The 51,293-nt window shown below is 60.6% G+C and carries 45 protein-coding genes and 3 tRNA genes; 25 read left to right on the plus strand and 23 right to left on the minus strand.

What is annotated here, in order from left to right; all coding sequences use genetic code 11:
• The 4 genes from NW827_RS01640 to NW827_RS01655 all read right to left on the minus strand — a co-directional run.
• Positions 1-919 (minus strand): copper resistance protein CopC (locus NW827_RS01640; protein ID WP_414503263.1); only part of this gene is annotated, 919 nt, incomplete at its 3' end.
• A gap of 19 nt (positions 920-938) precedes the next feature.
• Positions 939-1,508, minus strand: coding sequence for a YcnI family protein (locus tag NW827_RS01645; RefSeq protein ID WP_414359575.1), 570 nt, complete (start codon positions 1,506-1,508; stop codon positions 939-941).
• 62 nt (positions 1,509-1,570) lie between these two features.
• Positions 1,571-1,891, minus strand: a complete 321-nt coding sequence (locus NW827_RS01650; protein WP_414359573.1) for a hypothetical protein — start codon at positions 1,889-1,891, stop codon at positions 1,571-1,573.
• Positions 1,891-2,172 (minus strand): c-type cytochrome, encoded by a 282-nt coding sequence (locus tag NW827_RS01655; RefSeq protein WP_414359572.1) that lies wholly within the window; start codon positions 2,170-2,172, stop codon positions 1,891-1,893. Before NW827_RS01655 ends, NW827_RS01650 begins: the two co-directional genes overlap by 1 nt.
• A gap of 198 nt (positions 2,173-2,370) precedes the next feature.
• Here NW827_RS01655 and dnaG point away from each other — a divergent pair, with 198 nt between their 5' ends.
• Positions 2,371-4,278 (plus strand): DNA primase, encoded by a 1,908-nt coding sequence (dnaG, locus tag NW827_RS01660; RefSeq protein ID WP_414503264.1) that lies wholly within the window; start codon positions 2,371-2,373, stop codon positions 4,276-4,278.
• 25 nt (positions 4,279-4,303) lie between these two features.
• On the opposite strand, the gene NW827_RS01665 is transcribed toward dnaG, so the two are convergent.
• The 4 genes from NW827_RS01665 to NW827_RS01680 all read right to left on the minus strand — a co-directional run bounded on the left by NW827_RS01665 (position 4,304) and on the right by NW827_RS01680 (position 8,089).
• On the minus strand, positions 4,304-5,509 hold the full coding sequence (locus tag NW827_RS01665; protein ID WP_414503265.1) for an NAD(P)/FAD-dependent oxidoreductase: 1,206 nt from the start codon (positions 5,507-5,509) through the stop codon (positions 4,304-4,306).
• 159 nt (positions 5,510-5,668) lie between these two features.
• Positions 5,669-6,463 (minus strand): photosystem II manganese-stabilizing polypeptide, encoded by a 795-nt coding sequence (locus NW827_RS01670; protein ID WP_414403129.1) that lies wholly within the window; start codon positions 6,461-6,463, stop codon positions 5,669-5,671.
• 419 nt (positions 6,464-6,882) lie between these two features.
• Positions 6,883-7,632, minus strand: coding sequence for an ATP phosphoribosyltransferase (gene hisG / locus NW827_RS01675; protein WP_414359566.1), 750 nt, complete (start codon positions 7,630-7,632; stop codon positions 6,883-6,885).
• A gap of 61 nt (positions 7,633-7,693) precedes the next feature.
• Positions 7,694-8,089, minus strand: coding sequence for a DUF1818 family protein (locus tag NW827_RS01680; RefSeq protein ID WP_414403130.1), 396 nt, complete (start codon positions 8,087-8,089; stop codon positions 7,694-7,696).
• 63 nt (positions 8,090-8,152) lie between these two features.
• Here NW827_RS01680 and NW827_RS01685 point away from each other — a divergent pair, with 63 nt between their 5' ends.
• The 3 genes from NW827_RS01685 to NW827_RS01695 all read left to right on the plus strand — a co-directional run bounded on the left by NW827_RS01685 (position 8,153) and on the right by NW827_RS01695 (position 11,542).
• The gene (locus NW827_RS01685) at positions 8,153-9,838 is read left to right on the plus strand and encodes a SpoIID/LytB domain-containing protein (protein WP_414403131.1); all 1,686 of its coding nucleotides are present in this window, start codon (positions 8,153-8,155) and stop codon (positions 9,836-9,838) included.
• Between the two features lie 11 nt (positions 9,839-9,849).
• Positions 9,850-10,875 carry a GTPase Era gene (gene era, locus NW827_RS01690; RefSeq protein WP_414403132.1) on the plus strand — a complete coding sequence of 342 codons (1,026 nt, stop codon included), beginning with the start codon at positions 9,850-9,852 and terminating at the stop codon, positions 10,873-10,875.
• A gap of 64 nt (positions 10,876-10,939) precedes the next feature.
• Entirely contained in the window at positions 10,940-11,542 is a 603-nt protein-coding gene (locus tag NW827_RS01695) for a glutathione S-transferase family protein (protein ID WP_414403133.1), read from the plus strand.
• 149 nt (positions 11,543-11,691) lie between these two features.
• Here NW827_RS01695 and smpB read toward each other — a convergent pair whose 3' ends face one another.
• Positions 11,692-12,156, minus strand: a complete 465-nt coding sequence (gene smpB, locus NW827_RS01700; protein ID WP_414403134.1) for an SsrA-binding protein SmpB — start codon at positions 12,154-12,156, stop codon at positions 11,692-11,694.
• Positions 12,157-12,214: 58 nt separating this feature from the next.
• Positions 12,215-13,591, minus strand: a complete 1,377-nt coding sequence (gene der, locus NW827_RS01705; RefSeq protein ID WP_414403135.1) for a ribosome biogenesis GTPase Der — start codon at positions 13,589-13,591, stop codon at positions 12,215-12,217.
• A gap of 153 nt (positions 13,592-13,744) precedes the next feature.
• Between der and NW827_RS01710 the strand changes: the two genes are divergently transcribed.
• Positions 13,745-14,944 (plus strand): aspartate aminotransferase, encoded by a 1,200-nt coding sequence (locus NW827_RS01710; RefSeq protein ID WP_414359554.1) that lies wholly within the window; start codon positions 13,745-13,747, stop codon positions 14,942-14,944.
• On the opposite strand, the gene NW827_RS01715 is transcribed toward NW827_RS01710, so the two are convergent.
• Positions 14,941-16,149 carry a Coenzyme F420 hydrogenase/dehydrogenase, beta subunit C-terminal domain gene (locus NW827_RS01715; RefSeq protein WP_414403137.1) on the minus strand — a complete coding sequence of 403 codons (1,209 nt, stop codon included), beginning with the start codon at positions 16,147-16,149 and terminating at the stop codon, positions 14,941-14,943. The genes NW827_RS01710 and NW827_RS01715 overlap by 4 nt on opposite strands.
• 126 nt (positions 16,150-16,275) lie before the next feature.
• Positions 16,276-16,908 (minus strand): response regulator transcription factor, encoded by a 633-nt coding sequence (locus NW827_RS01720; protein ID WP_414503266.1) that lies wholly within the window; start codon positions 16,906-16,908, stop codon positions 16,276-16,278.
• A 294-nt stretch (positions 16,909-17,202) separates the two neighbouring features.
• On the opposite strand from NW827_RS01720, the gene NW827_RS01725 reads away from it, so the two are divergent.
• Together NW827_RS01725 and NW827_RS01730 are read left to right on the plus strand one after the other, a co-directional pair.
• Positions 17,203-19,254: a ribonuclease catalytic domain-containing protein gene (locus tag NW827_RS01725; RefSeq protein WP_414359550.1), complete on the plus strand. Its 2,052-nt coding sequence runs from the start codon at positions 17,203-17,205 to the stop codon at positions 19,252-19,254.
• A gap of 75 nt (positions 19,255-19,329) precedes the next feature.
• The gene (locus tag NW827_RS01730; RefSeq protein WP_414403139.1) at positions 19,330-20,343 is read left to right on the plus strand and encodes a phosphate ABC transporter substrate-binding protein; all 1,014 of its coding nucleotides are present in this window, start codon (positions 19,330-19,332) and stop codon (positions 20,341-20,343) included.
• 5 nt (positions 20,344-20,348) lie between these two features.
• On the opposite strand, the gene NW827_RS01735 is transcribed toward NW827_RS01730, so the two are convergent.
• On the minus strand, positions 20,349-21,470 hold the full coding sequence (locus tag NW827_RS01735; protein ID WP_414403140.1) for an LptF/LptG family permease: 1,122 nt from the start codon (positions 21,468-21,470) through the stop codon (positions 20,349-20,351).
• 245 nt (positions 21,471-21,715) lie between these two features.
• Between NW827_RS01735 and NW827_RS01740 the strand changes: the two genes are divergently transcribed.
• Positions 21,716-23,167, plus strand: a complete 1,452-nt coding sequence (locus NW827_RS01740) for a pyruvate kinase (RefSeq protein ID WP_414403141.1) — start codon at positions 21,716-21,718, stop codon at positions 23,165-23,167.
• Positions 23,168-23,177: 10 nt separating this feature from the next.
• Here NW827_RS01740 and lptB read toward each other — a convergent pair whose 3' ends face one another.
• Positions 23,178-23,906: an LPS export ABC transporter ATP-binding protein gene (gene lptB / locus NW827_RS01745; protein WP_414359543.1), complete on the minus strand. Its 729-nt coding sequence runs from the start codon at positions 23,904-23,906 to the stop codon at positions 23,178-23,180.
• A 481-nt stretch (positions 23,907-24,387) separates the two neighbouring features.
• Between lptB and NW827_RS01750 the strand changes: the two genes are divergently transcribed.
• Entirely contained in the window at positions 24,388-24,879 is a 492-nt protein-coding gene (locus NW827_RS01750) for a pentapeptide repeat-containing protein (RefSeq protein ID WP_414403142.1), read from the plus strand.
• A gap of 74 nt (positions 24,880-24,953) precedes the next feature.
• On the opposite strand, the gene NW827_RS01755 is transcribed toward NW827_RS01750, so the two are convergent.
• Together NW827_RS01755 and NW827_RS01760 are read right to left on the minus strand one after the other, a co-directional pair.
• Positions 24,954-25,034: transfer RNA gene (locus NW827_RS01755), tRNA-Leu, on the minus strand.
• Between the two features lie 74 nt (positions 25,035-25,108).
• Complete coding sequence (locus NW827_RS01760) at positions 25,109-25,990, minus strand: PLP-dependent cysteine synthase family protein (protein ID WP_414403143.1); 882 nt, start codon at positions 25,988-25,990, stop codon at positions 25,109-25,111.
• Positions 25,991-26,199: 209 nt separating this feature from the next.
• On the opposite strand from NW827_RS01760, the gene NW827_RS01765 reads away from it, so the two are divergent.
• The 3 genes from NW827_RS01765 to NW827_RS01775 are packed head-to-tail and all read left to right on the plus strand — an operon-like array spanning position 26,200 to position 28,889.
• Entirely contained in the window at positions 26,200-27,345 is a 1,146-nt protein-coding gene (locus NW827_RS01765) for a cob(I)yrinic acid a,c-diamide adenosyltransferase (RefSeq protein WP_414359540.1), read from the plus strand.
• 12 nt (positions 27,346-27,357) lie between these two features.
• The gene (locus NW827_RS01770) at positions 27,358-28,098 is read left to right on the plus strand and encodes a lysophospholipid acyltransferase family protein (protein WP_414359538.1); all 741 of its coding nucleotides are present in this window, start codon (positions 27,358-27,360) and stop codon (positions 28,096-28,098) included.
• Entirely contained in the window at positions 28,095-28,889 is a 795-nt protein-coding gene (locus NW827_RS01775; protein ID WP_414403145.1) for an alpha/beta fold hydrolase, read from the plus strand. Before NW827_RS01770 ends, NW827_RS01775 begins: the two co-directional genes overlap by 4 nt.
• Here the strand turns inward: NW827_RS01775 and NW827_RS01780 are convergent.
• Complete coding sequence (locus NW827_RS01780; RefSeq protein WP_414503267.1) at positions 28,849-29,592, minus strand: HAD-IA family hydrolase; 744 nt, start codon at positions 29,590-29,592, stop codon at positions 28,849-28,851. The genes NW827_RS01775 and NW827_RS01780 overlap by 41 nt on opposite strands.
• Positions 29,589-30,575: a PhoH family protein gene (locus tag NW827_RS01785; protein ID WP_414403147.1), complete on the minus strand. Its 987-nt coding sequence runs from the start codon at positions 30,573-30,575 to the stop codon at positions 29,589-29,591. The genes NW827_RS01780 and NW827_RS01785 overlap by 4 nt, the downstream gene beginning before the upstream one ends.
• Before the next feature lie 849 nt (positions 30,576-31,424).
• Between NW827_RS01785 and NW827_RS01790 the strand changes: the two genes are divergently transcribed.
• Both NW827_RS01790 and NW827_RS01795 read left to right on the plus strand, forming a co-directional pair.
• Positions 31,425-31,516, plus strand: a tRNA-Ser gene (locus tag NW827_RS01790).
• Between the two features lie 48 nt (positions 31,517-31,564).
• A complete protein-coding gene (locus NW827_RS01795; RefSeq protein ID WP_414503268.1) occupies positions 31,565-32,323 on the plus strand; it encodes a TIGR00297 family protein in 759 nt (252 codons plus the stop codon).
• A gap of 89 nt (positions 32,324-32,412) precedes the next feature.
• Here NW827_RS01795 and NW827_RS01800 read toward each other — a convergent pair whose 3' ends face one another.
• The 4 genes from NW827_RS01800 to clpP form a co-directional block, all read right to left on the minus strand.
• Entirely contained in the window at positions 32,413-32,745 is a 333-nt protein-coding gene (locus NW827_RS01800) for a ribulose bisphosphate carboxylase small subunit (RefSeq protein WP_414359530.1), read from the minus strand.
• Between the two features lie 8 nt (positions 32,746-32,753).
• Positions 32,754-33,161 (minus strand): RuBisCO chaperone RbcX, encoded by a 408-nt coding sequence (gene rcbX, locus NW827_RS01805; RefSeq protein ID WP_414403149.1) that lies wholly within the window; start codon positions 33,159-33,161, stop codon positions 32,754-32,756.
• 68 nt (positions 33,162-33,229) lie between these two features.
• Positions 33,230-34,654: a form I ribulose bisphosphate carboxylase large subunit gene (locus NW827_RS01810; protein ID WP_414403150.1), complete on the minus strand. Its 1,425-nt coding sequence runs from the start codon at positions 34,652-34,654 to the stop codon at positions 33,230-33,232.
• A gap of 488 nt (positions 34,655-35,142) precedes the next feature.
• Positions 35,143-35,745 carry an ATP-dependent Clp endopeptidase proteolytic subunit ClpP gene (gene clpP / locus NW827_RS01815; protein WP_414359525.1) on the minus strand — a complete coding sequence of 201 codons (603 nt, stop codon included), beginning with the start codon at positions 35,743-35,745 and terminating at the stop codon, positions 35,143-35,145.
• Positions 35,746-36,033: 288 nt separating this feature from the next.
• Here clpP and NW827_RS01820 point away from each other — a divergent pair.
• A tRNA-Glu gene (locus NW827_RS01820) sits at positions 36,034-36,106 on the plus strand.
• 106 nt (positions 36,107-36,212) lie between these two features.
• Here the strand turns inward: NW827_RS01820 and NW827_RS01825 are convergent.
• Positions 36,213-36,560 (minus strand): DUF1815 family protein, encoded by a 348-nt coding sequence (locus tag NW827_RS01825; protein ID WP_414359523.1) that lies wholly within the window; start codon positions 36,558-36,560, stop codon positions 36,213-36,215.
• A gap of 698 nt (positions 36,561-37,258) precedes the next feature.
• Here NW827_RS01825 and pflB point away from each other — a divergent pair.
• From pflB to cysW, 10 genes are all read left to right on the plus strand, one after another.
• Positions 37,259-39,565, plus strand: a complete 2,307-nt coding sequence (gene pflB / locus NW827_RS01830; protein WP_414503269.1) for a formate C-acetyltransferase — start codon at positions 37,259-37,261, stop codon at positions 39,563-39,565.
• 75 nt (positions 39,566-39,640) lie between these two features.
• Positions 39,641-40,018 carry a pentapeptide repeat-containing protein gene (locus NW827_RS01835; protein ID WP_414359520.1) on the plus strand — a complete coding sequence of 126 codons (378 nt, stop codon included), beginning with the start codon at positions 39,641-39,643 and terminating at the stop codon, positions 40,016-40,018.
• A 143-nt stretch (positions 40,019-40,161) separates the two neighbouring features.
• On the plus strand, positions 40,162-40,914 hold the full coding sequence (gene pflA / locus NW827_RS01840) for a pyruvate formate-lyase-activating protein (protein ID WP_414403152.1): 753 nt from the start codon (positions 40,162-40,164) through the stop codon (positions 40,912-40,914).
• 188 nt (positions 40,915-41,102) lie between these two features.
• On the plus strand, positions 41,103-41,513 hold the full coding sequence (locus NW827_RS01845) for an OsmC family protein (RefSeq protein ID WP_414403153.1): 411 nt from the start codon (positions 41,103-41,105) through the stop codon (positions 41,511-41,513).
• 93 nt (positions 41,514-41,606) lie between these two features.
• Positions 41,607-44,237 (plus strand): bifunctional acetaldehyde-CoA/alcohol dehydrogenase, encoded by a 2,631-nt coding sequence (gene adhE / locus NW827_RS01850; RefSeq protein WP_414503270.1) that lies wholly within the window; start codon positions 41,607-41,609, stop codon positions 44,235-44,237.
• Positions 44,238-44,287: 50 nt separating this feature from the next.
• Positions 44,288-47,032 carry a GNAT family N-acetyltransferase gene (locus NW827_RS01855; protein WP_414503271.1) on the plus strand — a complete coding sequence of 915 codons (2,745 nt, stop codon included), beginning with the start codon at positions 44,288-44,290 and terminating at the stop codon, positions 47,030-47,032.
• A gap of 83 nt (positions 47,033-47,115) precedes the next feature.
• On the plus strand, positions 47,116-48,177 hold the full coding sequence (locus NW827_RS01860) for a sulfate ABC transporter substrate-binding protein (protein WP_414503272.1): 1,062 nt from the start codon (positions 47,116-47,118) through the stop codon (positions 48,175-48,177).
• A 175-nt stretch (positions 48,178-48,352) separates the two neighbouring features.
• Complete coding sequence (locus NW827_RS01865; protein ID WP_414359511.1) at positions 48,353-49,396, plus strand: sulfate/molybdate ABC transporter ATP-binding protein; 1,044 nt, start codon at positions 48,353-48,355, stop codon at positions 49,394-49,396.
• Positions 49,397-49,402: 6 nt separating this feature from the next.
• Positions 49,403-50,215 carry a sulfate ABC transporter permease subunit CysT gene (gene cysT, locus NW827_RS01870; RefSeq protein ID WP_414403157.1) on the plus strand — a complete coding sequence of 271 codons (813 nt, stop codon included), beginning with the start codon at positions 49,403-49,405 and terminating at the stop codon, positions 50,213-50,215.
• The gene (cysW, locus tag NW827_RS01875) at positions 50,205-51,029 is read left to right on the plus strand and encodes a sulfate ABC transporter permease subunit CysW (protein ID WP_414359509.1); all 825 of its coding nucleotides are present in this window, start codon (positions 50,205-50,207) and stop codon (positions 51,027-51,029) included. The genes cysT and cysW overlap by 11 nt, the downstream gene beginning before the upstream one ends.
• Positions 51,030-51,293: the final 264 nt, after the last annotated feature.

Raw genomic sequence — 51,293 nt, forward strand, 5'->3', positions numbered from 1 at the left:
GGCTTAGCAGGCGCTCCAGGCCCCCCCACCCCCCCACCCAAAAAGCCGAGCCGGCTAGATGCAGCCCCAAGAGGGCCATCGTCCCTGCTGGATACTCGCTAGTGAGGGCATGGCCGATGGGCAAAAACGAGCCAATCACCGCCATCGACCCCAATCCGCTGGCCCAGCCAGGGCCGCTCTCGCAGGCCCAGATCAGGATCCCCAGCCCCACCAGCCGCAGCCCTGTGCCCCAACCATAGGGAGAGGCCAGCACGCTCAGCAGCTCCGGCCCGGCAAAGTGGGGGTAGAGCTGGGCCAGGTGCAAACTCAAAGCCACCAGCGTCAGGCTGAGGGTGAGCCAGGCAGCCGCAAAAGCCCAGGCCTCGGCAGAGAGCTCTATTTCCTCTGCAGCGCCCGACCGCCCCCGCAGCAGCCGCCACCCACCCAGCACGCCCACCACAAACAGGCTGCCCAGGTAGATCCCCCAGCGCACTCCCACCAGCGGCCAATAGAAGGGATCCCCCGCTTGGGCTGCCCTCGCCGCCTGCAACAGCCCCGGATCCGCCGTCCCCACCTGAAAGGCAAACGAACCACTTACCGGGTGGGAATCGGCAGAGATGGCCCGCCAACTGACGATGTAAACCCCCTCCGGGATCTCCGCCGGCAAATCCCCCTGCGGTGCGTTGCCCGTGCTAACCAAGTTTTCCAGGGGTAGCACCTGGCCGTTGCCGTCCAAAACCTGGAGCTGCGTGAGCTGCACAGGTTCATTGAAGACCAGCCGCACCCGCGCCGGCGCTTCCTGCAGGATTGCTCCATCTTCGGGAAAGGTGGAGAGCAAGCTGGCATGGGCAAAAACGGGCTGGATCCCGCCCACCCACAGCAGGGTGCCCAGGAGACCCACCCGAATCCAGAAGAGGATCCCTTTTTGCAAAAAAGACATGATTCCAGCGGCAACCCGGCTAGCGAGCGCCATGGCCGTGGCCGTGGGTCCCTCCTTTGTCCGTCAGCTTCAGCAGCGGCGCCGGCTCTGGCAGGTTTTTGGGATCCTCCCCCGGCTGCGCCACCTGGATCCAGCGGTACATGCCTTGTTCACACTCCTGGATGACCGGGATGGGGATAGTCTCGCCGGGGCGATCCGGCAGCCTGAGGATGAGGCTGAACTCATCCATGAACTCATCCGGCAGGGATCCGCCGCTCCAGATCACCTCGGCCACTGTTTCGGTGATCATCTTCCCGTGGGACTCGTAGGGCTTATCCAGCGGCTTTTTCACCGTCTCAATTTTCCAGAGGGGGTGCACCATCGGCTTCACCGAGGTGGCCCCTTCCGGGATCTGCACCCGCAGGCGAATGGTTGGGGAGCCATCGCAGCCATGGGGCACGCGGAAGGTGAGCTTGGCAACGCTGCCCGCCGGGGCCTCTTTGGGATGGACAGTCACATGGGCCCAAGCAGAAGAAAGGGGCACAACGCTCATTCCCAGGGCCAGCAGAGATTTCTTGGCCAAGGCCAGGTAACTGTGCCAACTGAACATTGTAAATACTCCTTAACAACGCTAGGTGGAAAGGGAACTAGGCAGGATCCGGCCAACAAAAGCTAAGGATGGTGATGGGAGCCGTGGGATTCGGTCACGCTCATGCTGTGCTGACCCCAACTGGAGAGGCCCATGGACACCAGGCCGGCGCTGGCCAAGCCCATCGACACCAGCCCAAAGGAGAGGGCGCCCATGGCTACCAGGCCAATGGAGAGAATGCCGTGGGTCACCACGCCAATGGCCACCACTCCATGGGCGGAGATGCCGACGGCCACCAGCCCATGGGCCCCTATGCCAACTGACAGGAGCCGGCGGCGGGATCCCTGCCCTTCCGCCAAGCTTTGGGTTAGTAAGGCGGGGTTCTGAGCACCTTCTTTTCCCATCAGCCCTTGCTCCAGTTGTGCTCAGCGCGATCCAGAACGTAGGCGGCCACCGCCTCGATCTCTTCTGGCTTGAGGAGCTTGCCAAAAGCAGGCATGGCCCCTTTGCCGTTGCGCACCTGGGCTTGGATGAGCTCAGGCGTATCGACGTGGTACTCGTGCAGGGCAGCTAGGGAGAGATTTTTGGCCGGCACTATAGAGTTGCGCCCGTTGAGATGACAGCCCACACATTTGGCCTGAAAAACCTTGGCTCCCAAGGCCAAGTCTGGCTCTGCAGAAGCCACTTGTGGACTCCAAAAGAGGGTAGAGATGGCCAACAAAAGCCCTATAAAAAAAGGCTTGACAATTTGCATTTTCATCTTAGGCATTGACCAAAAACCAGCCTTCAAGGCATGCTCATTATCCCAGGCCCCTTGAGCCCCGTCAAAAGACGGCCTGTCGAGTTTCCCCCGCCTACCTTGAGGTTCGGATCCCTCCAAACCATGAGCGGTCTGCCCCCCGAGTTCATTCAACTGGTGCTCCAAAGGGCCGATATTGTCGAGGTGGTGGCCGAAAAGGTGGTGCTGCACAAGCGGGGCAAGAATTTCGTCGGCCTCTGTCCTTTCCACAACGACCACAAGCCCAGCTTTCAGGTCAGCCCCAGCAAGCAGATCTACAAGTGCTTCGCCTGTGGGGCAGGGGGAGATGTGATTCGCTTTGTCATGCAGACCGAGCATCTTTCCTTTGCCGACGCCGTGCGCCACCTGGCCCAGCGCTACCACCTGCCCCTGCCGGAGCCAAAGGGATCCCTGTCCCAGGACTACGAGCGCCAACTCTCCCACCGGGAAAAGCTGCTGGAGATTTTGGCCCTGGCTGCCGATTTCTATCGGCATGCTCTCCGCTCCCAGGTGGGAGCTGCAGCCCGCGAGTATTTGCACAGCCGGCGCCTAAGCGAAGAGACTTGGCAAAAGTTTCAAATTGGCTTTGCTCCCCCTGGGTGGCAGTCGCTCTACGAATACCTGGTTAACCAGAAGGGCCAGCCGGTCAAGCTCCTGGAAGAAGCCGGCTTGCTGGTGCCGCGCCAGCAGGGATCTGGCCACTACGACCGCTTTCGCAACCGCATCATGCTGCCCATTTTTGATCCCCAGGGGCGGGTAATTGGCTTTGCCGGCAGAGCCTTGGGAGAGGAGCAGCCCAAGTACCTCAACTCCCCGGAAACGGAGCTCTTTAACAAGAGCCAGGTGGTCTACGGCCTTAACTTTGCCCGCGACGCCATTGCCAAGGCCGACCAAGTCTTGGTAGTGGAGGGCTACTTCGATGTCATCGCCCTACACCAAGCCGGGATTGCCTATGCTGTAGCCGCCATGGGCACGGCCCTGACGCCGCAGCAGGTCAAGGCCTTGCTGCGCTATACGCAGTCTAAGCGGCTCATTCTCAACTTCGATGCCGACCCCGCCGGGTTCAACGCCGCCAACCGGGCTATCGCAGCCATTGAAGAGCAGGCGCGGCGGGGGGAAATTGAGCTGCGCATCCTCACCCTCCCCGCTGGGAAAGATGCCGACGAGTTCCTGCGGCAGCACCCCGCTTCCCAATTGGAGGCCCTGCTGGCTCAGGCTCCCCTATGGCTGGATTGGCAGATTGAGCAGGTGCTGGCCGGTCGAGATCTCAGCCAAGCTGCCGATTTCCAGCAGGCCTATCAGGCGCTGGTGCACTTGTTGGCTGGCTTGGGCGGACAGTGGCGCTCTCTGTACATTCACAAGGTGGCAGAATTGCTTAGCCGCGGCAACGCCCGCCTTAGCCGCGACCTGGAAGAGGATCTGCGCCGTGCCGTACGCCAGCACCGCTGGGCTCAACCCCAGCAACTTTCTGCCAACAAGGGATCCAAACTGTTGCAAGCAGAGTCCCACCTTCTGCAGATCTTCCTGCATTTTGCCGAGTACCGCCGCGAGATCCGCCACACCTTGCTGGAGCGAGAGCTGCAATTTAGCTTCCGTCCCCACCGGGAGTTGTGGCAGCGGATCTTGGAGCTACTGGCAGTGCAACCGGAGCTGGAAGAGCAGGGAGAGGCTCTGCTGACGGCTTTGCGCACCCTCTGCGCCCAAGACGATGAGCTCAACGAGCGCCTTAGCCACCTGCTCTGGCTGGATGAAACAACCCGTATTGCCCTGATGCGCCCCCAGCTGGTGGTGCGCGCCGCCTTGGCCAACATGGAGCTGGAGATTCGCCAAAAGCGCTACCGCTACTGGACCCAGCTTTGGGATCAAGCCTTTTCCGAGGGCAACACCGCCCTTGCTGCCCAGTACCAGGCCAGTATTCAACAGGAATATCAAGCCATTCGGGCCTTGCAGCGCCAAGTCCAACTGAGCCTGGAAGACCTGCTGGAGACACCGCCGGCTGAGGAGGGGTCTTGAGCAAGGAGGGAGGATTCTTTTGCCCCTATCCCTGAGGGAGAGGGGCAGCGGCTGAGAACCCAGCAAAGCGCGCTGGTGAGAGACTGGGAAGCCACTCATCGGCCTGTCCGTAGGCCTGCTGGGCAAAGCGGCGGGCCAAGGCTGGCACAATGGCCAAGGGGTTGCTGAAGCCGGAAAAGAGTTGCAGCCCTTCCCAGCCGGGCAGGGATCCCACCAGAGGGTGGTGATCGCTGCTAAAGGCCACTAAGCAGTGGCGCCAGCGCCCGGGCAAGTGAGCTACTGCCGGCAAGTAGCGCTCTGCTTGGGAGCGGATTTGCGCTTCGCTAGCGGCGGCATCCACCTCGGCCTGGGGATCCGTCAGCACCCGACTGATCTGGCCCAGGCGAAGGCTGCCGTCTAGAAATTGCAGGATCCCGACATCCAAAATCGGCGGGCAGATCTCCTGCCCCGGCTTGTCCCAGAGGGGATCCCGGTCGGGGTGGCCGGCTTGCCGCTCCAGCTCCAGGCGCTGCACGGGCGCACTCATGACAATGGTTCTCAACCGCACCTCTGCAGGCTCCAGCTCAAGGGATTCGGCGTGGGTGAAGTAGATAGGGGCCCAGATCCCGGCCTGGCGCAACAGAGCCCGCGTCCAGCCGCCGGCGCACACCACCACCTGGGCTGCCCCATAGCAGCCTGTAGGGGTCTCCACCCCCGTGATCCGCTGCCCCTGCCGCCGCAAGCCGGTTACGGTTTGCAAAAGCAGGGATCCCCCCAGGCGTTGGAAAGCCTTCTGAAAAGCCAGCGTCGTCAGCCAGGGATGAATGTGGCCATGTCGCGCCCAGAGCACGCCCTCCAGGGCCACCGGATTCAAGAGGGGCTCCAGCTCACAGGCCGTCTCCACGGAAATGCGCTGGGGTGGGATGCGACAGTCAGCCAGATCCGCCTCCACGCTTTCCACGGAGTAGCCAGGAGCAATCAGCAGGAGCAGATCCAGCTCGCGAAATTGCAGATCCGCCTCCAGCTCCTCTGAGAGGGTGCGATAGCGTTGGATCCCTTCCTCCCCCAGGGCTTTGAGGAGGGGGGTTTTCCCCGCCCAATGGGCCAGGCCACCGTAGCTGTAGCGAGTGGCACTGGGCGGCAGCGCCTCCTTTTCAATTAGAAGAACGGATCCCCCCTGGCGGGTCAACTCATAGCTTAGGGCCGCCCCTGTGATCCCGCCCCCGATGACGATCCAGTCGTAGTTGGCCATGCCTGTTGCGCTCCTCGAAGGCCATAGCTCCTGGCTGGCGTCAACCCGCAGAGAGGGGTGTAAGGTGCCTACCCCAAGACCTGCCACTGCTGCACCCTTGGCAGGAACAAATAGGCAGGGAGAGATCCCTGCCTCGGGTATGAGCTGCCTCAAGCTTTTTTAGGACTCCTGCGCCAGCCGCGCATAAAACAGGCCCTGAACGCGAACGGTGCGAGGTTTCAGTGCCCCCTGCTCGGTGCTAGATTGCTGAATGCTCACAAAGGAGCCACCTATTTCTCCGCTGCTGGGATCCACGCGAGCAATGCGCAGCGACATTTTCCCCTGGGAGATCTCGTCCACCTTGCGGTTGGCAGCAAAGTCCTCCTTAGCTGCCTGCAGCCCTACAGCCGTGTCGTAGCCAGTGCTGGAGCCGCGCCCCCGCGAGTCGAGGAAGCTGCTGGTACGGTAGCCAGGCACCAAGAACTCTCCTTCAAAGTCCGTTGAGGGATCGATGGCGGATCCTGGAGCGGTAGCCACCAAGTCTTTCACGCTAAACAAAAAGGGCACCCGCTCGCCGCGGGGTAACTGACCGGTGGTCGGCTGAAAAGTGATCCCATCCACCACTTTGAGCTCCAACCCGCCGTCTTTAGGGGTGACTTCCGCCTTAATCGGTCCCAGCGTGGCCGCCGAGATCATAATGTTTTTGGCCTTGATAAACTCTTTTTCCCCGTTCCGTTTTTCTTCTTCCACCTCAATTTGCACTGGCTGGAAGCAGACATCGGTTAGCTTTAGGGATCCCCCCTTGGGCACCTCAATGCGGCCGCGGGCATCGTCCGAGACCGAAGGGCAAATGGCCGCCTTGCCCGTGTTGCGGATCTGGTCGTAGGTTAGAGGAGCCTTGGCCGCCTCAGCCCGAAAGGCGAAGACGCTCAGACAGAGGGCCAACAGGATGGCGAGTAGGGGACGGTACCGCATAATCAACCTCGAAAAACCTGTTTTGAATCTGCTGGGGCAATTAAACCAATGCCCCCATTGTACGCAATCCTGACATCCTCCCAGCCCTGACCCTACGAGTACAGGGGCTCTTTCCTCCTTCCTCCCGTTGACTTGCCTGCTCGCGTCAGGGGGACGGAGTTCTGTCGGTAGGGTTTGCAACCCTCAACCCGATGCTGACCTCCAGAAGGGAGCAGAAGGGCGGTCTGTCTTCCCCGCAAACCCTCAAGCCTTCCTAGGGCTGTCCGAAGGGCGGGGCGGAAAAGAGTCGCTCACCAGCTTTAGTGTCGGGGGAGTGTCAATACCCCGTCTGCTCTGGGGACAGGAGCCCGGTATCCACTGGGGCAGAGGAAGAGACAAAAGCCTTGTCGTCAGGCACCTGCCTAGGGGGTAGTTCACGGCTAGCCAACTGCTAGTACAGAGCCCAGCCAGCGCTCCCGGATCTGAGCCACCAACTCGCCAATGGGCTGCTGGTTAACCCGGTAGCTGGTGGGATGGGCAATCAGGCGGGCTGTGCTCTCGAAGAGACAGTCCCGTTCCACCAGGCCATTTTCCCGCAGGGTACGTCCGGTGGCTACTAAGTCCACGATGGCATCAGCCATGCCAACAAGGGGAGCCAGCTCCACCGAGCCAGAGAGGGAGATGAGCTCCACCGGCAAGTCCAGGCGGTCGAAATACTCGCGGGCGCAGCGGACAAACTTGGAAGCTACCCGGGCATAGGGAGGCAACTGGGCCGCTGAGGTGTAGGGGCTGTCTTGGGGAAGAGCCACCGCCATGCGGCAGTAGCCAAACTTTAAATCCAACAGGTGGGCTACCTCCGCTTTCCTGCCGGCGTAGCGCTCCCGCAGGACATCGTAGCCGACAATCCCCAGTTGGGCCTGGCCGTACTCCACGTACACTGGCACGTCCTGGTTGCGCACCAGCAGCGCCGCGTAGCGCTGTCCCTTGAATTGGGTGGGGGATTCAATGCGCAAGAGGCGATTGGCCGGATCCAGAAAGCGGCTGAAGTCGATCCCTACCTGCTGCAAACAGCGGATAGCATCGGCTAGCAAAGCTCCCTTGGCTAGGGCAATGGTAATTGGCTGGCCATCTGGAGGGCAATCTCGGCAGTCGCGAGGCTGAGCCGGCTTGAGCTCTGAAGCTGTCGACATGAGGGTTCTGGCGCTGCCCCACTGCAACCATCCTAACGAATTCCCTGGGCCATTACTGGATCTAAACTTTGCCTTGCTCCCGCAACTGGGCAAGAGCACGACACAGCCCTGGGACAGCCTCTGCTGGCCAGAAGCCTTCGCCGCGCCGGCCCTGATGCAACTGTAGGTAAAGATCCCAGGCAGTGGGGCTGCCACTGGCAATCAAAGTTAGCCAGGGGAAAGTTCGCTCCAGAGTGATGCTCTCTTCTGCCATCAGTTGGGAGGCTATGGCTTCCATATCCTGCTGCAGGCAGTACACCCCCTGCCCAAAAGCTTGCCACTCTTCTTGAGTTAGCTCCAGCGCCCACGTTTCTCCCCCCACCAGGGCCACAAACGGGGATCGCGCCGGATCCCAGCCCAGTCGCCAGCCGGCTCCCTTGCGCAGAGGAGGGGGGGTAGAGGGGAAAAAAGCATCCATACAGGGGTAGGCCAAAGAGATGCAGGTAGAATCAACGGGGTGCGTTATCAGCATAAAGCGTCCATGCCCAGTTACCAACCTCCCCCCACCCAGCCTCGGCCCCCCTTGCAGAGTACGCTCATTTCTGGCTTGGGTGTGCTGCTGGCGGCTTTGGCGTTTCGCGCTGCCGGCGCCCCTCCTGGAAAGACTTGGGCGACGGTGGTTACCCCGCAGAACCCGATTTTACGGGTGGGCATCCTGCAGCACTTTGGTCGTTCTGAGAAGGATCAGGTGGAGTTGGCGGCACCAACTGGGTCGCTGCTGACGCTGGAATTTCCCCAGGCCGACGGCAGCACACAAACGCAGCGCACCCCGCGAGTAACCGTTGGGATCGTCAACCGCGCCTTAGCCCATCCAGAAACCGTTTACCGCCTTATCCTCAGCAGTCACAAAAGTTTTGAGAGCGCCGAGGCCAGCGCCAACTATTGGCAGGCTCTAGGGATCCGCACTGAGATTGCTCAGCCCCAGGAATGGCAGGTGTGGGCCAGCCGCGCCTACACTCCCCAACAACTGCTCCAGATTCAACAATATGCGCAAGCAAAAGAGATCCCCCAGGTGCGGCTGGAGGTGCAACAGCGGCGCCAGCAGCCACAGCTGAGCTGGGTGCATGGTTACTTTCGCTACCACCGCACCCGGCTTCGGGTAACCTCGGATGCCGGCTATCTGCAGGTGAACGACCGCTACTATGCTGGCTCGATTACCATTCAGCCTAACGCCTACGGCAGCTACACCGTGGTCAACGCCGTGCCCTTGGAAACCTATTTGCGGGGGGTGGTGCCCCATGAGGTAGGGCCGGGGGCTCCCTTTGCTGCCATGGCCGCCCAGGCCATCTTGGCGCGCACCTACGCCCTCAAGAACCTGCACCGCTTTCAGATTGACGACTACCACCTCTGTGCCAACACCCACTGCCAGGTTTACAAGGGGCTGACGGGAACCCACCCGCGGGCTGACGAGGCCATTCGCCAGACCACCGGTTTGGTACTTACCTACAATGGCGAGCTGGTGGATGCCGTCTATTCCTCTGCCAATGGCGGCATCTCTGCGGGCTTTGAAGAGGTGTGGGACGGTGAGCCCCGCCCTTACTTGCGCCCTCGCGCCGACATTGCCCCCCAGGCGGAGCTGGTCTTTGACTTGCGGCAAGAAGACAACTTGCAGGCCTTTCTGAGGCGGCGGGAGGGTTTCAATGAAGCAGGGGTATCCCCCCTTTTCCGCTGGGAGTTCTCCCAATCCCTGGCTGAGCTAAACGCCCAACTGCGGGCTAACCAAGACTACCTGGGGATCCCCCTGCCTGAATGGACCACCATCCAGAGGCTACAGGTTCTGGAGCGCTCGGTCAGTGGTCGGGTGCAGGCGCTGCGGGTGGACTTGCAGACGCCCCAAGGGCCTTACTCGCTGGTTTTGCGCAAGGATCAGGTGCGCCTGGCCTTTCCCCGCCTCTACAGCACCCTATTCCGCATCGAGCCCCTCAACCAGGGCCAGCAGCTGACGGGCTACCGCTTTATCGGCGGCGGTTTTGGCCATGGGGTGGGGCTGAGTCAGTACGGCGCCTACACCTTGGCCCGGCAGGGGTTGAATGCGGCCCAGATCCTCGCTTTCTACTACCCCGGCACGACCCTGGCCAGTCTGGGATCTCTTTCCCTACCCCTCCCCGAGGCTTTGCTAGCTTTGGACAATGACCAGGAGCACTTCTTGCCCACCTACCAGAAATAGGGTTCGCAATAATGGCAGCAGAACAGCAGGAAGAGCATGCCAGCTATTCTCCGCTTCCGGATCTCGCAGGGCAGGGGATCCCAGAAGCGCTGGAGCCAGCTCGAACGAGGGAGCTGGAGCCCTCTGCCCTCCCGACTGCCCCAGCAGGGTTTAAGTCAGGGTTTGCAGCGCTCATTGGACGGCCCAATGTGGGCAAGTCCACCCTCATGAACGCCCTGGTGGGCCAGAAGATTGCCATCACCTCCCCCGTGGCTCAGACCACCCGCAACCGCCTGCGCGGGATCCTTACCTTGCCCCAAGCCCAGATCATCTGGGTGGATACTCCCGGCATCCACAAGCCCCACCACCGCCTGGGGGAGATCTTGGTGCACAACGCCCAGGCTGCCATTGGGAGCGTGGATGTCGTCCTCTTTGTGGTGGATGGCTCGGTGCCGGCAGGGCGGGGAGATGCTTTTATCGCCGAGCGGATCCCTGCTGCTACCCCCTGCATCCTTGTCTGCAACAAAGCCGATCTCCTGCCCAAAGACGCGGCCAGGCGCCAGGCTCACCAGGAGAGCTACCAAGCCCTGCGGCCCGACGCCCCCGTCGTCTGGGTGTCGGCGTTGGATCCCAGCAGTTTGGCGCCCCTCATCCAGGCTACTGTTGACCTGCTGCCCCCCGGGCCCTATTACTATCCGCCCAACCTGGTAACCGATCAACCAGAGCGATTCATCATGGCGGAGCTTATCCGGGAACAGGTGCTACTGCACACCCGCGAGGAGGTGCCCCACTCGGTAGCCGTGACCATTGACCAGGTGGAAGAAACCCCCACCGTTACCCGTATCCTAGCCACCCTCTACGTGGAGCGGGACTCGCAAAAAGGGATCCTCATCGGCAAGGGAGGAGAAAGGCTCAAGCAGATTGGCCAGGCCGCCCGCCTCCAGATTCAAAAGCTCATTGCCGGCAAGGTATACCTGGAGCTCTTTGTCAAGGTCCAGCCCCACTGGCGGCGCTCCGAGCACCTGCTGCGCAACTTCGGCTATCGGCTGGAGTCCTAGGGGTGCAAGAGGGTCCCGCAGGCGATGATAGTGATGGTAAAGTTATAGGCTGAGGCTGACGACCATGCTGCGACTGTACGGGATCCCCACCTCCGGCAATTGCTACAAAGTGGAGCTGCTCCTCAGGCAGTTGGGGATCCCTTACGAGACGGTTGAGGTCAATTCCAGAACTGGAGAAAATCGCCGCCCCGAGTACCTGGCCAAGAATCCCCTGGGCCAGATCCCGGCCTTGGAGCTGGAAGATGGCACGGTCTTGGCCGAGTCGGCGGCAATCTTGGTTTACCTAGCAGAAGACACCCCCCTCTACGGCCAAACGCGGCTGGAGCGGGCTGAGATCTTGAAATGGCTCCTTTTTGAACAGACCCGCATTGCCCGCTACATTGCCACCACTCGCTTCCTAGTGCGGACTGGACAAGCCGAGGCCAACGCCGAGCTGATTGCCCAGAACCGGAAACTTGGCACGGAGGCTTTGGAGATCATGGAAGGCCATCTGCGGGGGAAAGCGTTCTTCGTGGGTAACCGCTACACGATTGCAGATCTGGCCCTTTTTACCTACACCCATGTGGCTGAGCAGGGTGGCTTCGACCTCAAACCCTTCCCCAACATCCGCGCCTGGTGTGAGCGGGTGCAAGCCACCGAGCGCTTCTTCCCTCTCCCGGGTGCCTAGAACTCCCTAGGCAGCGGACCCTACCTCCCCCTGGGGGGCCGACCGAGTTGGATCTTGCTTCCGAGCCTCTCCCTGAAGCTGCAGCAAGGGCGCCAGTGCCATTGGAGAGCGCAGGTTACCCCCTTGGAGCTACCGGGAGTTGGCGGGCCTTAGCGCCCCTTGAGCTCCCGCTGGATTTCCCGCCGCGTCTCCCGTTCCTTAATGGCTCGCCGCTTGTCGTGGAGCTTTTTGCCGCGGGCCACGCCCAGGTGGGCCTTGATCCAGCCGCGGTTAAGCACCAGCCGCAGGGGAACCACAGTCAGGCCCTTCTGCTCCACCAAGCCCCGCAGGCGGTCGATCTCACGGCGGTGCAATAGCAGCTTGCGGCGGCGGGTGGGATCGTGGTTGAGTTCCTTGCTGGTAGTTCCGTGGGGGGCAATATGCAGGTTGTGCAGCCAGGCCTCGCCATCGCGAAAGAGCGCAAAGGCGTCCTGGAGATTGGCTTTGCCGGCTCGGATGGATTTCACCTCTGTGCCGGTTAGCTGGAGCCCGGCTTCGTAGGTCTCCAAGATCTCGTACTCAAAGCGGGCGCGGCGGTTTTCCACTAGAGTTTTGACGTTGGCATCCACAGCCATAAGCCTTGTTTGCGGTTTGCTCAAGAGAAAAAAGCTGTTGTCTTGCCGCTGTGGAGTCCTAGGGGGAGGCCAGGGATCCCTCTAGCTTGCGCACTTCCTGGCCCACCCGCCGCTCGGACTTGCCGCGCCAGATAAAGCGGAGGGGAGTGCCGGTGAAGTCCAAGTTTTGCCGGAAGTGCTTTTCCAGGTAGCGGCGGTAGTTTTCTTTGAAGAGATCGGGATCGTTGACAAAGAGGAGGAAAGTAGGGGGCCGCTCCCCTATTTGAGTGCCGTAGTAGATCCTACCCTGCCTGCCCTGGCGGTTGGCGGGGGGTGACTGCCAGGCAAGGGCATCCTGCAGCACCTCGTTAACCACAGAGGTGGGGATGCGTTTGCGATGGGCGGCTACCGCCGTGTTGACCTCGGCAAAGATCTTGTGGGTGCGCTGCCCCGTGAGGGCGCTGACAAACAACAGGGGTGCCCAGTCAATGAAATAAAGCCGCTCGCGGATCTCGCGGGTGTACTCGTTAATGGTGTAAGTATCTTTGTTTTCCACCGCGTCCCACTTGTTGACAACGATGATGCAGGCGCGGCCTTCTTCCTCAATGCGGCCAGCTAGCCGCTGATCCTGCTCGGTTACCCCCTCCAGGGCGTCAATGACCAGCAGCACCACATCCGAGCGCCGGATGGCTTTGAAGGCGCGGTTGATGCTGAAAAACTCCACCCCATATTCCACCCGGCTTTTCCTGCGGATCCCGGCCGTGTCGATGAGGCGATAGCTCTGCCCCTCCCACTCCACCAGAGTGTCGATGGCATCGCGGGTGGTGCCAGCAATGGGGCTGACAATGGCCCGCTCGGATCCCACCAGGCGGTTGAGCAGGCTGGACTTACCCACATTGGGCCGGCCGACAATGGCTACAGCAATGGGCTCTGCTTCACCGGCAGCTTCCTCTCCTTCCGGCAGATGAGGCAGCACCGCCTCCAGTACCTCTGCCACTCCGTTGCCGTGGATGGCGGAACAGGGGATCGGTTCCCCCAGCCCCAGCTCCCAAAAAGCTGCCGCCTGGGCCAGGCCCAGTTGCCCTGACTCGCACTTGTTGACAGCCACCACCACCGGCAGGGGTTGTTTGCGCAGCCAATCGGCCAATTCTTTGTCAGCAGGAGTTAGCCCCTCGCGGCCATCCACCACGAAGATGACGGCATGGGCCTCGGCCATTGCCAGCATGGCCTGCTGGCGGATGTGGGGCAGAAACTCACTGTCGTCGCCAAAAACCAGCCCGCCTGTGTCCACCACCCGCAGGCGGCGCCCATTCCACTCCACCTCTTGGTAGAGGCGATCCCGCGTTATGCCGGGCTCGTCGTGGATAATGGCCGCCCGCGTCCCTGCCAGGCGGTTGACGAGACTGGATTTGCCCACGTTGGGGCGACCCACAACGGCAACTACAGGTAGGGGCACGACTCCAATCGCCAAAAGGCCAAAGCTAGATCTCCATCCTAGCCGTTGGTTTTCTTGCTGCCCAAGGCTGGCTCTGCTCTGCATTGCCTTGGGAGCAGCTCTGGCGATAAGCTGTGCAGTTAACCCCAAGTCAGCCCCCTCTGGACTGGTTTTATGAACCTTGCCCCCGCCCAACGCCTACGCAAGCTGCCTGCCTATGTCTTTGCCCGTCTGGATGAGCTGAAGGCCCGCGCCCGCCAGCAGGGGTTGGATTTGATCGATCTGGGCATGGGCAACCCCGATGGCCCCACTCCCCAGCCGGTGGTGGAGGCGGCCCAGGCGGCCATTGCCGATCCTGTCCACCACGGCTACCCTCCCTTTGAGGGCACGGCCAGCTTCCGCCAGGCAATTGCTGAGTGGTACTGGCGCCGCTATGGAGTGGAGCTGGATCCCGATGGAGAGGTGCTGCCTCTTTTGGGATCCAAAGAGGGCCTGACCCACCTGGCCTTGGCCTATGTGGATCCGGGGGATCTGGTGCTGGTGCCCAGCCCCGCCTACCCGGCCCATTTTCGCGGCCCCATGATTGCCGGCGGGCAGATCTACCCGCTGCTGCTGCGCCCCGAAAAGGGGTGGCTCATTGACCTGCAGGAGATCCCGCCGGAGGTGGCCAAGCAGGCGCGGGTGCTTTACTTCAACTACCCCAACAACCCAACGGCGGCGGTGGCGCCCCGCTCGTTTTTTGAAGAAGTGGTGGCCTTTGCCCACCGCTATGAGCTCATTCTGGTGCACGACCTGTGCTACGCGGAGCTGGCCTTTGACGGCTATCGGCCCACCAGCCTGCTGCAGATCCCTGGCGCCAAGGACTTGGCCGTGGAGTTCCACACCCTCTCCAAGACCTACAACATGGCTGGCTGGCGGGTGGGCTTTGTGGTGGGCAACCGCCAGATTATCCAGAGCCTGCGCACCCTGAAAACCAACCTCGACTACGGCATTTTTGGCGCACTGCAAAAGGCGGCCGAGACGGCTTTGGCCCTGCCAGAGAGCTACCTACAGCAGGTGCAGGAGCGCTACCGCCGCCGGCGCGACTATCTCATTGGCCGCCTGGCGGAGCTGGGCTGGCAGATTGAGCCGCCGCGGGCAACAATGTACCTCTGGATCCCGACCCCCCGCACTGCCGATGGCACTCCCGAGGGATCGACGGAGTTTGCCCTGCGGGTGCTGGAATCTACGGGCGTGGTCGTAACCCCTGGCAGCGCCTTTGGGGAAGGGGGGGAAGGCTATGTGCGAATTAGCCTGATTGCCGATTGCCAGCGCTTGGGCCAGGCCATCGACCGCTGGGCGGAAGCCGGGATCCGCTACCTCACCTCCAGCTAGGGAGAGGGGAGTTGGTACTGCTCTACAATGCGCCGGGCAAAGGGAGGGACATGCTGCTCCAGCTTGTGGGGGTAGTGGCGGCGCAGGTAGAGATAGTTGCGGACAAAGTGGGAATCAATGGAAAAGCGGGCATATTCCAGGCCACGGGGCCCAAAGCGCTGGATTGCTGCCCCCAGGATCCGAGCCAGCCACATGGGCAAGCTCAGGGCTTGCTCGTAGGCTTGGATCCCCTGCTGCACTGCCGCTCGCCGGGATCCCTGCGAGATCACCGGTTGGGTTTCCAGCTCTTCCCAAACCAGATCCAAGAGCTCCCGCCCGCGCCAGTTGCGCACCAGCAGCCACTGCCAGCCAAAGGGGGATCCCATGTAGCCCACCACCAGATCTGCCAGGCCGTTGACGTAGTCGAAACAGGTAAGGCAAGAGGGGGCAAACACATCTTTTAGTTCCTTGGTTTTGAGGCCGAAAAAAGGCACCTTTTCCACCGAGCCGTCTTCGTGTTTGAAGTGGATGTGGAAGTCCTGCATGAACTCGTAGTGCACCACCGTTTGCGGGGAGCGGCTGGTGGTTTCCAAAAACTTCTGCAGGCCGGCGCGGCTGACATTGTCCACACAGGGCGTGCCCAGCACGTAAAGCCTCTCTAGGCCCAGCTTTTTCTCCACCGCCCGCAAAGCCTGGATCTGACAGCCCACCCCGATAACCAAGAGGCGCTTGAGACCACTTTGCTCCACCTGCTCCAGGACGGAGAGATTGGGGGATAGGGTTGGCTTGTTAACCCGCGCCGCCAAGACCGCCTCCGGAGTACGCGCCAAGACAGGCCGCGGCTGAAAGCGATCCTGGGGATCCGCCTGCACGCACACCACCCCTTCTACTAGGCCGCTGCTGAGGGCCTTCATGCCGATGCTGCTGACGATGCCCGTCCACTGGGCACCCGGGATTGGATCCCGCCTGCGGGCCGTGTACATTGCCTCATAGACGCCAAAGTAGTCGCTGTCGCTAACGGCAGTCGACTCCGAGCGCAGCGACTCGCGGGATTGCCCGTGGGTTTGCTCTTCCAGGCGGGTAAACTGCTGGTTTAAGAAGGCACAGGCTTCTTTGACGTAGGCGACATAGCGGGTATCGCAGAGGCCGCACTGGCTGCACAGCTCTTTGGCCGGATAGTGGCCGGAGCGGATGGGTCGGGCCGGACGCGGGAAACGGGATCCCATGGGGTCTAGATCGTAGTGGACAGAGGCACCCTGACCGGTTACCTCACTTTATTAGTTTGCTGCCAAAACGACAGACAAGGGCAGAAAAGTTGCCCCGGACAGCAGAGAAGTCCTCTCGGTAGCCCCTCAGCCCCTGCCCAAACCACTTTCGAGGGCCCAGCGGGCCAGCTCGGTGCGGTTGTGCAGGCCAGTTTTGGCCAGCATGTTGCTGACATGGCTTTCGACGGTGCGCTGGCTCACCCCCATCACCTCGGCAATCTCGCGGTTGGACATCCCTCTAGCCACATACTGGAGCACCTTGGTTTCTGTGGGGGTCAGCTCAACTTCCCGATCCAGCTTGATGACCGGCTGAATGCCGACACTTCGCATTTGCAACAGGCGCTCCGTGTGTTTGAGGACGGCTTCCACCTGGGCCACCAGCTCTTCCGCTTCAAAGGGTTTGACCAGGTAGGCGTCTGCCCCCGTATTGAGCCCGCGTACCCGATCGGTCGTTTGCCCGCGCGCCGACAGAAAAATGACCGGGATCCAATCCGTGGTGCTATCAGAGCGAATGGTCTGGACAAAGGTGTAGCCATCCATCTCCGGCATCATCACATCGCAGACAATGAGATCCGGAGTCCAGTGGCGCATTATTTCCAGCGCTTCCCGTCCATTGCTGGCTGCCACCACCTCGTAGCCCCTAAACTCCAGGTAATCCTTCACCAGGAGGATGAGATTGGGATCATCATCAACAATTAGTAGGCGCTTTGGGCTGTTCACGGCTAACCTCGTCGTTGCCAACAAGCCTAGGGGACTAGCTAGATAAATTTCCGGGGATGGGGAGACCGCCAATCTCCGGTCAAGGCTCTACCTTGCTGCTGCTGGTCCTCACTGGCTTGGTAGCTTTCCTTAGAAATATCACAGGCAATACGCAAACAGCAGCCCACTCTAACGATCCCGCAATAACTGGGAGGAGCTGCTTTGTTCAAAGTTGCGTGGCGGGTTTTTCCCATGGCCAGGGGAGAGGGAGCTGGGAGAGAATGTTGACAGCAGCAAGCATGATGGGTAGAGAGGGTGGAAAAGGGTACGCTGGTAGAGTTCCGCCACAATAACGAGCGGCTATTGGCGGTAGTTCAGGGCACAGAAGGCAAAAAGAATCTCCTCCTGGAGGTGCCCTCAGGGCAGGTTTATAGCGTTCACCCCCGCCAAATTACGTTTGCCCTCAACGGCAATTCCAGCTTTACGGTTTCCGATATCCCCAGCTTCTGGCAGGCGGTACAGGCCAAGCTGGATCCCGAAAGCTTGGCTCTGGCTTGGGAATTGGTTCAGGAGGAGCGCCGGCCCCTGAGCCTGTCGGAGATGGCGCAGCTGTTGTTTTCTGACGATTCCCCAGTCTCCACCTATGCTGCCTACCGCCTCTTGAGCGAGGATTACATCTACTTCAAGGCAAAGGGGGAGGGCTACGAGCCGCGCCCGCCGGCGCAGGTGAAGGAAATCCTCCACCAAATTGCTGTTACCCAGCAGCGGCAGCAGGAGCAGGCCGAGTTTGAGGCCCGCCTAAGGGCAGCGGTGGCCCAGCCTGGGCAAAAGTACACTTGGACCCCAGCGGAACGAGCTCGTCTGGAGCTGCTGGAGCGCCTAGCGCTGCAGGGAGCGGCAGCTAGCATTCGCAACTATGAGGATCTTTCCCACAACCTTACCCCCTCGGATCGCGAGCGGGCCTCCCACCTGCTGCGGCTACTGGGATTCCCCGACACGCCGCAGGGGGCTTTTGAGGCTTTGGTGGCTTTGGGCCTGTGGAGCCGCCACGAGAACCTGGCCTTGCGCCTCACCGGGATCCCCACCCAGTTTCCTAAGGAGGTGGAGCGCTACACCCAAACTTTGCTGGGCGGCCCTCCTCCCTTCCTGGATCCCCATCTGCGGCGGGATCTCACCCATCTCCACACCTACACCATTGACGACGCCAGCACCCGCGATATCGACGATGCCCTCAGTGTTGAGTTTTGGTCGGAGGAGGAGATCAAGCTCTGGATCCACATTGCCGATCCCAGTTGCTGGGTGCAGTGGGGGGATCCTCTGGATCTAGAGGCCCGCCGGCGGGGTACCAGTGTCTATTTGCCCGAGCGGGTGATCCCGATGTTTCCACCGGAGCTGTCCACCGGCCTAATGAGCTTGGTGCAGGGGGAGGTGCGGCCTGCCCTCAGCTTCGGCATCTGGCTGGGATGCGACGGTGCCGTGCGCAACTACGAGATCTGCCTTAGCCAAATCCAGGTCAACTACCGCCTCACCTACGACGATGCCGACGAGATGCTGGAGTTGGGGGCAGAGGCCCAATTGACGGCCATTGCGCGGGCAGCCCAGTGGCGCTACGCCTGGCGGATGGCTCAAGGGGCCATCCAGATCGGCCTGCCGGAGCAGGACATTAAGGTCATTGACGAGACCCCCCACCTGCGCGTTATCGAGGATACGCCGGCGCGGCAGATGGTGGCGGAGATGATGGTGCTGGCCGGCGAGGTGGCCGCTCGCTTTGCTTGCCAAAATGGGATCCCAGTGCCCTATCGCCTGCAGCCGGCTCCTGAGCTCCCCCCGCCGGAGGTTTTGGATCTGTATCCCCAGGGGCCGGTGAGATCCTTTGCCATCATGCGCTGTCTATCGCGGGCAGAGGTGGCCACCCAACCGGGGCGACATACGGGGCTGGGTCTCGATGCCTACTGTCAAGTAACTTCCCCCATTCGCCGCTACCTGGATCTGGTGGCCCACTACCAGATCAAGGCTTTTTTGCGGGGGGATCCCTTGCCCTTGACCGAAGCCGAGGTGCAGCAGTTGTTGCTGGCCATTGAGCCGGGCACTGCAGAAGCGGTTCAAGTGGAGCGCAAGTCCAAGCGCTACTGGAGCATCGAGTACCTCCGCCAGCGACCGGGGCAGATTTGGCGGGCCTTGGTCTTGGGCTATCTGCGGGAGGAGGAAAACCTCGTCATGGCTCTGCTGGAGGAGATTGCCTTTCGGGTGCCGGTGCGCCTAGAACGCCAGGTTCCTCCGGCAACTTGGATTGAACTGGAAGTCGTGCAGGCAGATCCCCGCGCCGATGTGATTGAGTTACGGGAGGTGAGGGACTTTGTTCCTTGACCTGTTGCTCACGTCAAAGGGGCAAGCAGCTGATACAACAGAGGGAGATCCTCCCTGTTCTTCAGGAGAAATTCCATGACCCCGCGGCCTTCCGGTCCGCCGCCAATTGTCTACATCTTCTTGATTGCCCTCTTGGGGGGTGGTGGCTGGTACGCCTATCGCTCCGGCCTATTGGACTCCTTCCTAACTCGAGGGAACGTGCCTTCTGTCCCCGGCCAGATGCCGGCTGCCCAGCCCCAAGCCCCGACAGCACCCAACCTTCCCCAGGCGCAAGCCCCCAATCTGCCTGCCAGCTCGGTTAACCTGGATACTTCCCTGCCCAACCCGGCGGTGCTGCAGATGGATGGCAGTGTCACCATGGTGCGCCTTGTCTTGGCCTTGAAGGCGGGCTACAGCCAGCGCAACCCTGGTATTCCCATTACCTACGGGATCCCCGATGGCAAGCCCAATGGCTCTAATGCCGGCCTCAAGGCCCTCATGGAAGGCCGCATCCAGCTTGCTGCCAGCTCTCGTCCCCTCAATGCCAGCGAGGTGCAGGCGGGTTTGCAGGCGATCCCGGTGGCCAAAGATGCCCTGGCGGTGGCGGTGGGGGTAAACAACCCTTACAAGGGCGGCCTGACGCTGCAGCAGTTGGCCGATATCTTCCAGGCCCGGATCACCAACTGGAGCCAGGTGGGGGGGCCGGATCGCCGGATTCGTGTTCTTAACCGCGCCCCCCAGAGCGGCACCTACACTGTCTTCCAGGAGCTGGTGCTGCTGGGGCTGCCCTTTGCCCCCGACAACCCGCCCTACTTCACCACCGCCACCCAAGATGTCACCACTCCGCTTCTGCGGGCTTTGGGGGAAGATGGCATCACCTACAGCACTGTGGATCAGGTGCAGAACCAGCAAACGGTAAGGATGGTGCCCATTGATGGCCAAATGCCCACTCGCGAGGCCATTCAAAGTGGCCGCTACCCGCTGGCTCGCAACGTATTTTTGGTGGTGCCGCCAAAAACCAGCCCCGTGGTGGCTGACTTCATCAACTACGCCCTCTCCGACCAAGGCCAACAAATTATTGGCCGCACCGAGTTCATCCCCCTGCGCTAGCTAGCCTAGCGATTGGCTCGGTAAAGCAGTCCCAGCCCCACTGCGGAGCAGATGAAGTTGGGCAACCAAGCTGCCACCTCCGGCCCCAGCGTCCCAATCTGCCCCAGCGCCTGGCTGACAAACAGCAGCACGTAGTAGGCAAAGATAATCAGCACGCTGAGGCCCAGGCCCAGAGAAGAACTGGTGCGCTGGGGGCGCAGGCCCAGAGGCGCCCCAATTAAGGTAAAGGCCAGACAGGCAAAGGGGATGGCGTACTTTTGGCTAAGGTTGACCTGGAGGCGGCGTACCCTTTGCAGATCCCCCGAGCTGGCGAGGACTTCGATGTAGCGGCGCAGCTCTTGAATGTTCATCTCCTCGGGGCTGCGAACCTCCTGGGCCAGATCCAGCGGCGCCCGCGACAGACGCAGCTCCTGCCGAGCAAAGGTGGCGATGTTGCGGTAGGTGCCGTCGGGCGAAACGAGGTAGGTGGTGCCCTCTTCAAACACCCAGAGGTTCTCCTGGGGATCCCAGCGCCCCCGTTGCGCCAAGAGAATTTGGCTGAGAGCCTCGTTGGAAAAATCGAGGACAATGACGCCGCGCATCTGCTGGCCATCGAAGCTGCGGGCATAGAACTGACGGGTTAGCCCTTGCCGGCGGGAAAAACTGCCGTCCGGCTCGGGCGTAAGGATCTCGCCAAACTCTTGGTAAAGAATGTTCTCGCGGCGAAAGTCCGGATCCCGGTTCAAAGCACGGTTTAAAGTCAGGGCCGCCTGGCGGTTGCTCACCGGCACCACCAGCTCGTTGAAGAGAAACGTTAACGTCGTCACCAAGAGGCTGAGGAGGAGAGCAGGCACCACCAGACGGTAGAGACTCACGCCGCAGGCCCGCAGGGCAGTGATCTCGTTATCAGCAGACAGGCGCCCATAGGCCAGCAGTGTTGCCAGCAACATGGACATGGGGAACGTCAGGACGATGATCCCCGGTGCCCGCAACACAAACACTTGCAACGCTGCCGAAAGGGACAGCCCCGCCTCTACCACCAGGCGCACCAGCTCAAACAGGGATCCCACTGCCATCACCAGGGTGGTAAACGCCCCCACCCCAAAGAGAAAGGGCAGGAGCATCTCGGAGATGAGGTAGCGATCCATCAGACCTACCGCACAAACAATGGAGAGTCTGGGGCAAGACTGCTCAACTGGACAAGGAGTAGGAGGAAAAGAGAGTTTCACGCAGCCCAAGGAAGTAGTAGCTAGGACAGCCAGCCCTTCGGGAGAGTCGAAGGCTGTTAACGACTTTAGACCAGAACCCTAAGCAACAAAATTGCCTCTCTTTCTCAACCCAATCCGCCTATAATTGGGCTCCGACTAAGCTTCGGCCTTGAGGTACCTTCCGTATGGCTTCCTCTTCCCTTAAGGCTTTGCTAGAGCGGCTCCTGGAGCTGCGCCGGCAAGTGGTCGAGGGATCCCAGACCTACCTGGCCGCTTGGGGCTGTTCTGCGGATCCTCCTCCAGCCATTTGCAACCTGGCGCGCTACCTAGCGCTGCGCCAACACGATCTGCGCAACCTGCAATTAGAGCTGGCTGCTGTGGGGCTGTCCTCGCTGGGGCGATGCGAATCGCGGGTTTTGGAAAACCTGGATGCGGTGATTGCTATTTTGGCAGCCACGCAGGGCCTAAGCCACAAGGGGCCCAGCTACGAAGAGTTTTACGCTGGAGACATGGCGCTGGAGCAGCACACTGCGGTTCTCTTTGGCCCTCCCTCGCCCCACCGCCGCGCCCGCATCATGGTAACCCTGCCCAGCGAAGCTGCCGAGCAGCCAGAGCTGCTGCTGCAACTGTTGCAGCGGGGCATGGACGTAGCACGAATCAACTGCGCCCACGACGAGCCCTCAGGGTGGGAGAAAATGGTGGCCCACCTGCGCTGGGCCGAAGCCCAGACCCAACGGCGCTGCAAGATTTTGTTCGACCTGGCCGGCCCCAAGATCCGCACTGGCCCGGTGGCCATGCCCCCCGGCAAAGCCAAGGTGTACTGCGGGGATCGCATCCTGCTCACGGCAGCCATGCCGCCAGTTAACTCTGACATCTCCTGCCAGGTGGCTTGCACCCTGCCGGAGGTTTTGGCAAACCTGCAGGTGGGAGCAACTGTTTGGATCGACGACGGCAAGATTGGCGCCCGCGTCGTGGGGATCGAGCCGGCGGGCGTGGTGCTGGAGGTGGACAAAGTTGCTCCCCAGGGCAAGAAGTTGCGAGCCGAAAAAGGCCTCAACTTTCCCGACAGCCAACTCCCAATCCAGCCCCTGACCGAGAAAGACCGCCAAGACCTGGACTTTGTGGTGCAGTATGCCGACCTAGTGGGCTATTCCTTTGTCCAGCAGCCGGCGGATTTGCAGGTGCTGTTTGCTGAGCTGGAGCGGCGCCAGGCTCGGCCTGACTTGGGGTTAATCCTGAAAATCGAGACCCGACAAGCGGTGAAAAACCTGCCGGCTCTCATCGCGGCGGCTGCTAATAGGCCGCTGGGGGTGATGATTGCCCGGGGAGATCTGGCCGTGGAGATGGGCTGGCTGCGCTTGGGGGAGATCCAGGAGGAACTGCTGTGGATCTGTGAGGCCGCCCATGTGCCCGTGGTGTGGGCTACGCAGGTGCTGGATCAGCTCACCAAAAAGGGCTTGCCCTCCCGGCCTGAGCTTTCCGATGCGGTGATGTCTGCCCGCGCCGAATGCGTCATGCTCAACAAAGGTCCCTACCTGCTGGAGGCGGTTGCCCTTCTGGATGAGCTGCTGGCCCGCATGCAGGCCCACCAGCACAAGAAAAGCCAACGCCTGCGGGCTTTGTATTCCTGGCAGTAGAGGAAGCTCATTAGAGGCGGAACTTCTCCCCCAGGTAATACTTGCGCACCAAGGGATCCGCCGCCAGCTCCGCTGGTGTACCCTTGGCCAGGATGGCACCCTCGTTGAGAATATAGGCCCGGTCGGTGATCTCCAGCGTCTCCCGCACGTTGTGGTCAGTAATCAAAACACCGATGCCCCGCTGCTTGAGCTTGGCCACCACCTCCTGGATATCTGCCACCGCAATGGGATCCACCCCTGCGAAGGGCTCATCCAGCAGCAGGAATTTTGGCCCGTGGATCCCGGCAGCCAGAGCGCGGGCAATTTCGGCGCGGCGCCGTTCTCCCCCCGACACCTGCAAGCCCAAACTGTGGGCCACATGGGCAATGCGGAACTCCTCTAGCAGGTGGTTGAGGCGCTGCTGCCAGAGGCGGCGGGGCACCCCCGTCTGCTCCATAATCAGCAGCAGGTTGTCTTGGATGCTGAGGCGGCGGAAGATGCTGGGCTCCTGGGCCAGGTAGCCGATCCCCAAGCGGGCGCGGCGATGCATTGGCAGATGGGTAATATCTTGGTCATCCAGCCAGACATGGCCTCGGTTGGGCTGGATCAAGCCGGTCATGATGTAAAAGGTGGTGGTTTTCCCCGCTCCATTGGGCCCCAGCAACCCAACAATTTCTCCTTGCTCAAGGCTCAAGTTGACATCCTTGACCACCTCGCGGCGGCCATAGCGCTTACAGATGTTTTCCAGTCGAATCTGCATAGACCAGCACAGGGTTGCTGTTCAATGTTGACTGATCCTGGAGGGCTAGTTCCATAGAGGCTTCTCCCTTTTCTCCCCAGGCTGCTCCAGACCTGCATGGGAACTGGGAGATCCTCGCCGCCTGCCGTAGCTGCACGCGCTGCCTCCAAAGGGGAGGCTCGGTATCCAGCAACCTCGACTCCGATTGTCGCTGTCGCCGCTGCGGTTGCTCCCTGCGTTGCCGTCCTCTCCCCTCCTGGGAAAGCTTGCCTGTCGCCCGGCTCAGCTCGAGGAAAGGCAAGCCGAACCCTCCTCCTTGGCTGGCAATCCCCTGGAATTCAGTTTTGCTGGGACTGGGGCAATCAACCGCTGGCTGTGGATCGCTTTCCCCCATTTGAGAGAGTGGCCGAAGCCAGCAGATACCACTATCATGGGACCAACGCAGGACAACCCCGCTCCGCTGGATTGTCTTCGTCACTCCTCGAGATGAGGCCTGGTTACCATGAATCTCCATCTCAAAGCTTCCGCCGCTTTGGCGCTGCTGACCACGGCTGCTGTCGCTTCCGCTGCCGCTGCCACACCTCCTAACGCCTGCTTCCTACGCTACCTACTGGCCTCCAAAGCCTGCCCTAACTGCCGCCTAGGATCCCTTGAGCTGAGCCACCTGGATCTGGCGGAAGCCAACCTCCAGGGCGCCGACCTCATCGAGGCCAATCTAGAGCGCACCATCCTGACAGGCGCTAATCTTAGCGGTGCTTATCTGGTGGGAGCCAACTTGCGGCGAGCCCAGTTGCCTGGCGCCAACCTCAGCGGTGCCTACCTGGAGGGAGCGGACTTGCGGGGTGCAGATTTGCGGGGGGCCAATCTCTCCTTCGCCTCCCTCTACGGCGCCGACTTGCGCGGGGCCGATCTGCGCAATGCCAATCTGGCTGGAGCTGACCTGCGCTTTGCCCGCACCTGGGGCGCCCGCCTGCAGGACGCCATCCACGAGTAGCGCAAAAAGCCAAGATAGCTCCACTGCCTGTTTTCCCTCTCAAGGAGAAGGAGCAGTTAGAGGCGAGGATATACTGCGGATGGCGAGACTCGAACTCGCATGGCAAAGCCACACGCCCCTCAAACGTGCGCGTATACCAATTCCGCCACATCCGCGCTAGCTTGACTCCCACTATCCTAGCAGCAAAAAGGCTGGGGTGTTAAGGGGCCGGCAACTGGACAGCAAGGCACTAATCCTCCGTCCAAAACCGCTCTGAGAGGTACTTGTCGGCCCCATCGCAGAAAATGGTGACCACAACCCCACTTGAAAGTTGGCGCGCCACCTCAAGGGCAGCCACCACATTGGCACCAGAAGAGATGCCTACTAGTAGCCCCTCCTCCAAGGCTAGGCGCTTTACCATCTTCTGGGCAGCTTCAGTGGAAACCTCGAGGTGCCGGTCCGGCAAGCTGGGATCATAAATCTCTGGCTTGAGAGCAGTCGCCATGTGCTTGAGGCCTTCAAGGCCGTGGAAGGGGGAGTCGGGCTGCATGGCAATGATCTGGATATCAGAGCGGTACTCCCGCAGGCGCCGCCCTACCCCCATGCAGGTGCCGCTGGTGCCTAGCCCGGTTACAAAGTGGGTGACCTGTCCCTGGGTTTGCTCCCAGATCTCCACCCCTGTGGTCTCGTAGTGGGCCTGCCAGTTGGCGGGGTTGCTGTACTGGTCGGGATAGAAGTAGAGATCGGGGTTTTCGGCATAGAGAGCACGAGCTTTCTCGATGGCCCCATCGGAGCCAAGGGCTGGATCCGTGAGCACTAAGTCCACGCCGTAGGCAGCGAGGATCTTCTTGCGCTCTGGGCTGGCGTTGGCCGGTAGGGCCAGCTTCACCTTGTACCCCAAAGCTGCCCCTATCCAGGCATAGGCGATGCCCGTGTTGCCGCTGGTGGCATCCAGAATGATCTTGCCAGGCCTCAGCTTGCCCTCGCGTTCGCCAGCCCGAATCATGTTCAGGGCCGGGCGATCCTTGACCGAGCCCCCGGGGTTGTACCACTCTGCTTTGCCATAAACTCGTACCGCTGGCGGCAGATCAGCAGTAACCCGTCGCAGGCGAATAAGCGGTGTGCGTCCCACCAACTCAATGGGGCTCTCCACTGCAGGGGGCAAGGGGCGAGAAGAAAACGCACTCGGGTACAAGCGGGATCCCTCGCTAGACGAGCACTGGACTGGATAACCATTGCTCATCTTATCCCGGGGTTTACCAGTTCTGGCCTCTTCTGGGCTTCCCCGCTTCCTCTAGCTAAGATGGGGGTAGGGAAGCGAGCGTTCTAGGCAACAGCAGAATGCGGAGCGGCAGGGCAGAAATCGGCATTGTAACGGCGCGACAATTTGACCGCCGGCGAGGCCAGATCCACGTTTACGACGGCGAGGGCAAAGGCAAGTCGCAGGCGGCGCTGGGGGTTGTGCTGCGTTCAATTGGCCTGGGCATTGAAAACTCGGCCCCCAGCCGAGTGTTGCTGGTGCGGTTTCTTAAGGGACCGGGTCGCACCTACGCAGAGGATGCAGCAATTGCCGCTCTCCAGCGGGGCTTCCCCCACCTCATTGATCAGCTGCGCACGGGGCGGGGCGAGTTCTTCGGCCCCGACGAGATCACCAAGTTTGACCGCCAGGAGGCCCGCCGCGGCTGGGATGTGGCCAAGGGAGCACTGGCCTCAGGATTTTACTCGGTGGTGGTGCTGGACGAGCTAAACCCGGTGCTGGATCTGGGCCTTCTGCCGGTGGAGGAGGTTGTCAGCACCCTCAAGCAAAAGCCGGAGGAGATAGAGGTGATCATCACTGGGCGGGGGGCACCCAAAGAAATTATCGACCTGGCCGATCTGCACTCAGAAATGCGCAGCGTCCGTCGGGCGACGGATCCCCAGAACGGTCAGCCCCCCCTCAGCGGCATTGAGATTTACACCGGCAACGGCAAAGGCAAATCCACCAGCGCCCTAGGGCGGGCCCTGCAGGCCATTGGGCGTGGCATTAGCAAGGATCTCTCCCACCGCGTCCTAATCATGCAGTGGCTCAAAGGGGGGACGGGCTACACGGAAGATGCGGCCATTCGGGCCTTGCGGGAGAGCTACCCTGACCTAGTGGATCACCAGCGCTGCGGCCGCGATGCCATTGTCTGGCGGGGCAAGCAGCAGGAAATCGATTATGTAGAGGCAGAGCGGGGCTGGGAGCTGGCACGGGCGGCCATTGCCTCTGGGCTTTACAAAACCATCATTCTGGATGAGCTCAACCCCACGGTGGATCTGGAGCTATTGGACGTGGAGCCGATTGTTGAGGCTTTGCTGCGCAAGCCGCGGGATACGGAGATCATCATCACAGGGCGCTGCCATGCCCCCTTGCCCTATTTTGAGCTGGCCTCCGTCCATTCGGAAATGGTGAGCCACAAGCACTATGCCGAGCAAGGAGCCGATCTGCGGCGCGGGGTGGACTATTGAGCAAACTTAAAGATGGAATCCTTGACAGCGCTTAGGCAAGGCAGCGGATTCCTGGAGGCCAGGGTACTGGCCCAGTTGCTACTTGCTCTTTTCCAGACGGAGGTGTGGGTGGAGGGCAAGGAGCGGGTTCCCCAGGGTCCGCTGCTGGTGGTCAGTAACCATCGCAGCTTTTTGGATGCGCCGGTGCTGATTGCTGGGCTGGAGCGGCCAATCCGCTTTGCCTGCCACTACTACCTCTCTCAGGTGCCCCTCTTGCGGGAGGTAGCCTTTGCCCTGGGTTGTATCCCCCTGCAGCAGGGATCCGGGCCCCAGCTTGCCTTTTTTCGCCAGGCTCAGGCCACGTTGGCAGCAGGCGGAGGAGTGGGAATTTTCCCGGAAGGGGCAGAGCAGATTACCCGCGAGACCTCACCCCAGGAGCTGGGCCGGTTTCAGCCGGGCTTTGCCCACCTGGCCTTGGCTGCCGGGGTAGACCCTCTGCCAATTCTGCCGGTAGCGGTGTGGGCCCAACACGAGTGGCGGGGGATGGACATCCCCATGGCTTTTTTCCGCTGGTTTGACCCCACCGAGCCCAGGTTTCAGCAGGCGGGGGGGCATCCAGTGGTGATCTATCGTCAGGTGGTGGTGCGAGTGGGATCCCCTCTTTGGGTGGAGGGAGCAAGGCGCTACACCTGCCGCCAGGAGCGGCTGCAGGTGATTCAGGAGTTAACGGCAGCCGCCCGGGAACAGGTGCGCTTGGGATTAGTAGAGAGATGAAAAAGATAAGTGGCGAGGCAGCAGCCTCTAGCGGGATCAGGCCGGCGCCGCAGGCAGGCAGCCAGGAGCGGCCGCTGCTACTGTACCTGCCTGGCCTGGATGGCACGGGCCGATTGTTTTACCGGCAGGCGCAGGCTCTGCAGGCCGAGTTTCGCGTCCGCCCTGTGAGCTTAAACCACCCCGAAGCGGGGCATAGCTGGGAGAGCTTGGTTGAGTGGGTGGGATCCCACCTGGAAGAAGGAGCCTATTTGTGCGGCGAGTCTTTTGGAGCCTGCCTAGCGTTGGCCGTCGCCGCCCAGCAGCCCCAGCGCTGTCGCGGCCTGATTCTGGTCAATCCGGCTTCATCCCTGCGGCGCCGACCCTGGTGGTGGGCGGGTCATCTTCTCCTGCCCTTTTTGCCGCCGGCGCTCTATCACCAACTCGCCGAGCGGGGGCTGGGATTTTTGGCGGAGCTGAGTCAAATGGAGCCGCCGGATCGGGAGCGGTTGCGCCAGACTGTGCATAGCATCGCTCCAGAGGTGGCTGCCCAGCGCCTAGCCTTGCTGGGATCCTTTGTTGTGGAAGAGCTTCCCCTGGAATCGATGGCCCTGCCGACCTTGCTGGTGGCGGGGGGGCGGGATCGCCTCCTGCCCTCGGTGCAGGAGGTGCAGCGTCTGGCGGAGCGGCTGCCCCAGGCCCAGGTGGAGATCTCGCCTTGGAGCGGCCACGCCTGCCTTCTGGAGCGGCAGATGAATCTGCGGCGCTACTTGCTCAAGCCCGATGGGGTTTTTGCTCCTCTGCTGAGTCGTTGAGAATGGAAAGGGCTCCCCAGAGGTCGCCTATCCGCCCTTGGCAGGAGGGATCTTTCCCTTCTCGATCCAGCCAAAGGGCTCTCAAGCCCGCTGCTGTGGCCCCTTGATAGTCTTCGCGGTAGCTGTCGCCGATGTGGCAAGCGGCTTCGGGGGGGATCCCCTGCGTCTCCAGGGCAGCTTGGAAGATGCGGGGATCGGGCTTGGCATAGCCCACCTGGGTGGAGAGGGTGAGGCTGGAAAAATAGCCCTCCAACCCCAGTGCCTGCAGCACCCTGGGCAGGCGGCTGTCGAAGTTGGAGATCACCCCCAGCCGGATCCCTTCCCCCTGAAGAGCCTGGAGAACTGGTAGCGTCTCCGGATACAGCTCCCAGGGATCCGCCCCGGCAAAATACTCGAAAAGGTGGGCAAAAAACGCCGCAAAGCGCTCCTCCCCAAAAGCAGCCAGGGATCCCACCCCCGCAAAGGTCTGGCGCACCACCTGCTGCCACCAGGCCCGCTCCCAAGCCAGCAAGGAGGATCCCGATAGACCACCACAGGCCGGCGGGGGAGCGCTGGCAAAAGCTTGGGCAAAGGCGCGATCCAGGGCCTGCGGATCTACCCCTACCCCATACTCCGCTGCCACCTGGCTATAGGCTTGGCCAACGCTGCCCCGCACCCGCAACAGCGTGCCCACGGCATCGAAGAAGATGACCCTCGGCCTCACTGCTGGCTCTCGTAGCGGGCGTAGGCCTCCACAATCCGCTGCACCAGCGGGTGGCGCACCACATCTTGCTGGTCAAAGTAGCAAAAGGCTACCCCCTCCACCCCGGCCAGGATGCGCTCCGCAGCGGCCAACCCCGAGAGGCGATGTCTGCCCAGATCCGTTTGGGTGAGATCCCCGGTAACCACCATGCGCGACCGAAACCCCAGCCGCGTGAGCGCCATCTTCATCTGCTCCGGCGTGGTGTTCTGGGCTTCGTCCAAAATGATGAAAGCGTTGCTTAGCGTGCGGCCGCGCATGTAGGCCAGGGGCACCACCTCGATTACCCCCTGCTCCATAAGCTGAGGCAGCTTGGCCGGCTCGATAAACTCAAACAGGGCATCGTAGAGAGGCCGCAGATAGGGATCCACCTTCTCTACCAGATCCCCTGGCAAGAACCCCAGCTTCTCCCCTGCCTCCACCGCCGGGCGTGTCAGGATCAAACGCTCGTACTCGCGGTTTTGCAGGGCTGTGATGGCCACAACGGCAGCCAGATAGGTTTTCCCAGTGCCTGCCGGCCCAATGCCGAAGCAGAGATCGTGGGTGCGAATGGCTTGCACGTACTCCTGCTGACGGGGCGTTTTAGGCCGAATCAGCTCCCCCTTGCGGGTGCGGGCCAGAACACCTGTTTGCACTTGCCGATAGGCCTCAGCTTCCTGGTTGGAGAGGGCGCGGAAGGCTTGTTCGGCATCAATTGCAGTTACAGGGTGGCCAGCTTGCCAAAGGGGCCTCAGCAATTCTAGCCACTGCCGCACTTGCTGCCGCTGTTGAGGGGTCCCCTTCAGGTAGAGATCCTGCCCCCGCAGGGTTACCGAGGCGCCGCTGCAGCGGCTAATCCATTTCAAGTTAGCCTCCTGCACCCCCGCTAGGGACATGGCCTGTCGAGGACTTGACAAGGAGATGATCTCAAGATCGATGGCGGCGGAAGAAGTCGAGGTGTTGTGCATGCCGCGGGCGCTGTGCACCCTAAGACCTGTGATGGTGATCCTATCAGAAGCAGCGGCCAGGGCGCTCTGGGTTCTGGCCAGCCTTGGCAAAGGGTTTGACGCCGGGAGACTCCCCCGGCAGCAGCGTTTGATTACCCTCCCCCGACTAACTTGGGGGATTCTTACCCAGCCCGCAAACGGAGCTGCAAAGGCGTTCTTCACCAACCCTCCTCGCTTCCCAAAGAGCCATCACCTGTTGGGTTTTTCACCGGAGTGGGGTAGCTCATCTCCATCCAAGAAGCTTGTCTGGGAACTGTGCGCCTCATCCACCTCAATCCAGAACGCTAGCAGAGTGGGGCTATGCGCTCCTTCAACTGGCCTGTTGGCACAGGCACTTTTGGTTGTGAACCTTTCCTGAGTTGCAGTCTTGCTTCCCAACCCAAGATAACTTTCCCGATCCCGTAAGGGGGACGGAGTTACCCAGCGAGCAGCTTTGTGGACGGCATCCCGCCTCCTACGGTTTCTTTGCTTGGTCACGCGGTCAAGCTGCCGAGACCAAAAACCCTGCAGCTTGTCAGTTTTGAGCTTAGCAACCTGCCTGTTGTCCCACTGGTTAAAGAGTTGACCTTGCGCCCGTCAAGAAATTACTAACGCAATGACTCCCATCATTGGTAAGCAACTAAAGTTGCTTTTGGGCTTTTCCGCCCCACACTAAAGTGCTGGGCTACCAAGCCATCCCCTGGGTAAGCGACGCCAAGGGCAACTCCAGTGGAGGGATCCCCCTCGAGAACAGTTGCCAGCTGGGAGCCCATCTTCTACAATAGGTCAACTAGCAGCCGGGGTTCAGCTTACTGCTGACTCCGCGGGTATGGAGAGGTGGCTGAGTGGTCGAAAGCGGCTTCCTGCTAAGAAGTTACGGGGCCCAAAAGGCTCCGTCGAGGGTTCGAATCCCTCCCTCTCCGTTGCGATAGCTGGGAACTGGCCACCTCTGCTGGGGATGGAGAACAGCGATGGGCCTGGGGTGGCTTTTAAGTCAGTGGGCGGTGGCGCTCTGGCTCAATCTCATCTTGGTGGTGCTGGCCCTGCAGAGTCCCCAGAAGGCCTTGACGCGAGCTGGGGTGTTCCACGCCGGCCTGCTGGGCCTGTTGGTGTGGGGGGGCCTAGGGTGGCGGGGCTATGCGGTGGTGGCTGCCTACTTTTTGGTGGGCACAGCCGTCACCTGGCTGGGGATCCACCGTAAGCAAAGGCAGGGGATTGCTGAGAAGCGAGGGGGGGCACGAGGCCCAGAAAATGTCTGGGGCTCTGCTTTGACCGGGGCAGTATGTGCAGTGGGATACGCTTTCTTCCCCCACCCCCTTTGGTGGCTGGGATATAGCGCCAGCTTCGCCGCCAAGTTGGCCGATACCGTCAGCAGCGAAGTAGGAAAAGCCTATGGACGACAGACCTTTTTGCTCACCACCTTTCGGCCGGTGCCGGCAGGCACCGAGGGAGCTGTGAGCCTAGAGGGATCCCTGGCGGGGGTGGCGGCGGCAGCAGGGATAGCCGCCCTGGCCTGGGGCATTGGCGGAGAATGGGTGGGAGGGGATCCCTGGTGGCTGGGCGCCTGCTGGCTAGCTGGCCTCCTAGCCACCTTGGCAGAAAGCTGGATGGGAGTGGTGCTGCAGCCTCGCCTAGCTTGGATGGCCAATGAGGTGGTTAACGGCATTCAAACAACCCTAGCTGCTCTTCTGGCGGTGGGGTTGGGAGCGCTCCTGGGGATCGGATCGTAAGAAATTCCTTTGCAGAAAAGAGGGGAGGAGCCCTTCGGCAGCTCTCTCCCCTGTGGATGTCAGATGCGGCCGGGGGCTTTGGCCAGCTCTTAGCGCAAGCCGCTTGGCTTGTAGACTAAGAAGCTAAGCACTTGGCACTGCTTGATGTTGTCAAACCCCACTACACGGATGAAGCAATTGGGGTAAGCACTACGGCAGGCCTGGAGCTCTGTTAGCACCTCCTGCGGGGAAGTGGCGCCAAACAGCGGCAGCTTCCACAAGGTCCAGAAGTGGTCGGTTGGCTCGGAAGACTCGTTGAATTCGATGGCCGGGATGTAGCCCTGATCCAGGATGTACTGCACCTGCTTGAGGATCTGCAGGTCCGTCAGGGGTGGCAAATAGGAGAAAGTTTCGTAGCGGCGCTCTTTCGGTAGGGTTTGCATGACTGAGATTACTCCACTTCAGATGTAGGGTTTTGTAGAAAGGAGCCTGCCTCCGGGTGGGTAACAGGCAGGGATCCTGTTGCTGAGGTCAGCCGTTCCAGGTGGTTGCGGCGGTGTTCCATGTTGGCCTGTTGAATGCCAGTTCTGGCCATTTCTGGCAGGTAGTCCACCACCTCCGCCGCTAGGTGTTCCCGAACAGTCATGATGCGGTAGGCCAAGTCGGCCCGCTCTGCCAGCAAGGCCCGCAGGTAAGCCTCCCCATCCTGGAAGCTTTGCCGAGCAGAAAACTGCTGCAGCCAGAGGGCCCTGGGAGGATCCGTCTCGCTCAGTTGGGCCAGCACCGTGCGCATCGCCTGATAGGTCAGGTAGCTGATCAGCGTTTTGGCCGTATCCTTGGCAATCTGCTTTACATCCATGACCAATCCGGGGGACGGGGCAAACAGGGGGCAAGAGAAGCTGGAGATCCCTTGCCCCCGAAAGACTCTTAGAGCGTATCGACGGGCTTGAATTCGAACTTGACCTCTTTCCACAGCTCGCAGGCAGCGGCCAGTTCTGGCGACCACTTGGCTGCTTCGCGGATGATGTCGTTGCCCTCGCGAATCAGATCTCGGCCTTCATTGCGGGCCTGGATGCAGGCCTCCAGAGCCACCCGGTTGGCCGTCGCGCCTGGAGCGTTCCCCCAGGGGTGACCTAGGGTTCCGCCACCAAACTGCAGCACAGCGTCGTCCCCGAAGATCTCCACCAGTATGGGCATGTGCCAAACGTGGATCCCACCGGAAGCCACCGGCATCACCCCCGGCATGGAAGCCCAATCTTGGGTGAAGAAAATGCCGCGGGAACGATCCGCCTCAACGTAGTTTTCTCGCATGAGATCCACAAAGCCCATGGTGATGGCGCGGTCGCCTTCCAGCTTGCCCACCACCGTACCGGCATGCAGGTGGTCGCCACCCGACATGCGCAGGCACTTGGCCAGCACCCGGAAGTGGATGCCGTGGTTTTTCTGCCGGTCAATCACCGCGTGCATGGCGCGGTGGATGTGCAGCAGAATGCCGTTGTCGCGGCACCACTTGGCCAGACTGGTGTTGGCCGTAAAGCCGGCGGTGAGGTAGTCATGCATGATGATGGGGGCACCAATCTCCTTAGCAAACTCCGCCCGCTTGAACATCTCCTCGCAGGTGGGCGCCGTCACGTTCAGGTAGTGCCCCTTGATCTCGCCGGTTTCTGCCTGCGCTTTATGGACCGCTTCCATGACAAACAGGTAGCGATCCCGCCAACGCATGAAGGGCTGGGAGTTGACGTTTTCGTCGTCTTTGGTAAAGTCCAGCCCACCCCGCAGCGCCTCGTACACAGCCCGCCCGTAGTTTTTGGCGGAAAGGCCTAGCTTGGGCTTGATGGTGCAGCCCAGCAGTGGACGACCATACTTGTTCAGCTTATCCCGCTCTACCTGGATACCGTGGGGAGGGCCCTGGAAGGTCTTCAAGTAGGCTACGGGAATACGCAAGTCCTCCAGCCGCAGCGCCTTCAAGGCCTTGAAGCCGAAGACATTGCCCACAATCGAGGTGAGCATGTTGGTAACTGAGCCTTCCTCGAAGAGATCCAGCGGGTAGGCGACGAAGCAGAAATACTGGTTCTCTTCGCCAGGAACCGGCTCAATGTCGTAGCAGCGGCCCTTGTAGCGATCCAAGTCAGTGAGCAGATCGGTCCAAACCGTTGTCCAGGTGCCTGTTGAGGACTCAGCCGCTACGGCTGCCCCCGCTTCTTCCGGAGGGACGCCCGGCTGAGGCGTAACTCGGAAACAGGCCAGGATATCAGTATCCTTAGGTGTGTAATCGGGGGTGTAATAGGTCAGCCGGTAGTCCTTTACCCCCGCTTGGTAGCCGCTTTTGGTTTTGGTTGCTGAGTAGGCCACGTCAATCCCCCTCTACACGAATGACAAACTCTGCAAAGTTGAAAAACAACACCTACAGCCACTCAAGACAGGCAAGGGAGCAGAGGTAAAAATCCTGCTCCTGGAGTTGCCTCACAAGTGGGGGGCTCAACTTGTGCCTTAATCCCCCTCCCTTAGGCAGGGGAAAGATCTGAGCCTTACCCCTAGAACTTCTTCCATCGCCAGCTTTGACACGTCGAGCCTAGAAAATTCCCTGGGGATATTTCCAGCTCCTGTCGCAGCTGCGATTTCGACGATGCAACTCTACCTTAGGTTTAATCCTAAGCTATCATCTGCGATGAGAGGCAGATCATTACTTTCTTTATGAGTTTGATTAGTTTACTTAAAGCAAGCCAGGCCCTCTCTTGGCAGCAAGATAGATTTCTTTAACTCTCTTCACATCTTTCTGAGGGGGATCCCAGCTCCCCCGACAGGGCGCTGGGCAAGGAAGTTTCCGGCAGCCAGGGGAGCTAGGAAACGGTGGTCAGGGAGGGCTGGGGCTTCTTGGTGATTACCTGGTCGATGATGCCGTATTCTTTGGCCTGTTCTGGGGTCATAAAGTTGTCGCGGTCAGTATCGCGCTCGATGCGCTCCAGCGGTTGGCCGGTGTGGTAAGCAAGCAGACTGTTGAGACTGTTTTTGATAAAGAGAAGCTCCCTAGCTTGGATCTCGATGTCAGTGGCTGGACCCTGGGCTCCTCCCAGAGGTTGGTGAATCATGATGCGGGCATGAGGAAGGGCAATGCGTTTGCCTTTGGCGCCCCCTGCCAGCAAAAAGGCTCCCATGCTGGCTGCGAGACCAATGCAGATGGTGGAGACGTCGGGTTGGATGTGCTGCATGGTGTCGTAAATGGCCATGCCAGCATAGACAGAGCCGCCGGGAGAGTTGATGTAGAGGTAGATATCTTTCTCGGGGTCTTCGGATTCCAGGTAGAGCATCTGGGCCACAATGAGGTTGGCAACATCGTCATCTACCGGCGTGCCCAAGAAGATAATCCGATCCCGTAGCAAACGCGAGTAAATATCAAAAGCGCGCTCGCCGCGTGCAGATTGCTCAATAACGGTGGGAATCATGCTAGTCCAAGCGATGGGTCATTCCTATAGATAGTGTAGTTTAAGCCTCTGAAGAGCTGCCCCTCTCGCCACTTGAGTAGGGCAGGACCTGGATCTTTATTATCCCCCTCAAGAGGTGAGGTGTACATGGATGCGATCTCCGATGAACCTCTCCTAATTGCTGGATTGCTGGGCCTGGCTCTCCTGGGAGTCCTGATCTTGGCCGGGGCAGGAGGCCGACTAGCAAGAAACGTAAGTTGACAGAACTAAACCCGCCTCTTTAGAATCAAGATCGCCCTGCTTCCAGATGCCCCCATCGTCTAGAGGCCTAGGACACATCCCTTTCACGGATGCGACAGGGGTTCGAATCCCCTTGGGGGTATAGGGAAACGACTAAGCGCAAGTGTGTCCCTAGAAGGCTGCTCTTTAGCTCCAGAGGTGGCCTCCAACAGCTATAGATTTCTTGGCTAGGGAGTCTCTGACAGGGATCAGCGGCTACTGGCTAGAGCTTCCGCTGGCGCAGCGCTAGCCACCAGATCGTCTTTGATCAGCTCTACCAGATCCTGAAGCTGACGAATGGCTTCTGCTCCTTCCAGCTTCATCAGCTCTCGCTCATCCCGCATCTCCGTCCAGCTGATGGAGCACTCGGAAACCAAAAAGCGAATCAGATGCCCTTCCCGCAAGCTGACCATGAAGGAAGCGCTCTCAAAGGAGGTTCCGCAGGTGTAGCAGGAGGCTGGGTAGCCCCGCTTCTCCAAAGCAATGGCCAGGGCCTGCAAACTCATCACCAGGTCTTGAACGTAGCTGCGGTATTGTTCCGCCAACCGTGTGAACATTACGCTCCTCCTTCGTCCTCGGCTCGACAAGGCCCCCTTTTGGCCGCAGACGAGCCGCATAGTAATAAATACTCATGCCAGGCAGTTAAGACATATGTAGCACAGCAATGAGCAATCCTCAAGGAAGGGGCTCAGTCTAGGAACCAAAACTACCCAGCGCCAGACAGGATGATAGGCAAGCCCCAGCTGCATGAGAGGTTGTATTTAACACTTCTCTCAAAGCAAACACCAAAGTTTACCTTAGTTCAAAACTCTTACCCCTCGCAGTGGGAGCAGATCCCTGCCTCAGTTTTTTCCTAGCTCAGGGCAAGAGGGAGGGCAGTGGAGGAATTGCTACGGAGATTCCCTCGAGCGGTTACTGCGCCACCCCACTGACTAAAGGCACTGACTCCAGCCTACCTTGACCTAAGCTAGCCATTTGGCAACTCCCCTTGGCAGCCTCTTAGGACAATACCGAAAAAATGCAGAAGCAAGAACCGCCTGAGAGGGGAGGAGACTAGAATTGAAGTGGGCAAGGTGTATGGCAAACAGCTCAAAAAAAGAAACGGCAGAGTTGCTAAAAGCTCTCCCGTAGGCGAGTCGTTTGTCCTTCTCTTTTGCAAAGATTGTTGTAGCTTTTGGCAGTCAACGGGGTGTCACCTTGCTCTATTGCCAGTCTATTGGCGAAGTTGTCAGGCGGAAGAGCCGGGAGGATTGTTATGGTAGTGAGCGCGCACCGTTCTGTAGCTTTGTCTACAGAATCGAAGGCCGAAAAAAGCGGAGAGCGTAAAGTATCTGAGCAAACGATAGCGAGAGATTTTGTCCCGGGACGGTGGCAACGCTGCATTGATGTCCGAGATTTTATTCAGCGCAATTACACTCCCTACACCGGCGATGAAAGCTTTTTGGCGCCGGCCACTGAACGCACGCAGGGGCTGTGGGCCAAGGTTAAGGATTTGATGGCGCTGGAACGGGAGCGGGGGGTTTTGGATGCTGACACCGACCTTCCTTCCAGCATCACCAGCCACCCGCCGGGCTATATCGACCGGGAGCTGGAGCAAATTGTAGGTCTGCAGACAGACAAGCCCCTGAAGCGGGCCATCCTGCCCTTTGGCGGCATCCGCATGGTAGAGACGGCCCTCAAGGCCTACGGCTACGAGCTGGATCCAAAGGTTAAGGAGATCTTTACCAAATACCGCAAGACCCACAACGACGGGGTCTTTGACGCCTACACGGAGGAGATGCGCCGCTGCCGCCGCTCTGGCATCATCACCGGCTTGCCGGACGCCTATGGGCGGGGTCGCATCATCGGTGATTACCGGCGGGTACCTCTCTACGGGGTGGATCGGCTGATTGAAGACAAGGAGGCGCAAAAAGCCAGCCTAGACCTGGACACGATGGATGAAGAGACCATCCGCCTGCGGGAGGAGCTCTCAGAGCAGATCAAAGCCCTGCACGAGCTCAAGGAAATGGGGGCCAGCTACGGCTTTGATCTCGGCCGGCCAGCAACCAATGCCCGCGAGGCCATCCAGTGGCTGTACCTAGCCTACCTGGCAGCGGTCAAAGAGCAAAACGGTGCCGCCATGTCCCTGGGGCGGGTCTCCACGTTCCTAGACATCTACATCGAGCGGGATCTGCAGGCCGGGATCCTCACCGAAGAAGAGGCCCAGGAGCTCATCGACCACTTTGTCATGAAGCTGCGCATGGTCAGGTTTTTGCGCACGCCAGAGTACAACGAGCTCTTCAGCGGCGATCCCACCTGGGTAACTGAGTGCATTGGCGGCATGGGGCTGGATGGGCGACCTCTGGTCACCAAGACCAGCTTCCGCATGCTGCACACCCTCTACAACCTGGGGCCGGCGCCGGAGCCCAACCTAACGGTGCTCTGGTCGGAGCGGCTGCCGGAAGCCTTCAAGCGCTACTGCGCCAAGGTCTCCATCGAAACCAGCTCCATCCAGTACGAAAACGACGACCTGATGCGCCCCTACTGGGGGGATGACTACGGCATCGCCTGCTGCGTATCGGCCATGTGCATTGGCAAGCAGATGCAGTTTTTTGGGGCGCGGGTAAACCTGGCCAAGTGCCTACTCTATGCCATCAATGGCGGTCGGGATGAGATCTCCGGTGAGCAGGTGGCCCCGGCCTACGCCCCCATCACCTCTGAGGTGTTGGAGTACGACGAGGTGTGGCCGCGCCTGGTGCAGATGATGGCCTGGCTGGCCAAGACCTACGTCAACACCATGAACATCATCCACTACATGCACGACAAGTACTGCTACGAGCGCCTGGAGATGGCCCTGCACGACCGCGACATTGTGCGCACGATGGCCTTTGGCCTGGCTGGCCTATCGGTGGTGGCGGATTCCCTCTCGGCCATCAAGTACGCGCGGGTGCGGGCAATTCGGGACGAGCGCGGCCTGGTGGTGGACTACGCGGTGGAGGGCGACTTCCCCAAATATGGCAACAACGACGACCGGGTTGACCAGATTGCGGTGCAATTGGTGCAGACCTTCATGGCGGAGCTGCGCAAGCACAAAACCTACCGCAACGCTATCCCCACCCAGTCCATTCTCACCATCACCTCCAACGTGGTCTACGGAAAGAAAACTGGCAACACCCCCGATGGGCGGCGGGCTGGCGAGCCCTTTGCACCGGGGGCCAACCCCATGCATGGCCGCGACACCAAGGGAGCGGTGGCGTCGCTGGCCTCCGTGGCCAAGCTGCCCTACGACGACGCGCTGGATGGCATCTCCAACACCTTCTCCATCGTGCCGGCGGCCCTAGGTCGCACGGCCGAGGAGCGGGTTGCCAACCTGGTGGGGCTGCTGGACGGCTACATGCGGGATGGCGGCTTTCACCTCAACGTGAATGTCCTCAACCGCGAGACCCTGCTGCACGCCATGGAGCACCCAGAGCTCTACCCGCAGCTCACCATCCGGGTTTCCGGCTACGCGGTGAACTTCATCAAGCTTACCCGCGAGCAGCAACTGGATGTGATTAACCGCACCTTCCATCAACACTTCTAAACGAGGGGGCGGGGGATCCCGGAAGGCTGCCCCTAGCCGGGTGAAGGATCCCCCCTCCCCAAGCAAGGAGGTTCAATGAACTATAGCGTTGGGGATTTGGTTAGAGACTACGCGGCGGGACGGCGAGATTTCCAGGAGATCGAGCTGCCCCAGGCCGACCTACAAGGGATCCACCTAGCCGGTGCCGACCTGCGCTATGCCGATTTCAGCGGCGCCAACCTGGCAGGCGCCAACTTGCGGGGGTGCGATCTCAGCTTTGCCGATTTGAGCGGCGCCAACCTATCCAAAGCCGACCTGCGGGGATGTCTGCTTTTTGGCAGCAATTTCCGCGGTGCCCTCTTGGAAGGGGCTTTGCTGGATCACGCCGATTACGATGCCTATACCCATTTCCCGGCGGGCTTTGATCCCAAAGCCCATCGCCTGCACAACCTCTCGGCAGAGGCCTCCCAGTAGGAGGCCTTTCCATTGGTTTTCAACCGTTAAGAAAAACACAGTCTGGGTAAAGTCCAAACCGTGATCTGCACAACATGGCCAGCAATTGGGAAGAAAACCTCAAGATTAATTGATATTTTGCAAAAGCCATTGAGGATAGAAGTATGGATACCCCGCTCAAGCCCTTGACGCCGATAACCGGCCGCATTCACTCGGTCGAGACCTGTGGCACGGTAGATGGGCCAGGGATCCGCTTTGTCATCTTCCTACAGGGCTGTCCTCTGCGCTGTCTGTACTGCCACAATCCCGACTGTCGGGATCCCAATGCTGGCCAGGTGGTGACGGTGGACTCCCTCATGGCGGAGATCCAGCGCTGCCGCAATTACTACCTCAAGGGTGGGGGAGTCACGGCTAGCGGGGGGGAACCGTTAATGCAACCCAACTTTGTGGCCGAGATTTTCCGCCGCTGCCACGAGCTGGACTTGCACACGGCGCTGGACACTTCCGGCTACGCGCCCTTGGGGGTGGCCAAGCCAGTTTTGGCCCATACGGATTTGGTGTTGCTCGATATCAAGTCCTATCTGCCGGAGCTCTATCGCAAAGTTACCGGCGTTTCGCTGCAGCCCACTCTCGATCTGGCTCGCTATTTGGATCAGATTCAAAAGCCCACCTGGATTCGTTTTGTTCTCGTTCCTGGACTAACAGATCCTGAGGAAAACATCAAGGGCTTGGCTGAGTTTGTGGCCACTCTATCCAACGTGGAGCGGGTGGAGGTTTTGCCCTTTCACAAGATGGGGGAATACAAATGGCAGCAGTTGGGACTGCCCTACACCCTCAGCGATGTCCAGCCGCCCACCCCGGAACAGATCAACCACGCTTTGCAGATCTTTCGCGAGCGGGGATTGGTGGCGGTTTAATGGCTGCTAAGACTTAGTTTATTGCCGTAGCAACAGTAACAAAAACAGAGTCAATCCCCATTTGCATCAGCTTGATCCCAAAGTCATCTCTAAAATTCTTAGGCTGCCCCTAAAGTAGCGCTAGGTTGAACTTATAGGCTAGGAGCTGGCCAACTCTGGCAGATGGAAAAATAGAGGAGGGATCCCCAGTGGAAGTGCGCGTAACCTACCAAAATGGCGTTCAATTTCAAGCCGAAAGCCGCGGCCATCGCATCCTCAGCGATCAGCCCTTGGACAACCACGGCCAAGATCAGGGAATGACGCCGCCGGAGTGGTTTTTGGCCTCTTTGGGTGCCTGTGTTGGCTTTTATGCCCTCAAGTATCTGGAAGCGCGGCAGTTGGATCCTCGGGGGCTGGAAGTGGTTGTTACTGCAGATAAAGTTGAGCACCCCAGCCGCTTAGACAACATTTGCATTCGCGTTCAGACGGGGATCCCGCTCGACGAAAGGCAGCAAAAGGGCCTAGAAAAAGCTGTCGACGCTTGCATCATCCACAACACCCTCACCCATCCCCCAAAAATGACCACTGAGATCCAGGTTCCTGCACCTGTGGGCGCTTAGCCGGCCAGGGAGCCCAGGGAGTCTTGTAGCTCTAACTGTTACGGTTGCCTCAACTTTTAACCCGTATGGATGTGATTTTGGAGGGATCCACCCATGCCTGTTACCAATCTCGAGGAACTGGAAGCCTTAATCCAGCAGGTGAAAGCTGCCCAGGCTGAGTATGCCACCTTCACCCAGGAGCAGGTGGATCGAATCTTTCACAAAGCTGCCCTGGCAGCCAACAACGAGCGGATCCCCTTGGCCAAGTTGGCTGTAGAGGAGACCGGCATGGGCATTGTGGAAGACAAGGTGATCAAAAATCACTTTGCCTCTGAATACATTTACAACAAGTACAAACACGAGAAAACCTGTGGCGTCATTGAGCGGGACGAGAGCTTTGGCTACGAGCGCATTGCCGAGCCGGTGGGGCTTTTGGCGGGCATTGTGCCGGTCACCAATCCCACTTCGACGACTATTTTCAAAGCCCTCATCACTCTGAAAACCCGCAACGCCATCATCTTTGCGCCTCACCCCCGCGCCAAACGATGCACCATCGCCGCGGCCAAAGTGGTCAAAGAGGCGGCTGAGGCGGCAGGCGCGCCTGTGGGCTTGATTGGCTGGATTGACGAGCCCACGATTGAGCTTTCTCAGGCTTTGATGCAGCATCCGGAGGTGAAATTGATCCTGGCCACCGGCGGCCCCGGCATGGTCAAGGCGGCCTATTCCTCCGGCCACCCCTCGCTGGGCGTGGGGGCGGGCAACACGCCGGCGGTCATCGACACCAGTGCCGACATTCCCATGGCCGTCAGTTCAATCTTGCTCAGCAAAACTTTTGACAACGGCATGATCTGCGCCTCGGAACAGGCGGTGATTGTGGTGGAGGCCGTTTATGAGCAGGTGAAGGCGGAATTTTGCCATCGAGGAGCCTACTTTTTGGATCCGGAACAGACGCAAGCGGTGCGCCGCATCCTCCTCAAGGATGGCCGTCTCAATCCAGCTATTGTTGGCCAATCGGTGCAGACCATCGCTGCTCTGGCCGGGATCCAGGTACCCGAAGGCACCAAGCTGCTGATTGGGGAAGTGGACAAGGTGGGGCCCGAAGAGCCGTTTTCCTACGAAAAATTGGCCCCTGTTTTGGCCTTCTACCGCGCCAAGGATTTCCACAGCGCCGTCGAGGTTGCTGTCCAACTGGTCAATTTCGGTGGGCGGGGCCACACCTCTGTTTTGTATACCGATCCCGCCAACCAGGACGACATTGCCTACTTTGAGCAGGCCCTCCAAACAGCGCGGGTGCTGATCAACACCCCCTCTTCCCAGGGGGCAATTGGGGATCTCTACAACTTTAGGCTGGATCCCTCGTTAACTTTGGGCTGTGGCACGTGGGGGGGCAACTCCGTCTCCGACAATGTGGGGCCGCGCCACCTGCTCAACATTAAAACCGTGGCCTACCGGCGGGAAAATATGCTCTGGTTCCGGGTGCCGCCCAAGATCTACTTCAAGCCGGGATGTCTACCGGTGGCGCTGCGGGAGTTGGCCGGCAAAAAACGGGCTTTTTTGGTGACCGATAAGCCCCTCTTCGAGCTGGGTGTGCTGCAGCCGGTTACCCGGGTTCTCGAGGAGCTGCAGATAAAGTGGGATGTCTACCACGATGTAGAGCCGGATCCCACCCTCAGCAACGTCAACCGCGGCCTGGAGCAGTTGCGCCAGTTTCAGCCGGATGTCATCATCGCCGTGGGCGGCGGATCCCCGATGGATGCGGCCAAGGTGATGTGGCTGATGTACGAGCAGCCCCAGGTGGAGTTTGAAGGCCTGGCAACGCGCTTTATGGACATCCGCAAGCGGGTCTACGAGCTGCCGCCGCTGGGGCAAAAAGCCCAACTGGTCTGCATCCCCACCACTTCCGGGACGGGATCCGAGGTAACGCCCTTTGCGGTGGTGACCGATGACCGGGTGGGGATCAAGTACCCCCTGGCCGACTACGCCCTCACCCCCAGCATGGCCATTGTCGATCCGGATCTCACCCTGAAGCTGCCCAAGAAGCTGACGGCTTACGGCGGCATCGATGCCCTCACCCACGCCTTGGAAGCCTATGTCTCGGTGATGGCCAGCGAGTTTACCGACGGGCTGGCGCTGCAGGCAATTAAGCTGCTGATGACCTACCTGCCGCGGGCCTACGAGAAGGGAGCTGAAGATCCAGAAGCGCGGGAAAAAGTCCACTACGCCGCCACCCTTGCCGGCATGGCCTTTGCCAACGCCTTTTTGGGGGTGTGCCACTCCTTGGCCCACAAGCTGGGATCCACCTTCCACCTGCCCCACGGCCTGGCCAATGCCCTGATGATTACCCACGTCATCCGCTACAACGCCACCGACGCCCCCTTCAAGCAGGCCATCTTTCCCCAATACCGCTACCCCAACGCCAAGCACCGCTATGCCGAGATTGCCGATTACCTGCAGTTGGGGGGAGCCAATGATGATGAAAAGGTCATGCGCCTTATCGAGGCCATCGAGGAGCTAAAGCGGAAGCTAGGGATCCCGGCCAGCATTCGCGAGGCCCTCGGCGAGAGCGAGCAGGCCTTTTACGACCGTCTGGAAGCGATGGCGGAGCAGGCTTTTGATGACCAATGCACCGGCGCCAACCCCCGCTACCCCCTCATTCAGGATATGAAGGAGCTGTACGTCTTGGCCTATCGGGGCTGCCGGGTGGAGGCTGCCCTCTACCACCAGCCGGAGCCGGCTCTGGTTTAAGGTCGGCCTTCCTCCCCGCCAAAACGTGCTTCTCCCTCCTTGCAACGGCTATGGCTACGCTGCACCGCCCCGATCCCAGCCTGGACATCTGGAAGGCCAGATCCCACCCCTTAGATCCCATTTTTCTGCCCCGCTCGGTGGCGGTGGTGGGGGCAACAGAGCGCGAGGGCAGTGTGGGGCGCACGGTGCTCTGGAACCTGATCAGCCACCCCTTTGGCGGCACGGTCTACCCGGTCAACCCCAAGCGGCACCAGGTGTTGGGCATCCGGGCCTACGAGCGGCTCTCTGCTCTGCCGGAGCCGGTGGATTTGGCCATCATCGCCATCCCGGCAGCCGGGGTGCCGGCGGTTATTCAAGAATGCGTCGAGGCCGGCGTCAAGGGGGCCATTGTCCTCTCGGCAGGCTTTAAGGAAATTGGCCCGGAGGGGCTGGAGCTGGAAAAGGCCATCCAAGAGGCTGCCCGCGGCAAGCTGCGCCTCATTGGTCCCAACTGCCTGGGGATCCAAAATCCCCACACCGGCCTCAATGCCACCTTTGCTGCCCAGATGGCCCGACCCGGCAACGTGGGGTTTATCAGCCAAAGCGGGGCCCTCTGCACCTCAATCCTGGACTGGAGCCTGCGGGAAAATGTCGGCTTTAGCGCCTTCATCTCCCTGGGATCCATGCTGGATGTGGGCTGGGGGGATCTCATCGACTATCTGGGCGAGGATCCCCACACCCACAGCATTGTCCTCTACATGGAGTCGATTGGGGACGCGCGGTCGTTTGTGTCGGCGGCCCGCGAGGTGGCGCTGAGCAAGCCGATTATTGTCATCAAGGCGGGGCGTACCCAGGCGGCGGCCCAGGCGGCAGCTTCCCACACGGGATCCCTCACCGGCAGCGACGCGGTTTTGGATGCAGCCTTCCGCCGCTGCGGTGTGCTGCGGGTGGATCACATTGAAGATCTCTTCGACATGGCGGAGGTACTGGCCAAACAGCCCCGCCCGCAGGGCCCCCACCTCAGCATCCTCACCAATGCCGGCGGACCGGGGGTGCTGGCCACCGACGCCCTCATCCGCGCTGGGGGATCCCTGGCCCAGCTTTCTCCCCAAACCCTGGAGCAGCTTAACTCCATCCTGCCGCCCCACTGGAGCCACGGCAATCCCATTGATATTTTGGGCGATGCCGGGCCGGAGCGCTTTGCCCAGGCGCTGGAGATCGTGCTGCGGGATCCCGCCAGCCAGGGCTGTTTGGTGATCCTCACCCCCCAGGCGATGACGGATCCCACCGCCACTGCTGCCAAGGTGGTGGAGACCTGGCGGCGCAGCGGCTCCCGGCAGCCCATCCTGGCCAGTTGGATGGGGGGAGACCTGGTGGATGCCGGCGAGCAGATCCTTAACCAAGCGGGGATCCCCACCTACCGCTACCCGGATCAGGCGGCACGGGTATTCAGCTATCTGTGGCGCTTTAGCGACAACCTCAAGGCCCTCTACGAAACTCCCACTCTGCTCCCTGCAACAGCGGTCGAGGGCGAGAGGGTGCAACAAATTCTCGGCCAAGCCCGGCAGCAAGGTCGCCGGCTCTTAACCGAGGTCGAGTCCAAGGAGATCCTGGCCGCCTACGGGATCCCGGTGGTGCCCACGCGGGTGGCCAAGAGCCCGGAAGCAGCGGTAGAGGCCGCCGCAGAAATGGGCTACCCGGTGGTGCTGAAGCTCTACTCCCATACCCTCACCCACAAGAGTGACGTGGGCGGCGTCCAGCTCAACCTGCCCGATGCCGAAGCGGTGCGGCGGGCCTTCGCCCAGATTCGCCGCAACGTCAGCGAGAAAGCAGGGCCAGAGCACTTCCAAGGGGTGACGGTGCAGCCGATGATCCGCACCGACGGCTACGAGCTGATCCTGGGCAGCAGCGAGGATCCCCAGTTTGGGCCGGTGTTGCTGTTTGGCAGCGGCGGCCAACTGGTGGAGGTGTTCCAGGATCGCGCCATTGGCCTTCCCCCCCTCAACACCACCTTGGCGCGCCGCCTGATGGAGAATACCCTCATCTACAAGGCCCTCAAGGGGGTGCGGGGGCGCCGAGCCGTCAATCTGGAAGCGCTGGAACAGCTTTTGGTGCGCTTCAGCCAACTGGTGGCCGAACAGCGGCAGATCCAAGAGATCGACATCAACCCCCTGCTGGCCTCGGGCGAGCAACTGCTGGCTTTGGATGCCCGCGTCATTTTGCGCTCGGAGCAGGAACCCCCCGTACCGTTGGCCATCCGCCCCTACCCCAGCCAGTACAGTTGGCCCTTCCGCGAGGGCATCACCATCCGCCCCATCCGTCCCGAAGACGAGCTGCTGGTGATCCAGTTTCACCGCCACGTCTCCGACTACAGCATCTACCTGCGCTACTTCCACCCCATCAAATACAGCGCCCGCATCGCCCACGAGCGCTTGGTTCGCATCTGCTTTAACGACTACGACCGGGAGATTGCTCTGGTGGCCGAGCGGCAAGACCCAGAGCCCCACCTCCTCGGCATCAGCCGCCTCTCCAAAAAACACGGCCTTCCCGAAGAAGCCGAGTTTGCCCTGCTGGTGGCGGATCCTTACCAAAGACAAGGGATCGGCACGGAGCTGCTGACCCGCCTGATTCAGGTGGCCCGCTGCGAAGGGATCCGGCGCCTCACCGGCGAGGTGCTCAGCGAAAACGAGGGCATGCGCCGCCTCTGCAGGCGCTTGGGGTTCCAGCTGCTCCCTTCTCCAGAGGATCCCGGCCTCCTCAGGGCCACGCTGGATCTTGCTGCCGATGCGGCGCTTCCCACCCCCTGCCCTGCCTAGGGATCCCTGGCCCTAAAGACGGCCTGCCGACCGGCTGACCGTAGAATGGATCCCTGCCGTTCAACCTTTTTGGGGAGAGCGGAATGGGGGTGGCTGTGAAGAGGGAAGGGACAGGGGGGATCCCCTCACCTGTCGCGGTGGCCTGGTCGGGGAGAGTGGGGCGGTGGCTGGCGGTGGGATCCCTCCTCCTAGGACTTCTGCTAGGGCTGGGCGGCTGCGGGGTGGGATCCCAGGGGGAAGTGAGGATTCTCCTAGCTTCTTTTGCCGTAACCCGCGACGCCTACCGGCAGATCATCCCTGCCTTTGAGGCCCACTGGCTGGCCCAGACCGGCCAACGGGTGCGTGTAGAAAGCAGCTACGCCGGCTCGGCCACACAAGCGCGGGCGGTCATTGACGGGCTGGATGCCGATGTGGTGGCTCTGGCCCTGGGCCTGGATGTGGAGCGCCTTGTGGCTGCCGGTCTCATTCGACCGGGCTGGGAAAGCCGCACGCCCAACCAAGGGATCGTTACCCGCTCGGTCGTGGTGATTGTAACGCGGCAGGGCAACCCCCACGGTATCCGCTCTTGGCTGGACCTGGCCCGGCCCGGCCTGCAGGTGATCACCGCCAACCCCAAAACCTCAGGGGGTGCCCGCTGGAACTTTTTGGCCCTCTGGAGTGCTGTTCCGGAGCCCCAAGCCCTGGCCTTCACCACCCAGGTCTACAAAAATGTCCGCGTCCTGCCACGGGACTCGCGGGAGGCTACGGATGTCTTTTTCCAAAAAGGGCAGGGAGATGCCCTGCTCACCTACGAACAGGAGGTGATCCTGGCCGGTCTGCGCGGCCAGTCCTTGCCCTACGTGGTGCCGGATCCCAACATTTCCATCGACAACCCCGTAGCCGTGGTGGATGCCACGGTGGAGCGCAAAGGAACCCGCAGCGTGGCCGAAGCCTTTGTGAACTACCTGTTTACTCCAGAAGCGCAACGGGCCTTTGCCGAGGTGGGTTTCCGTCCGGTGGAGCCGACGGTGGCGCAAGAGTTTGCCTGGCGGTACCCTCCCATTGAGAGGCTGGTAACTGTTGCCGACCTGGGGGGCTGGGAAGCAATCCAAAACCGCTTTTTTGCCGATGGGGCTGCGTTTGACCGCATCCAAGCCGGGCTGTAGGGAGCCTCCCTTGTTTTGCATCCCCATTCAAGGTATCCTGGGAGCTGTATCAACGGTTTGTTGACAGGTTTACCGTAGATTAGCTGCAGATTTCACCTCCCTTACCCCTAGCTGCAGCACCATCCGGCAACCGAGCCAGCAACTCCTTAGACCAACCACTAGCTAGGCAGAACCTATGGGCATCACCATTGCAGGGGTATCGAAGCGTTTTGGCCAGTTTCAGGCCCTCCACCCTACGGATCTCATCATTCCCACGGGATCCCTGGTGGCTTTGCTGGGGCCGTCGGGTTCTGGCAAATCTACCCTGCTACGTCTCATTGCCGGCCTGGAAAAGCCGGACACAGGGCGGATCTTCCTCACGGGGCGGGATGCCACCCATGCCAGCGTCCAGGAGCGCAACGTTGGCTTTGTCTTCCAGCACTACGCCCTGTTTAAGCACATGACGGTGCGGCAGAACATTGCCTTTGGCCTGGAGATCCGCAAGCTGCCACGGGCTGAGATCCAGGCACGGGTGGACGAGCTGCTGGAGCTGGTGCAACTGTCAGGGTTTGGAGATCGCTACCCCTCACAGCTTTCAGGAGGACAGCGCCAGCGGGTGGCCCTGGCCCGTGCTCTGGCGGTGGAGCCGCAGGTGTTGCTTTTGGATGAGCCCTTTGGGGCGCTGGATGCCAGGGTGCGTAAGGAGCTGCGCCAATGGCTGCGGCGCCTGCACGACGAGGTGCACGTTACCACTGTGTTTGTTACCCACGACCAAGAGGAGGCCATGGAGGTGGCCGACCAAATTGTGGTCATGAACCAGGGGCGGGTGGAACAGGTGGGATCCCCGGCTGAGATCTATGATCATCCGGCCACTCCCTTTGTCATGAGCTTTATTGGCCCGGTCAACGAGCTCTCGCCTCGCTCTGTATTGTCCTGCCAACTCCCTGAAGCCCAAGCCGGCCCGCATCGGCTTTTTCTGCGCCCCCACGATGTCCAAATCGAGCTCAACCCCACCAGCAGCGGTGTCTCGGCTTGGGTCAAAGAGATCATTCACCTAGGGCGGGAGATCCAGGCGGAGCTAATTCTCAGCGATGGCGGCTCCCTCTGGGCCCACCTCAGCCGCGAGCAATACGCCAGCCAGCCGCTGCACATAGGGCAGCAGGTTTACGTGCGCCCTAGGGTAATCAAAGCCTTCCCCATCAAAAAAACGGAAATGACAGCCATGCCTGTGGGAGCGTAGGGAACCTTGCTGCAAGCGTTGTCTCAACTGTCTTGGCCGTGGGGGCTGACCCTGGGCTATCTCTTCCTGATGTTAGTCTTGCCCCTGGCTGCCTTGATTACCAGGTCCAGCACCCTGGGCTGGGCAGAGTTTTGGCGGATTGCAACCGATCCCCTAGCCCTCTCTGCCTATGAGGTTACTTTTGTAACTGCCTTGCTGGCAGCCCTCGTGAACGGTGTGATGGGCACCCTAACCGCCTGGGTGTTGGTGCGCTACGCCTTCCCCGGCAAAAAGCTCCTCGAGGGGTTAATTGATCTGCCCTTTGCCCTGCCCACGGCTGTGGCCGGTCTCACCCTGGCCACAGTCTACAGCAGCAACGGTTGGATAGGATCCCTGCTGGCTCCCTTGGGAATTCGCATTGCCTTTACCCGCTTGGGGGTGGGGGTGGCAATGCTGTTTATCTCTTTTCCCTTTGTGGTGCGGACCGTGCAGCCGGTGCTCCAGGAACTGGAACCAGAGGTGGAAGAAGCTGCCTGGAGCTTGGGCGCCTCCCGCTGGCAGACCTTTCGCCGAGTGGTGTTGCCGCAAATTCTACCTTCTATCCTAACAGGGGTGGCGCTGGGGTTTTCTCGCGCGGTCGGTGAGTATGGCTCCATCGTCATTATTGCCGCCAGCATCCCTTTCCAGGACTTGATTGCGGCGGTGCTGGTCATCCAAAGACTGGAACAGTACGATTACGCCGGCGCCACCGTGATTGGAACAGTGATGTTGGTGATCTCCTTCCTATTGCTGGCGGTGATTAACCTTCTGCAAGGCTGGGCAAGTCGCCATGAAACCTAGGGAAGTTGCACCACCCGCCAGCCCTTGGCTAGCTGGCCTGCTGATTGGGATCGTCTTGCTCTACGTAGGTCTGCTCATCGGGATCCCGCTGGTGAATGTTTTCTACCAGGCCTTTCGGGAAGGGATCCCCACTTTTTTTCAGCACCTAGGGGAGCGAGAGTTTCTCAGTGCGGCCCGCTTGACTTTGCTGACTGCCCTGGTTGTTGTGCCGCTCAATACTCTTTTTGGCCTCTGCGCCGCCCTAGCCTTGGCCCGCCGCCGCTTTCCAGGACGGGCCTTGCTGCTTAGCCTTATTGACCTGCCCTTTTCCATTTCGCCGGTAGTGGCCGGCCTGATGCTGGTGCTAATCTTTGGCCGTCAAGGTTGGCTGGGATCCTGGAACCTGCGGGTCCTTTTTGCCTTTCCGGGCATTGTGCTGGCCACGGCTTTCATCACCTTGCCTTTTGTGGTGCGGGAGGTACTGCCCGTCTTGGAAGAGACCGGCACCGAAGAGGAAGAGGCCGCCAAAACCCTGGGAGCGAATTCCTGGCAGATCTTTTGGCGCATCACCCTGCCCAACATCCGCTGGGGCCTTCTGTACGGCGTCATCCTAACCAATGCCCGTGCCATGGGGGAGTTTGGCGCTGTGGCGGTGGTCTCGGGCAACATCGTTGGGCGCACCCAAACCCTACCTCTGTTTGTGGAAGATGCCTACCGCAGCTATGCCACGGGCTCAGCCTATGCAGCAGCGGTGGTGCTCTCCTTGCTGGCAGTGGTGACCCTAGTAGCCAAGGAGCTGCTGGAGCGGGGATCCCCTTCCCGCCGCATCTTCTAGACATCTTTTGGGATCCTTGCAAGCAAGCAACCGGGAAAATGAAAGGTTTCTGTCCGTCGTCAGCGCTAGGCAACGCCGTCACGAACGCGCCGCTCTGACTCCCCTCTCCCTGAGGGAGAGGGACCGGGGGTAAGGGCCATGGCCGCCATTGGCCAGGTTGACGCTCCCACCCCCTCAAGGCGGGGGATTCTTGTCAAGGCGCTGTCAAGGACGCGTCTGGACAGTTCCGTGGGGCTTAACGTAAGGTGCGGAATTCCCCACCGT

This window comes from Synechococcus sp. H70.1, assembly GCF_047502705.1.
Taxonomy (GTDB): domain Bacteria; phylum Cyanobacteriota; class Cyanobacteriia; order Thermostichales; family Thermostichaceae; genus Thermostichus.

What these genes read in the sequence shown, in the direction of transcription:
- NW827_RS01645 (WP_414359575.1), bottom strand. Translation starts at nt 1,508, where the DNA reads ATGTTCAGTTGGCACAGTTACCTGGCCTTGGCCAAGAAATCTCTGCTG.
- NW827_RS01650 (WP_414359573.1), bottom strand. Translation starts at nt 1,891, where the DNA reads ATGGGAAAAGAAGGTGCTCAGAACCCCGCCTTACTAACCCAAAGCTTG.
- dnaG (WP_414503264.1), top strand. Translation starts at nt 2,371, where the DNA reads ATGAGCGGTCTGCCCCCCGAGTTCATTCAACTGGTGCTCCAAAGGGCC.
- NW827_RS01665 (WP_414503265.1), bottom strand. Translation starts at nt 5,509, where the DNA reads ATGGCCAACTACGACTGGATCGTCATCGGGGGCGGGATCACAGGGGCG.
- NW827_RS01670 (WP_414403129.1), bottom strand. Translation starts at nt 6,463, where the DNA reads ATGCGGTACCGTCCCCTACTCGCCATCCTGTTGGCCCTCTGTCTGAGC.
- hisG (WP_414359566.1), bottom strand. Translation starts at nt 7,632, where the DNA reads ATGTCGACAGCTTCAGAGCTCAAGCCGGCTCAGCCTCGCGACTGCCGA.
- NW827_RS01680 (WP_414403130.1), bottom strand. Translation starts at nt 8,089, where the DNA reads ATGGATGCTTTTTTCCCCTCTACCCCCCCTCCTCTGCGCAAGGGAGCC.
- NW827_RS01685 (WP_414403131.1), top strand. Translation starts at nt 8,153, where the DNA reads ATGCCCAGTTACCAACCTCCCCCCACCCAGCCTCGGCCCCCCTTGCAG.
- era (WP_414403132.1), top strand. Translation starts at nt 9,850, where the DNA reads ATGGCAGCAGAACAGCAGGAAGAGCATGCCAGCTATTCTCCGCTTCCG.
- NW827_RS01695 (WP_414403133.1), top strand. Translation starts at nt 10,940, where the DNA reads ATGCTGCGACTGTACGGGATCCCCACCTCCGGCAATTGCTACAAAGTG.
- smpB (WP_414403134.1), bottom strand. Translation starts at nt 12,156, where the DNA reads ATGGCTGTGGATGCCAACGTCAAAACTCTAGTGGAAAACCGCCGCGCC.
- NW827_RS01710 (WP_414359554.1), top strand. Translation starts at nt 13,745, where the DNA reads ATGAACCTTGCCCCCGCCCAACGCCTACGCAAGCTGCCTGCCTATGTC.
- NW827_RS01715 (WP_414403137.1), bottom strand. Translation starts at nt 16,149, where the DNA reads ATGGGATCCCGTTTCCCGCGTCCGGCCCGACCCATCCGCTCCGGCCAC.
- NW827_RS01730 (WP_414403139.1), top strand. Translation starts at nt 19,330, where the DNA reads ATGACCCCGCGGCCTTCCGGTCCGCCGCCAATTGTCTACATCTTCTTG.
- NW827_RS01735 (WP_414403140.1), bottom strand. Translation starts at nt 21,470, where the DNA reads ATGGATCGCTACCTCATCTCCGAGATGCTCCTGCCCTTTCTCTTTGGG.
- NW827_RS01740 (WP_414403141.1), top strand. Translation starts at nt 21,716, where the DNA reads ATGGCTTCCTCTTCCCTTAAGGCTTTGCTAGAGCGGCTCCTGGAGCTG.
- lptB (WP_414359543.1), bottom strand. Translation starts at nt 23,906, where the DNA reads ATGCAGATTCGACTGGAAAACATCTGTAAGCGCTATGGCCGCCGCGAG.
- NW827_RS01750 (WP_414403142.1), top strand. Translation starts at nt 24,388, where the DNA reads ATGAATCTCCATCTCAAAGCTTCCGCCGCTTTGGCGCTGCTGACCACG.
- NW827_RS01765 (WP_414359540.1), top strand. Translation starts at nt 26,200, where the DNA reads ATGCGGAGCGGCAGGGCAGAAATCGGCATTGTAACGGCGCGACAATTT.
- NW827_RS01770 (WP_414359538.1), top strand. Translation starts at nt 27,358, where the DNA reads ATGGAATCCTTGACAGCGCTTAGGCAAGGCAGCGGATTCCTGGAGGCC.
- NW827_RS01775 (WP_414403145.1), top strand. Translation starts at nt 28,095, where the DNA reads ATGAAAAAGATAAGTGGCGAGGCAGCAGCCTCTAGCGGGATCAGGCCG.
- NW827_RS01785 (WP_414403147.1), bottom strand. Translation starts at nt 30,575, where the DNA reads ATGCACAACACCTCGACTTCTTCCGCCGCCATCGATCTTGAGATCATC.
- NW827_RS01795 (WP_414503268.1), top strand. Translation starts at nt 31,565, where the DNA reads ATGGGCCTGGGGTGGCTTTTAAGTCAGTGGGCGGTGGCGCTCTGGCTC.
- NW827_RS01800 (WP_414359530.1), bottom strand. Translation starts at nt 32,745, where the DNA reads ATGCAAACCCTACCGAAAGAGCGCCGCTACGAAACTTTCTCCTATTTG.
- rcbX (WP_414403149.1), bottom strand. Translation starts at nt 33,161, where the DNA reads ATGGATGTAAAGCAGATTGCCAAGGATACGGCCAAAACGCTGATCAGC.
- clpP (WP_414359525.1), bottom strand. Translation starts at nt 35,745, where the DNA reads ATGATTCCCACCGTTATTGAGCAATCTGCACGCGGCGAGCGCGCTTTT.
- NW827_RS01825 (WP_414359523.1), bottom strand. Translation starts at nt 36,560, where the DNA reads ATGTTCACACGGTTGGCGGAACAATACCGCAGCTACGTTCAAGACCTG.
- pflB (WP_414503269.1), top strand. Translation starts at nt 37,259, where the DNA reads ATGGTAGTGAGCGCGCACCGTTCTGTAGCTTTGTCTACAGAATCGAAG.
- NW827_RS01835 (WP_414359520.1), top strand. Translation starts at nt 39,641, where the DNA reads ATGAACTATAGCGTTGGGGATTTGGTTAGAGACTACGCGGCGGGACGG.
- pflA (WP_414403152.1), top strand. Translation starts at nt 40,162, where the DNA reads ATGGATACCCCGCTCAAGCCCTTGACGCCGATAACCGGCCGCATTCAC.
- adhE (WP_414503270.1), top strand. Translation starts at nt 41,607, where the DNA reads ATGCCTGTTACCAATCTCGAGGAACTGGAAGCCTTAATCCAGCAGGTG.
- NW827_RS01855 (WP_414503271.1), top strand. Translation starts at nt 44,288, where the DNA reads ATGGCTACGCTGCACCGCCCCGATCCCAGCCTGGACATCTGGAAGGCC.
- NW827_RS01860 (WP_414503272.1), top strand. Translation starts at nt 47,116, where the DNA reads ATGGGGGTGGCTGTGAAGAGGGAAGGGACAGGGGGGATCCCCTCACCT.
- NW827_RS01865 (WP_414359511.1), top strand. Translation starts at nt 48,353, where the DNA reads ATGGGCATCACCATTGCAGGGGTATCGAAGCGTTTTGGCCAGTTTCAG.
- cysW (WP_414359509.1), top strand. Translation starts at nt 50,205, where the DNA reads ATGAAACCTAGGGAAGTTGCACCACCCGCCAGCCCTTGGCTAGCTGGC.